This window comes from Phycisphaerae bacterium, from assembly GCA_041652575.1.
Lineage (GTDB): Bacteria > Planctomycetota > Phycisphaerae > Sedimentisphaerales > UBA12454 > UBA12454.
This window is the reverse complement of record JBAZHC010000007.1, coordinates 1-57,671: the sequence shown is the minus strand read 5'-3', so window position 1 is coordinate 57,671 and position 57,671 is coordinate 1. Positions and strand designations below refer to the sequence as shown.

38 protein-coding genes and 1 tRNA gene (1 of these 39 running past the window's edge) are annotated in these 57,671 nt (G+C 44.3%); 23 read left to right on the top strand and 16 right to left on the bottom strand.

Annotation, left to right across the window (positions count from 1 at the left end; translation table 11 throughout):
• Window positions 1-329: the 5' end (the start) of a LacI family DNA-binding transcriptional regulator gene (locus WC496_06735; GenBank protein ID MFA5292715.1), read on the bottom strand. Its footprint begins 811 nt before the window's first position; only the first 329 of its 1,140 coding nucleotides appear in the window; it begins with the start codon at window positions 327-329; its stop codon lies off the left edge, out of view.
• A 588-nt stretch (window positions 330-917) separates the two neighbouring features.
• Here WC496_06735 and WC496_06730 point away from each other — a divergent pair.
• From WC496_06730 to WC496_06665, 14 genes are all read left to right on the top strand, one after another.
• Window positions 918-2,339 carry a glycoside hydrolase family 99-like domain-containing protein gene (locus WC496_06730; protein MFA5292714.1) on the top strand — a complete coding sequence of 474 codons (1,422 nt, stop codon included), beginning with the start codon at window positions 918-920 and terminating at the stop codon, window positions 2,337-2,339.
• 51 nt (window positions 2,340-2,390) lie between these two features.
• Window positions 2,391-3,803, top strand: coding sequence for a hypothetical protein (locus WC496_06725; protein MFA5292713.1), 1,413 nt, complete (start codon window positions 2,391-2,393; stop codon window positions 3,801-3,803).
• Window positions 3,804-3,903: 100 nt separating this feature from the next.
• On the top strand, window positions 3,904-6,018 hold the full coding sequence (locus WC496_06720) for a TIM-barrel domain-containing protein (GenBank protein ID MFA5292712.1): 2,115 nt from the start codon (window positions 3,904-3,906) through the stop codon (window positions 6,016-6,018).
• 240 nt (window positions 6,019-6,258) lie between these two features.
• The gene (locus tag WC496_06715) at window positions 6,259-7,176 is read left to right on the top strand and encodes a type II secretion system protein (GenBank protein MFA5292711.1); all 918 of its coding nucleotides are present in this window, start codon (window positions 6,259-6,261) and stop codon (window positions 7,174-7,176) included.
• A 129-nt stretch (window positions 7,177-7,305) separates the two neighbouring features.
• Window positions 7,306-8,013 carry a PEP-CTERM sorting domain-containing protein gene (locus WC496_06710; GenBank protein ID MFA5292710.1) on the top strand — a complete coding sequence of 236 codons (708 nt, stop codon included), beginning with the start codon at window positions 7,306-7,308 and terminating at the stop codon, window positions 8,011-8,013.
• Between the two features lie 320 nt (window positions 8,014-8,333).
• Window positions 8,334-11,492, top strand: coding sequence for a hypothetical protein (locus WC496_06705; protein MFA5292709.1), 3,159 nt, complete (start codon window positions 8,334-8,336; stop codon window positions 11,490-11,492).
• 251 nt (window positions 11,493-11,743) lie between these two features.
• On the top strand, window positions 11,744-12,844 hold the full coding sequence (ugpC, locus tag WC496_06700) for a sn-glycerol-3-phosphate ABC transporter ATP-binding protein UgpC (protein ID MFA5292708.1): 1,101 nt from the start codon (window positions 11,744-11,746) through the stop codon (window positions 12,842-12,844).
• A 43-nt stretch (window positions 12,845-12,887) separates the two neighbouring features.
• A complete protein-coding gene (locus WC496_06695) occupies window positions 12,888-14,354 on the top strand; it encodes an extracellular solute-binding protein (protein MFA5292707.1) in 1,467 nt (488 codons plus the stop codon).
• 15 nt (window positions 14,355-14,369) lie between these two features.
• Complete coding sequence (locus tag WC496_06690; GenBank protein ID MFA5292706.1) at window positions 14,370-15,290, top strand: sugar ABC transporter permease; 921 nt, start codon at window positions 14,370-14,372, stop codon at window positions 15,288-15,290.
• 25 nt (window positions 15,291-15,315) lie between these two features.
• The gene (locus WC496_06685; GenBank protein ID MFA5292705.1) at window positions 15,316-16,155 is read left to right on the top strand and encodes a carbohydrate ABC transporter permease; all 840 of its coding nucleotides are present in this window, start codon (window positions 15,316-15,318) and stop codon (window positions 16,153-16,155) included.
• Between the two features lie 5 nt (window positions 16,156-16,160).
• Complete coding sequence (pgmB, locus tag WC496_06680; GenBank protein MFA5292704.1) at window positions 16,161-16,811, top strand: beta-phosphoglucomutase; 651 nt, start codon at window positions 16,161-16,163, stop codon at window positions 16,809-16,811.
• A 2-nt stretch (window positions 16,812-16,813) separates the two neighbouring features.
• A complete protein-coding gene (locus tag WC496_06675; GenBank protein ID MFA5292703.1) occupies window positions 16,814-19,024 on the top strand; it encodes a glycosyl hydrolase family 28-related protein in 2,211 nt (736 codons plus the stop codon).
• A gap of 1 nt (window position 19,025) precedes the next feature.
• Complete coding sequence (locus tag WC496_06670) at window positions 19,026-21,323, top strand: glycosyl hydrolase family 65 protein (GenBank protein ID MFA5292702.1); 2,298 nt, start codon at window positions 19,026-19,028, stop codon at window positions 21,321-21,323.
• 39 nt (window positions 21,324-21,362) lie between these two features.
• Window positions 21,363-23,564 (top strand): glycosyl hydrolase family 65 protein, encoded by a 2,202-nt coding sequence (locus WC496_06665; protein ID MFA5292701.1) that lies wholly within the window; start codon window positions 21,363-21,365, stop codon window positions 23,562-23,564.
• A gap of 256 nt (window positions 23,565-23,820) precedes the next feature.
• Here the strand turns inward: WC496_06665 and WC496_06660 are convergent, their stop codons facing one another.
• Window positions 23,821-25,053, bottom strand: a complete 1,233-nt coding sequence (locus tag WC496_06660) for a multidrug effflux MFS transporter (GenBank protein ID MFA5292700.1) — start codon at window positions 25,051-25,053, stop codon at window positions 23,821-23,823.
• 184 nt (window positions 25,054-25,237) lie between these two features.
• Here WC496_06660 and rsmH point away from each other — a divergent pair, with 184 nt between their 5' ends.
• The 3 genes from rsmH to WC496_06645 all read left to right on the top strand — a co-directional run bounded on the left by rsmH (window position 25,238) and on the right by WC496_06645 (window position 28,374).
• Window positions 25,238-26,335, top strand: a complete 1,098-nt coding sequence (gene rsmH / locus WC496_06655) for a 16S rRNA (cytosine(1402)-N(4))-methyltransferase RsmH (protein ID MFA5292699.1) — start codon at window positions 25,238-25,240, stop codon at window positions 26,333-26,335.
• A gap of 41 nt (window positions 26,336-26,376) precedes the next feature.
• Window positions 26,377-28,212 carry a glycoside hydrolase family 3 N-terminal domain-containing protein gene (locus WC496_06650; protein MFA5292698.1) on the top strand — a complete coding sequence of 612 codons (1,836 nt, stop codon included), beginning with the start codon at window positions 26,377-26,379 and terminating at the stop codon, window positions 28,210-28,212.
• Between the two features lie 77 nt (window positions 28,213-28,289).
• Window positions 28,290-28,374, top strand: a tRNA-Ser gene (locus WC496_06645).
• A gap of 2 nt (window positions 28,375-28,376) precedes the next feature.
• Here the strand turns inward: WC496_06645 and miaA are convergent.
• Entirely contained in the window at window positions 28,377-29,297 is a 921-nt protein-coding gene (gene miaA, locus WC496_06640; protein ID MFA5292697.1) for a tRNA (adenosine(37)-N6)-dimethylallyltransferase MiaA, read from the bottom strand.
• Between the two features lie 89 nt (window positions 29,298-29,386).
• On the opposite strand from miaA, the gene WC496_06635 reads away from it, so the two are divergent.
• The 5 genes from WC496_06635 to WC496_06615 are packed head-to-tail and all read left to right on the top strand — an operon-like array spanning window position 29,387 to window position 36,485.
• Window positions 29,387-30,277: a polyprenyl synthetase family protein gene (locus tag WC496_06635; GenBank protein MFA5292696.1), complete on the top strand. Its 891-nt coding sequence runs from the start codon at window positions 29,387-29,389 to the stop codon at window positions 30,275-30,277.
• Between the two features lie 4 nt (window positions 30,278-30,281).
• Window positions 30,282-32,162 carry a 1-deoxy-D-xylulose-5-phosphate synthase gene (gene dxs, locus WC496_06630; protein MFA5292695.1) on the top strand — a complete coding sequence of 627 codons (1,881 nt, stop codon included), beginning with the start codon at window positions 30,282-30,284 and terminating at the stop codon, window positions 32,160-32,162.
• 16 nt (window positions 32,163-32,178) lie between these two features.
• Window positions 32,179-33,042 (top strand): NAD(+)/NADH kinase, encoded by an 864-nt coding sequence (locus WC496_06625; GenBank protein MFA5292694.1) that lies wholly within the window; start codon window positions 32,179-32,181, stop codon window positions 33,040-33,042.
• Window positions 33,043-33,060: 18 nt separating this feature from the next.
• Window positions 33,061-34,509 (top strand): hypothetical protein, encoded by a 1,449-nt coding sequence (locus WC496_06620; GenBank protein MFA5292693.1) that lies wholly within the window; start codon window positions 33,061-33,063, stop codon window positions 34,507-34,509.
• A 17-nt stretch (window positions 34,510-34,526) separates the two neighbouring features.
• The gene (locus tag WC496_06615; GenBank protein MFA5292692.1) at window positions 34,527-36,485 is read left to right on the top strand and encodes a helicase C-terminal domain-containing protein; all 1,959 of its coding nucleotides are present in this window, start codon (window positions 34,527-34,529) and stop codon (window positions 36,483-36,485) included.
• Window positions 36,486-36,493: 8 nt separating this feature from the next.
• On the opposite strand, the gene WC496_06610 is transcribed toward WC496_06615, so the two are convergent.
• The 6 genes from WC496_06610 to WC496_06585 are packed head-to-tail and all read right to left on the bottom strand — an operon-like array spanning window position 36,494 to window position 41,988.
• Window positions 36,494-36,868, bottom strand: a complete 375-nt coding sequence (locus tag WC496_06610; GenBank protein ID MFA5292691.1) for a response regulator — start codon at window positions 36,866-36,868, stop codon at window positions 36,494-36,496.
• Between the two features lie 11 nt (window positions 36,869-36,879).
• On the bottom strand, window positions 36,880-37,368 hold the full coding sequence (locus tag WC496_06605; GenBank protein MFA5292690.1) for a hydrogenase maturation protease: 489 nt from the start codon (window positions 37,366-37,368) through the stop codon (window positions 36,880-36,882).
• A gap of 2 nt (window positions 37,369-37,370) precedes the next feature.
• Window positions 37,371-38,813 carry a Ni/Fe hydrogenase subunit alpha gene (locus WC496_06600; GenBank protein MFA5292689.1) on the bottom strand — a complete coding sequence of 481 codons (1,443 nt, stop codon included), beginning with the start codon at window positions 38,811-38,813 and terminating at the stop codon, window positions 37,371-37,373.
• 53 nt (window positions 38,814-38,866) lie between these two features.
• Window positions 38,867-39,412, bottom strand: coding sequence for an NADP oxidoreductase (locus WC496_06595; protein MFA5292688.1), 546 nt, complete (start codon window positions 39,410-39,412; stop codon window positions 38,867-38,869).
• A 22-nt stretch (window positions 39,413-39,434) separates the two neighbouring features.
• Window positions 39,435-40,139 (bottom strand): 2Fe-2S iron-sulfur cluster-binding protein, encoded by a 705-nt coding sequence (locus WC496_06590; protein MFA5292687.1) that lies wholly within the window; start codon window positions 40,137-40,139, stop codon window positions 39,435-39,437.
• 31 nt (window positions 40,140-40,170) lie between these two features.
• The gene (locus WC496_06585) at window positions 40,171-41,988 is read right to left on the bottom strand and encodes an NAD(P)H-dependent oxidoreductase subunit E (GenBank protein MFA5292686.1); all 1,818 of its coding nucleotides are present in this window, start codon (window positions 41,986-41,988) and stop codon (window positions 40,171-40,173) included.
• A 265-nt stretch (window positions 41,989-42,253) separates the two neighbouring features.
• Here WC496_06585 and WC496_06580 point away from each other — a divergent pair, with 265 nt between their 5' ends.
• The gene (locus WC496_06580) at window positions 42,254-44,020 is read left to right on the top strand and encodes a homoserine O-acetyltransferase (GenBank protein ID MFA5292685.1); all 1,767 of its coding nucleotides are present in this window, start codon (window positions 42,254-42,256) and stop codon (window positions 44,018-44,020) included.
• A gap of 6 nt (window positions 44,021-44,026) precedes the next feature.
• On the opposite strand, the gene WC496_06575 is transcribed toward WC496_06580, so the two are convergent.
• The 7 genes from WC496_06575 to WC496_06545 form a co-directional block, all read right to left on the bottom strand.
• Window positions 44,027-45,043 (bottom strand): sugar isomerase, encoded by a 1,017-nt coding sequence (locus WC496_06575; GenBank protein MFA5292684.1) that lies wholly within the window; start codon window positions 45,041-45,043, stop codon window positions 44,027-44,029.
• 194 nt (window positions 45,044-45,237) lie between these two features.
• Window positions 45,238-45,573: a hypothetical protein gene (locus WC496_06570; protein ID MFA5292683.1), complete on the bottom strand. Its 336-nt coding sequence runs from the start codon at window positions 45,571-45,573 to the stop codon at window positions 45,238-45,240.
• A gap of 156 nt (window positions 45,574-45,729) precedes the next feature.
• Complete coding sequence (locus tag WC496_06565) at window positions 45,730-46,476, bottom strand: response regulator (protein ID MFA5292682.1); 747 nt, start codon at window positions 46,474-46,476, stop codon at window positions 45,730-45,732.
• A 115-nt stretch (window positions 46,477-46,591) separates the two neighbouring features.
• A complete protein-coding gene (locus WC496_06560; GenBank protein ID MFA5292681.1) occupies window positions 46,592-47,518 on the bottom strand; it encodes a tyrosine-type recombinase/integrase in 927 nt (308 codons plus the stop codon).
• Between the two features lie 133 nt (window positions 47,519-47,651).
• Window positions 47,652-48,413, bottom strand: a complete 762-nt coding sequence (locus WC496_06555; GenBank protein MFA5292680.1) for a response regulator — start codon at window positions 48,411-48,413, stop codon at window positions 47,652-47,654.
• Window positions 48,397-50,742 carry a PAS domain S-box protein gene (locus WC496_06550; GenBank protein MFA5292679.1) on the bottom strand — a complete coding sequence of 782 codons (2,346 nt, stop codon included), beginning with the start codon at window positions 50,740-50,742 and terminating at the stop codon, window positions 48,397-48,399. Before WC496_06550 ends, WC496_06555 begins: the two co-directional genes overlap by 17 nt.
• A gap of 438 nt (window positions 50,743-51,180) precedes the next feature.
• Complete coding sequence (locus WC496_06545) at window positions 51,181-57,627, bottom strand: right-handed parallel beta-helix repeat-containing protein (protein ID MFA5292678.1); 6,447 nt, start codon at window positions 57,625-57,627, stop codon at window positions 51,181-51,183.
• Window positions 57,628-57,671 lie beyond the last annotated feature (44 nt).

The following is a 57,671-nucleotide window of genomic DNA, read 5'->3' as shown; positions in this document are numbered from 1 at the left end:
ATATCGACGGTAATATTATAATCTTCAAAACCGGCATCAATCATCGATACGATTTTGTTGACCGCGGTTTGATAAATATCGCCGAAATCGTGCAATGCGTGACTGCCGCCTAAAATATGAATCATTTCCCTGTTCAGCTTGGACAAACTCTGCGCAATCAGATTCGGGCGATAACCGAGTTTCCGTGAAACATCCAAAATACGGTCTCTAACTTCATCGGTTACACTAAAACCATTGCCGATCTTATTATTCAGCACGAGGCTGGCCGTTGATTTGCTTACGCCGGCTGCTTTGGCGACATCATACAAATTTACTACATTACGACGCATTTTATTCTAATGGATATTCCCACTCTATATGGTACAGTATATTAAAAACCGAAAACTTCTGCCAGAATTTTACACCTTTTTCTGCTTTCGGATTAAATTTTGAGTATACCATCTATCTATATATATTGCAAGTTTAGTTCCATCAAATCGCATATACGCCCGGCGAACGAAAAGCCTGTAAAACATTAAGGTTTGCTCGTTGTAGCCATCGATAGAATAGCAGAACGAAATCAATAAAATTTGTTCCTAATAAGATTTTTTTAAAAAGATAGTCGATGTGGCAGGGACCCATAAATTCGCGATTTTTAATGCTTGTTGTCCTTTATTTGAAACTTCGATGACAGCTAACCGATTCGGAGAGGGAACATCCTGAGATTATTATTAATTTTTACTTTGAAAACCGAGAGTTCTTAGAAAAAACCGGTTTTTTACGTGAATTTCATTTACTTTGGTATGCATAGATGGTATACTGCAATGTATTGCCGAGTTGAAAACCTGGACATTGAAAAATTCTGTGCAATGAAGCCATGATTTGAAGTGGTCAATATCTATCAGCCGCTTATAAGTGATTTGAAAACTGGAGGATGTATGAAAAAGAGAACGACTCTGATGGTGTTGGTATTTGCGATGACCATCTGTTGTTGTAACTCTTTTGGAATCGCCAGTACCAAAAAACTAATGGCTCATTATATGCCATGGTATCAGTCCCTGCCTGTCAGCGGATTCTGGGGCTGGCATTGGACGATGAACCACTATAGTCCGCCGACTACATACGCATCGCATTACCATCCGCTCTTTGGGCCGTACGACTCCAGCGACCCGCACGTATTGGCATCACAGGCGCTTTTGATGAAGTTTGCGGGTATAGATGGTATGATTGCCGACTGGTATGGTATTGCGGATTTTTGGGATTACGGCCTTATAAGGGACGCTACGAATGCCTTTGTCCCGTACATAAAAGCGGCCGGCCTTGAATTTTCCATCTGCTATGAAGATGCGACTGTGGGGAATATGCTCAATAATGGTTACTTCGTTCCCGCCACCAGAGCTATGGCTGTTGCACACGGTCAGCAGGTAATGCAGTGGTTACAAACAAATTATTTTACCGACTCGTCATATTTGAAAATAGATGACAGGCCGGTATTGCTTTGCTTTGGGCCTCAATTTTTCACCGATGCGGAATGGACAACATTATTTAGCGTCTTGAATCCGAAGCCGCACTTCTTTCCTTTAAAATATCATTTTATATCCTACCCCACAAGAACCGGAGAATTTGACTGGCCCAGTCCACAATCAGGTACGACGCCTTCATCGCCGACATCTTCAACAAGTATAATCAATAATCTCAACTCTTTTTACAGCAGGGCCGGTACTTATCATTGGGAGCATTATCTGGCGGGAGCTTTTCCGAGATTTCACGATATTTATGCGGAAGCCGGAGTGGGTTCATCTTATGGTTATATCGATGACCAGTATGCAGCATTCGGCTCTACCTATTCTTATACGCTCGAAAGGGGATTGCAGAGCAGCGCGGATATCGTCCAGCTTGAAACATGGAACGACTACGGCGAAGGGACAATCATCGAGCCGACAGAAGAGGATGGCTATATATATCTGGAAATAACTCAGCAAATGCGTAAGCAGTATATCGATGCTGATTTCTCCTACACGGCTGCGGACTTAAGGCTGCCTGTACGGCTTTACACGTCAAGAAAGGCAAATCTGAGCAATCCCACTGTAATGGCTCAACTGGCAACAGCAGAAAATTATTTATTTGCCGATAATCTAAGTGGTGCGGAAAAAATTCTTGACCAAGTCGAGTGCACAACACCTTTTGCAGGCGACCTGGACGGCGATTGCACGGTGAACATCGACGATCTTCGCGTCTTGGCATTAGCCTGGCTGCAAAACGAACCATCAGCAGATATTGCCCCGACTGGCGGGGACGGCATCGTTAACTTTATGGACTTTGCTGTTTTAGCGGATAACTGGCTCACCAGTGCACCTTGAACTATTCCAGCTTAAAACACAGGCAATATTAAAGGAAAGCTTGAGGCTTGCATGAAAAAGAGAACGACTCTGATGGTTTTGATATTCGCGACGACCATCTGTTGTTATAACTCTTATGGAATCGCCGGCACAAAAAAAATAATGGCTCATTATATGCCTTGGCATCAATCTAAGCCTTTCCGTGGATTCTGGGGTTCGCATTGGAATAAAGGCAGCTACTTCGACCCGCCGACTACAGTTGCATCGCATTATTATCCTCTCCTGGGCCCATACGATTCCAGCGACCCGCACGTATTAGCGTCTCAGGCACTTTTAATGAAGTTCGCGGGGATAGATGGTATGATTGCCGATTGGTACGGCATTACAGATTTTTGGGATTACGGCCTTATAAGGGACTCTACGAATTGCTTTATCCCATACATAAAGGAGGCCGGACTTGAATTTTCAATTTGCTACGAGGATCAGACTGTTAAGCATATGTTAAATAATCATTACTTTGGTGCGGATGCCAACGACAGAATCCCTGCCGTTGCGCATGGCGTAGAAGTGATGCAGTGGCTGCAAACTAACTATTTTACTGACCCATCGCATCTGAAAATAGACAACAGGCCGGTATTGCTTTGCTTTGGGCCACAGTTCTTCACCGATGACGAATGGACCACATTGTTTGCAGCTTTGAATCCGAAACCGCATTTTTTCCCTTTGAAATATCACCCTGTATCCTACCCCACAAGAACCGGCGAATTTGACTGGCCGGACCCATCCTATGGTACAGAAGGTGTAATTTCGAGACTTGACTCTTTTTACAGCAGGGCCGCTTATATGCACTGGGAGCATTTCGTTGCCGGAGCTTTCCCGCGATTTCACGATATTTATGCACAGGCAGGAGGTACATCTTATGGTTATATCGATGATGAAGGGGTATATGGAACGTATGGAACATCTACCTATTCTTATACTTTGGAAAGAGCCCTGCAAAGCAACGCTGATATTGTTGAACTCGTAACCTGGAATGACTACGGTGAAGGAACAATCATCGAGCCAACCGTAGAGGATGGATATTTGTACCTTGAAATAACTCAGCAATTGCGTAAGCAGTATGTCGATGTTGATTTCTCCTACACGGCTGCGGACTTAAGGCTGCCTGTACGGCTTTACACGTTAAGAAAAGAAAATCTAAGCAATCCAGCGATAATGGCTCAACTGGCCGCAGCGGAAGATTATTTATTTGCCGATAATCTTAGCGGTGCAGGCAAAATTCTCGATCAAATCGAGTGCACAGTGTCTTTTGCGGGTGATCTGGACGGCGATTGCAGAGTGAATATCAATGATCTTCACGTTTTGGCATCAGCCTGGCTGCGAAATGAACCATCAGCAGATATTGCCCCGGCCGGCGGTGACGGCATCGTTAACTTTATGGACTTTGCAGTATTAGCGGATAATTGGCTTACAAACGCACCTTAGTAATTAAAATCCGGCAAAAATTTAGGTTCGTTGAACGGCCGGTAAAATCCTTTTTGGAAAATAAATCAGGATTGTTGTATAATTAGGAAGGGAAATCAGGATGATTCTCGGCGTAAAATTTAGGTTTTGGATGATGTCGTTATTATTATTTTTCTCTAAAGGTTATGCGAAACAAATTTGCCAGACACAACTGCTTGGCGAAGGGGTTGTTCGTTTTTACGACGCGAATACGACAATTAAGGATTTACCGCCTTCGATGTCATTTGAGCGCGAGCCGAATATAATCGGCCAGGCTCCGGCCTCGTGGACGCTTGTGCCGAAGTTCGGCATTGATAAAAACGGCAGGCATACTGCGACTATAAAAATTAAGAGCGGCACAAGCCTGTACGGTACCGGTGAAGTTTCCGGAAACCTTTTGCGCAATGGGTATGTTATCGAGTGCTGGAATACCGATGCTTATGGTTACAGCGGGTCAACTAAATCGCTGTATCAGTCGCATCCATGGGTTTTGGCGGTAAGAAAAGATGGAACTGCTTTTGGCGTCTTGGCCGATACCACCTGGCGATGTCAGATTGACCTGAGCAAAGATATAAAATTTTCCGCTGAAGGGCCGAGTTTCCCTGTGATTGTAATCGATGCCGATTCGCCGCAGAATGTGCTGAAGAAACTTGCGACTCTGATTGGCAAAATGCCCTTACCGCCGAAATGGGCAATCGGTTATCACCAGTGCCGATATTCTTATTATCCGGACAAACAGGTACTCAAGATAGCCAAAGAATTCCGCAGCCGTAACATCCCCTGCGATGTTATCTGGATGGACATTGATTATATGAATGGCTTTCGAATATTCACCTTTAACCGTAATCGTTTTCCCGACCCTGCCGGTCTCAATAACGACCTTCACAAAATGGGTTTTAAATCAGTTTGGATGATTGACCCGGGCGTCAAAGCAAAGAAAGGATATTTTGTCTATGACCAGGGCATTGCCGGCGATTTTTTTGTAAAAAAAGCCAATGGCCGTGAATACAACGGCAGGGTATGGCCCGGTATGTGCGCTTTCCCTGATTTTACTATGCCGCAAACGCAAAACTGGTGGGCCTCATTATACAAACCCTTTATGGCCAAGGGTATTGACGGCGTTTGGAACGATATGGATGAGCCTGCGGTTTTTAAAACACCCTCAAAAACAATGCCCGAGGACAACATTCATCGCGGCGGCAACGGCCTGCCTAAAGGCCCGCACGCTCAATATCATAACGTTTATGGTATGCTGATGGTTAAAGCTTCGCGTCAGGGCATTCAGCAGGCCAATCCTGATAAACGGCCATTTATACTGACAAGAGCAAATTTTATCGGGGGCCACAGATATGCCGCTACGTGGACAGGCGACAATACTTCAGATAGTAACCATCTTGAAGATTCAGTATCTATGATTCTGAATCTTGGCCTTTCCGGTCAGCCTTTCTGCGGGCCGGATATCGGAGGCTTCCGTAACGACTGCGATGGAAAAATGTTTGCAAGATGGATGGGTGTGGGAGCGTTACTTCCATTTGCCCGCGGGCACACTGAAAAGGGTAATATGAATAAAGAGCCCTGGATGTTTGGGGGTGCCATCGAAGCTTCCTGCAGAACATCTTTGGAACGGCGGTATCGCCTGCTGCCGTATTTGTATACATTGTTTTATGAAGCGTCAACAACCGGCCTTCCAGTAGCACGTCCCGTTTTCTTCGCGGATCCTGCTGACCCGAAACTACGGCAGGAGGATAACGCTTTTCTGCTCGGTTCTGATTTGCTGGTAGTGCCAAAATTGAGACCTGAGTTAAATCTGATTCCTAATCTGCCGGCGGGGATATGGCGAAGCGTTTCACTGGTTGATGAAGACATTACCAAAGATGCCAATCAACCCGAATTAAAAATCCGCGGCGGAGCTATCATTCCGCTCGGCCGAGTAGTGCAAAACACAGAACAGCAATCTCTCGACCCTCTGACGCTATTGATCTGTCTCGATGAAAATGGACAAGCCAAAGGTACGCTATATGAAGATGCCGGTGACGGCTATGGCTACCTTAGCGGGCAATATTTATTGACCAATTATATCGCCCGACTTGATGGCGATAATGTAATTGTTGAAGTGGCCGGGCAGCAGGGCAAAATGCAGCCCCCCAAACGCGACATAGCCGTAAAACTTATAACAGAAAAAAATGTAAAAAATTAAAAAAAAGATAAACATGAACATATTATCCTCAATATATGACGCTTCTAATGCCCTTGGCAGGCCAAAAAACCGGTTTTTAATGTTTTAAAAACCGGTTAGTAAGGTAAAAAAATTTAAAGAAATATCTTGCAATATGCTTTGATTATAGGTATAATTCATACTCGATATTGGTAGTATTTTGGTTTGTAAAAAGTTTTATTGTTTTGCGCATATTAGAAATTAGGGCAAGGAGATGTTGTTATGGGCAAACAAAAAGGTGAGTTTGGCTCGGCAAAAGTAAAGGTTGCTGATCAAGGAAGAGGCAGGTTCCAAAAGGCGTTTACATTAGTCGAACTTTTGGTGGTAATCAGCATCATTGCTATATTACTGGCAATGTTGATGCCGGCACTGCAAAAAGCCAGAAAACAAGCCAAGTCTGTTATTTGCATATCCAACCTCAAACAGTGGGGTCTTATGTATTCTATGTACTGCGAGGACAACAGCGGCTATTTCTTCAGCGGCCAAGTCAATGGTTCGTATAAGGGCGGGCCCACTGGAGCAGATCATGGCCGGTATTGGAGAGGAGCCATGAGACCATATTCCAACAACGAAAAGATGTGGCTTTGTCCCGAGACCGTAAGGCCGCAGGTCAGCGGACAGGAACCCGCGAAGGGGTCTTCGTCCGAGGTAGCATGGGAATTCGATGGTGATGTAGGCAGCTACGGTATCAATGGCTGGGTACTCAATCCATCGCCGACAGCGGATGATAGCGGTGGTACGGATGCAACCGGCGGCGTCTTCTCTCGCAAGCCCATTTCAGATTTCTGGAAAACCTGCCGGAACAAAACCGCGAATAATATGCCCGTATTTGCAGATATGTGGTTCACTGATGCCTGGCCAAGGGATGCTGACCCGCCTTCACTGTCAGATAAATGTCCAGGCGACGCCGAGACCTATGCTCAGACTCCGCCGAATGAAATGCAGCGTGTTTGTGTCGACCGGCACGGCGGGTATGCAGGTACCGTCTTTATGGATTGGTCTGCCAGGAAAGTCGGGATTAAAGAGCTGTGGACATTGAAATGGAACAAATCGTATAACATCGGCGGAAAATATACTATAGCAGGCCGCATGAAACCTGGAAATTGGCCGGCATGGATGCGGAAATACAAGGATTACTAAAAAGTTCATAATAAAATTATTTCGACAGGCACATATGGTGATTTTGTCGAAAACACATGGATATTTGTTTTGGCTTGTGGCCAAAGCGAAAAGAGAAGAAGTTGTGTTTGAAGAAATGGAGGATGTATTATGTGTAAAAAGTTAATAATTGTTTGTGTTTTGGCAATGGCGTCCCTCAGCTATGCAGAAGTGATCGGCGATTGGGAAAACAACATGGACGGATGGGTCGTTGAATGGGGAATGACGGCAAGCTACGACACGACCGGGCACACTTTGAATGATTATGCCCTCAAGCTGGTAGTTGATGCTCCCGATTGGTATGTAGGGTCTATGGACAAAGTCCTTTCCGAAAGCAGTGTGAATGCGATTGCGACTCGTGCAGTTGATGAGTTCAAATTAGACGTGACGCGATTTGCAGCTGACTGGACACTTGGCAGTTGGTGGATTCCGGAGAGCCGGATATTTTTTGCTATCAGCGTTGGCGCTCAGAACGATGATGATGAGTGGGCTTACTGGGGAGGCGGAATGGAAGTCTTAGGTGCCGCGTGGTATCCTGCTTATCTTGCAGATCTTGACCCTCCGCATATCGCCCCATCTGTAGATGATGACAGCACAATGACAGCAACATGGTCACTCAATCCCATTCAAGATGCTCTGGATGCCATGATTGCCTCTGGTTTTTACCGTAACATAGGTATGGATATCAGGCTTATCGGCAATGAGCCTGGTTATACAGGTCCGGTGACTTATTACATCGATAATGCTCGGTTGGTTCCAGAGCCGGCAACGATGGCCCTTCTTAGTCTTGGCTTAGCGCTGATTCGCAGAAAACGCTAATAAGCTAATTACTTTCTAAAAGTATTAGTTAGTCAATGATTTTGTATTAGTTCGGGGCCTGTGCTGGATGAATCAACATAGGCCCCGGTTTGTTTTCGTGGGTAGGCCGGGTTTACAGCAAGTAATTTGAAATATCGTTCGAATAAGACAAAAGCGATTAGATGCGGATTTTTTGCAGAAATAGATAAGAAGAATTGATAAAAATTCATTTAAAATAAATAAGCTGGCAAGTTTGGTATAAATAAAATTGTAAAATGTATAATAAGTTATGTTCATAAGAGAAGAACCGGAAATTGTCAGAAAAAGAAAGGGAGATTATTATGCGTAAAAAAATTATTTATATAATAACTTTTATTATGGCGATGTCTCTGACGTTTATAACTTACGGTGATGTCGTAATAGGTAACTTTGAAGATCTCTCGGACCCGTGCCATGAAGGATGGGTCAAAGCCAATCCAAGCGACCCGAATATCACGCTAAGCTACAGCAAAACCGGCGTTACATTGGACAGCAACAGTCTTAAGATTGCCGATTCTACAGGTAACGGCTTTGAACGAGCCATCTCTAAGGGCCTGATGGGTGACGTTAACGCATTCAGGGACAGCGTTAAGATTTCGTTGGACCTTACGCGACTGGCAAGCGACTGGGATGGGCCGCATGGCGGATGGGATGCATACGGCAATTTTTTAGGCTGGAACGAATTTTATATGATAATCGAAGCAGGCAGCACAGACGCCAACGTTGGTAAAGGCGTATGGGCCAAGGGATGGCAACTGCCTCAAATAGCAAATTGGGGCTCGTGGAATGGGGACGATCCGATAACCTATATATACGATTATTCTTTGATTCTTAATCAAATTGATTTTAACAATCTGACATATTTAGGCGTTATATTCGCCAGCAATTGGGGCAACTATGACTCAGGCGGAGTTTACTATCTTGACAATATAAAACTGATTGGCGAAGGAATGGCTTATGAACCAAGTCCGACCAATCATGAAGTAGATGTGGCGGGAGGTTCTAATCTTATCTGGTCAGAAGGAGCAGGAGCTGTCACGCACGATGTATATTTCGGCACCAATTTTAACGATGTAAATGATGCCAACAGAACTAATCCGATGGGCGTACTAAAGAGCGAAGACCAGGACGCTAACGTTTATACCCCCACCCTGGCACTGTACAAAACCTACTATTGGCGAATCGATGAAGTCAATTCTCTCGGCGTTATCACAAAAGGTGAGGTCTGGGATTTTATGACTGAATATGCCGGCATGGGCCTTGTATTGGGTGACTGGGACAATGGACTGAACGGCTGGGAAAAAACGTGGCAGGGAAAGACTACTTTAAGTCACGCTTCATTAGGAACAACATTGGGCGATCATAGTCTCGCTGTACAGACAGTTAAAAATACCGTAGACGATCCGGGCTACTGGATAATCAAGCATGAAGGGGTGTTGGACCTGACCAATATGAAGCTTCAGGTTGATGTTACGCTGCTTGCTGCGGAATGGACCGGTCAAACGGTTACACTCGGACCGCTCGTTGTGCAAAGCGATCTGGCTCATACATGGAGTTCGTACACAGCTTCAGTAATAAACAGACTTACCGGCGGATTTGCAAGTAATACGTGGTCCGGGACAAGTAACGCATACAGAACCCTTATCTTTGATTTTACAGGGACTGATGCCGATGGTTATATCCACACTGACTGGACAGATGCAAATAAGATGACGATAATGCTCGCCCTGCAGAATGGTGCTGAAGGCCCGGGGAAATTTTACCTTGATAATGCGCGGTTAGTCAATATTCGACTGGCCAATGCTCCAAGGCCGGGTACCCTTGCGACAGATATAAATACGACGCCTACCATCGGCTGGACAAAAGGAAAAGACGCCACCTCGCACGATGTATATTTCGGTACCGATGAAGCGGCTGTAACCGATGCCACTACATCGAATCCGCTTGGCGTATTTAAAGGCAATCAAGCTGAAGCAGTTGGCGGGTTAAATAAATATGTTCCCGGCCTGCTTGCGAAAAATACGACTTACTACTGGCGAATAGATGAACGGGGCGCCGCGGGCAGTCCGTGGAAAGGCCTGATATGGCACTTTACGACAGCAGAATATGTCTTCGTGGAGGATTTTGAATTCTACAACAATACCTCCAGAAAAATATATAATACGTGGATACAGGGCGGCGGCGGTAAGGTAGGTTATGACACTAATGATCGTGCCGAGATAAGCATTATTCACGGAGGTCTGCAATCGATGCCGTTTGATTACAATAACCTTGTGTCGCCATACGATTCAAATGCCACCCGTACATTTACTTCGTCGCGGGACTGGACTGCCGAAAGCGTCAAGTCATTGGAACTGTGGGTTAGAGGTTGGCCGATATCAGTCGGCAGCTTTACGGGTTCTGACCCGTACACAATTACCGCTTCCGGTGAAGACGTCTGGAACGTGCCGGATTTGAGAGGGTCAAAGTACCACGATGAGTGTCACTACGCCTACAAGAAAGTAACAGCAGGTGATGAATACGATTACGTGACGATTATAGCGAAGGTTAATAGTATCAGTAACACCAGCCCGTGGGCCAAGGCCGGAGTGATGGTTCGCCAGTCGCTGGATCCAAATTCCAAGAACGGGTTTATGTGTATCACGCCTGAAATGGGCGCGGCCTGGCAGTATCGTGAAAATGATGCTAATCTCAGCACCAGCTACGACTACTACACAAGACCGGCTTATACCGGCCTGAAGGACATTAACGCTCCATACTGGGTAAAGCTTGAGATTGATACCTACTTCGGTTATGTAGATGCTTACTATTCGGCTGACGGCAGCATCTGGCATCATGTGGACGGCGCCGGTTATCCTACGATAACTTTGCCGTTATATGTAGGTTTAGCGGTGACTGCTCATAATTCTGCGGCAACGTGCACGGCAGAGTTCTCCGATGTCTCCATAATCGCAGGGACGGCATCATCATGGGGTCATCAGGACATTGGTATAAAAAGTAATATTGCTGCGCCGCTGTACGTAACTTTGCAGGATGACAGCACCGTTGGCGGCGATAAAGCAACAGTTACTCAAACTGATCCCAATATGGTCATACAAAATACCTGGCAGGCATGGGATATAGACTTGAATGACTTCAAGGTCAATAATCCCAACCTGAACCTGGAAAAGATTAAGAAGATAACCCTCGGTGTCGGACACAGGTCCGGCGATCCCTATGGTAAGGGAACGCTGTACTTCGACGACATCAGGCTGTACCTGCCCCGATGTATGCCCGGCAAAACACCGGATTTTAACGGCGATTGCTTCGTTGATTACGATGACCTTCGTGAGATGGCAGGTAAATGGTTGTCGTCGCCGGTCGATCCTGACGTTGATCTGAATGATGACAGCAAGATTAACTTCCAGGACTTTGCCATTTTGGCGAGCCAGTGGTATGAAGCGGCACTGTGGCCGTTTTAAGATTATTCTTAAATAGATTATGATTTTCATTCGGGGCCTATACTGGTCGGTTATAGTGTAGGCCCCGGTGTTTTATGACCGGATGGCTCAGCATGTCCGGCTATACATAGCACCAAGTGTGTGATGTAAGCCGGATGATTGCATTATATTACCTCCATTAACATTGTGTCATCCCGCAAATTAAAACTTTTTTGTATTGACAATAGATAAGATGCAAGCAAAGAATATGGCATTATTTAGAAGAAAATAAAATGGCAAATGTAATCATAAAAAATCTCACTAAGAAATTTAACGAATTCACTGCCGTAGACGATTTAAATATTGAGATAAAGGATAAGGAGTTTGCGGTTCTGGTCGGTCCATCCGGCTGCGGGAAGACCACCACGTTGAGAATAATCGCCGGTTTGGAGGAAGCAAGTTTAGGTCAGATATACATAGGAGACAAATTAGTCAACGATGTCCAGCCCAAAGACAGAGATATTGCCATGGTCTTCCAGAACTACGCTCTCTATCCGCATATGGATGTTTATAAAAATATGGCTATCGGATTAAAACTGCGCAAGTTTCCGAAAAAAGAAATTGACCAGAGAGTACAGGAAACAGCCAGGATTTTAGGAATAGAAAATTTATTAAAGAGAAAACCCAGAGAGCTTTCCGGCGGACAAAGACAAAGAGTGGCGGTAGGGAGAGCAATTGTAAAAAAGCCAAAAGTATTTTTATTCGATGAACCTCTTTCTAATTTAGACGCAAAGCTGAGAGTAACCATGAGGGCGGAAATCAGCAAACTGCATCGCAGATTAGAGGCTACGATAATTTATGTTACCCATGACCAGGTCGAAGCAATGACTATGGCAAACAGAATATTTATAATGAATGAGGGCCGTTTGCAGCAGTCAGGTCCGCCCTTGGAAGTGTATAAAAAACCGAATAATAAATTTGTGGCCGGTTTTATCGGTTCTCCGGCGACGAATTTTATAGATTCTGTAATTACAAAAGAAAGCGATGTGTATTTTATCAATGCCGAAGGCATAAAATTGAAGGTGCCTCAAAGTTTTATCCCAAAAATAACTAATTACGCAGGAAAAGAAGTTGTTTTCGGAGTCAGGCCTGAAGATATTCATGATAAGAAATTCTTTTCAAATGCCGCATCTTATAATTCCGTAAAAGCCAAAGTCGATGTAATAGAACCATTAGGGTCAGAGATTTTTATCCATCTTACTTGCGGGGAAAATTCGTTTGTCGGAAGAATGGATTCCCGGACGCAGGCAGAAGTCGAACAAAATATAGAAATTACAATAGATATGGAAAAGACGCATATCTTCGACCCCAAAACTTTGTCAGCTATAGTTTAGAAAAATTTTGATTTGAAAAACAAATTAAACACAAGGATGAGAAATGAAACGTTTTTTATTATTTTTAATATTACTGATTGTTGTAATATTCGGCTTTTCGTGTAAGAGGAACCCCGCAGCACAGCAGGGGAAAACGGCGGCTCCGTTCGTATTAACAGATGAAATGATTGCCGAGAGCAAAACATTGCCTAAGGTTCTCAATATGCCGGCCCAAATTGCTGACGGCCGTCCTGTTGAAATCACAGTAGTCGGTATTCCTCCGGATTCCCAGCCCGCGTTATTGACCGCATGGAACGAACAAACCGAACGTTTCGAGAAATTATATCCTAATGTTAAAATTCGCGGTTCAGACTATGCTTATGCTCCAGATTCGTTTGCTGCACTGGTTACAGGCAATCAGGTGCCGACGCTTTTCCAGGTCTACCTGACCGACCCAGCCAAGATGATAGACCAGGGTATATGTGCCGATTTGTCTTCAATATTTGAAGCTCAGCAGCTCGATAAAGTTTATAATGCCCGCCTTTTATCGATGATTTCGAAAGACGGGAAAGTGTATGGTATCCCGATGAAGATTTATACTGTCGGTCTTGCGTACAATATAAAACTTCTTAAAGAGGCCGGTTTCAATGTTCCGCCGACGACATGGGACGAACTCGTAACGATGGCTAAAAAAGCCACGAACCGGGATACAGGAATTGCCGGTTTTTCGTTCATTACCGATGGCGCAAACGCAGGAGGCTGGCACATGACGGTCATCGCTTATGATTTTGGTTTCAAGGATACCGATATAATAGCACAGCAGCCCAATGGAAAATACAAGGCGTGCTTCAATAATCCTGCGATGCTTTCCGCATTGAATTTCATAAAAGATTTGCGTTGGAAGCATGATGTTCTGCCTCGCGAGAACCTGGGCTGGGAAACCAACGGTCAGGCATTTGCCACCGGCCGAGTTGCCATGGCGATAATGGCCGGCGACCAATTAATCACTATTCGCCAGAACTTTCCTGATATGGATATGGATAATATTGGTTTTGCGCCATTACCGGTCGGGCCTGACGGCATAAATCGCACTTTGGGCGGCGGCGATATTGCTATGGTTAACTCTAAAGCTACTGCAGACCAGATAGAAGCTGCCGCTTACTACAGGTTATGGACTTATTTCGACCCCAATGAAACCGTGATTCATTTTCAGATAGGCAAAGGGGACCCCACGACTGTAGTTGGTGCGCCATTATATCCGCTTTATACAGGGATATTTCAAGCGGCAGGTTCAGCACTTGAACGACGATACGCAAACCTGCCTGTCGATAATTACAAATTGTATATGGACGGCATCGTTTCCGGTAAAGTCATAATGATGGCAGAGCCGGTGATTGCAGGGCAGGAATATTATCTTGCGATGGGCCAGGTCGTGGGCAAAATAGTCGCAGATAAAGATACCGACTCGGCGGTAGTTCTTAAAAAAGCTGCCGAGACGTATCAATCGAACGTACTGGATTTAATGAAATAAAGAGACTCCAGGGATATGACAGAAACTGTAACTGATATAAATGTCGAAACAAAACCGCGGTCGCGAATTAACTGGAAATCGCAGCAGTTGGCTTATCTTTTTCTTTTGCCTGCGCTGATAATTTTCGGCCTGGTATGCTGGTACCCGATATTGAAAACTATTCTGTACAGTTTTCAGGAAGTTAATCTTATGGGATTCCAGGGCTGGGTCGGATTCGATAATTACAGGCGAATGTTCGGCAATCCGATTTTTTATACTGTTTGGCGAAATACTCTCAGTTTTGTTTTGCTCAGCATTGTAATGGGTTCGATGGTTCCGATTGTTTTGGCGCTTATGATAAATGAGATGCGGCGTCTTTCCGCTTTTTTTCAGACGCTGGTTTATCTGCCGGTTCTGATTCCGATCGTCGTCGGCCTTATAGTTTGGCGTCAAATCTACGCACCCGAAGGCGGCATCTTAAATGGGATGCTGAATCTTGTAGGTATTCCTCCTCAGCTTTGGCTGCAGAATCCCGCGCTGGCGAAACCGGCCATTGTTGTCATTATGACCTGGCTCGGTGCAGGAGGCACTGTCCTGATTTACCTGTCGGGCCTGCGGGAAATTCCCCCGGAGTTGTACGAAGCGGCGGAACTCGATGGCTTTTCCATCCTCAAACGTATTTGGTTTATTACTCTTCCGCATCTTAGCGCGAGAATAAAGATAATGTTGGTGCTGCAGATTATTTTTGTATCGCAGGTATTTACCGAGCCGTTCATTCTGACCGCCGGCGGGCCTGCCAACAGTACGAGGTCGCCTGTTTTGGAAATTTACGACACAGCATTTAATCAAAATAACTTTGGTTTAGCATCCGCCTGGAGCGTCTCGATGCTGGTTGTTCTGTCGGTATTCTCTATTATCTATGTATTGCTGCAAAAAAAGCGGCCGGGTGAGGTTTAAGATGGCTGTTCCTAATCGTGGTGTTATGTCAAATACGGAGTGGCGTTCTCCAAAGGGACGGTTAGTTGCTATTTTTTATTTCCTGATTTTGGTAATTGCCGGAATATTTGTTCTTTTCCCATTTATATTCGCGTTTACTGCCGGTTTTAAAACGAGCCTCGAAGTTTTCAAGCCGGGATTTCACCTGCTGCCTGAAAAATGGAACTGGCAAAATTATGCGGATGCATGGCAGAGGTTCAAAATGGTCAGGATGTTTGTCAATACCGCCATCGCAGCAGGCGGCGGCGTCCTGGCGCAAATAGTTGTTTCTACAATGGCCGCTTATAGTCTTGCCAGACTCAAGCCAATGGGCAAGAACATCATTCGTGCAATAATATTGATAACAATGGCCGTTCCCGGAATCGCATACCTTGTGCCGCGTTATATTATTATGACGAATCTTCCATTTGTTCACATCAGTTTGGTAAACAGTTTTTGGGGTCTTTGGATTCCTTATGCCTGCAGTTCTTTTATGATTTTGGTTTTAACCAACGCGTTTGAGCAAATTCCCAAAGCGTATTTCGAGATAGCACAGGTAGATGGTGCTTCCGATGTACGTATGTTCTTTATGGTTGCTCTGCCGCTTACCAGTTCGCTCATTCTTGTGCTCGGTCTGCTGGCTTTTATCGGATTGTGGGGAGATTTCCTTTGGCCTTATCTGATTCTGCGTAATTCCGAGCTTCAAACCGTCTCTGTACGTTTATATACTCTGACGAGAAGTTTCCCGATAAATCTTTATCTGGCCGGTTCGTTTATTGCCATACTTCCTCCAACGATTGCTGCAATCTTTTTATCACAGAAGGTTAAAGGAGGTTTGACGATTTGAAAATAATGAAATTTAAAAATATTAAAGCGATTATCTTTGATTTGGATGGTGTGCTCACAAATACTTCTGAATACCATTATAAAGCCTGGAAAATGCTCGCAGATAAGCTTAAGATTCATTTCGACAGGGATATAAATGAAAAATTAAGAGGAATCCCGCGGAAAGAGTCTCTTGAAATAATGCTCGGTGAAAGAATCGTTTCCGAAGAAGAGAAGAAAAAATTGATGGACATTAAAAACAATTACTACGTTGATTTATTAACGCAAATGACTCCGGATGATATTTTGCCCGGCGTTTTGGAGCTTCTGCAGGAAATCCGCAAAGCCGGGATTAAAATAGGAATAGGCTCGTCGAGCAAAAACGCACAAACAGTAATCGATAAACTTAAGCTTGGAAGCTTTATTGATTCAATCTCCGATGGTTACAGCGTAGATAATCATAAACCCGCACCAGATTTATTTCTTCACTGTGCAGCAAATCTGAATACGTCCCCGAAGAATGCTATCGTAGTTGAAGATGCTGAGTCTGGAGTTGAAGCGGCATTAAACGGCGGCTTTTGGGTTATCGGTTTAGGGCCTGCTGAACGGGTAGGAAAAGCGCATATTGTATTTCCGGACTTTAAAAATGTTCACCTTCAGGATTTTATAGGTAATTAGAAATGAAATTCATCGTAATAGTTTTATTGGTATTTGGGATATTTATGTGCCGAGCTTTTGCGACAGATGCAAATTCACTGATTAAAAACGGAAATTTTGCTCAAAATATGGATTACTGGTCTTTCGCTGCCAATGTTGCCAATGCCGGCGGGTCTGCTGCTGCAAATGTGCAGGATGACGTCTTAAAAATTGATATTAATAATCCTGGAAACGAAACATACGCGATACAATTAATACAATCTCCGATACAAATAACTAACAGCTTAAGATACAAAGTTAGTTTTGACGCCAAAGCTTCTGAAGTTTGCGCAATAGAAGTAAAAGTTGGAGGCGTTGAAAGCAGGGGCTGGAAAGATTATACGAACGGCGAAAGTGCGGGAGGCACTATTGTTTATCTTACGCCGCAAATGGAAAATCATAGTTTTGAATTCGGCATGGAAGAAACGACCGACCCGAACGCAAGGCTTGAGTTTCAGCTTGGTAAAATTTCGGCTTCATCAATTTGGATTGCTAATATAAAAGTAGAAGCGATTGGAAAAAATACAGTAAAATTTGTTGACCCGACTGTCTGGGTTCCTAATCCGAACAAAATGAAAATACCGGAAATCAAAAACAGGGGAGCAAAACTGCCTTTCATTCAGTATGAAGCTGAAGAAGCGTCTGTAAAAGGTGTGATTCTTGGCCCGAGTCGGAAGTTTGGAGAAATTCCAAATGAAGCATCCGGCAAAATGGCGGTCAATCTTAATTCAACAGGCGACTATGTTGAGTTTACACTGAAAGAAAAAACTAATTCGCTGGTGATAAGATATTGTATTCCCGATTCCAATGACGGGAAAGGTTTGACGTATCCGATAAGTCTGTATGTCAATGGGACATACAATCGAGAGATAGTTCTAACTTCTGAATATACATGGGTTTATGGCAAATATCCATGGTTGAATAATCCGCAGTTGAAAGAGCCGAGATACTTCTTTGACGAGGTAAATATATTGCTGTCGGAAATACCGGCCGGGGCAAAATTAAAATTGCAGCGGGATTCGAAAGAAAAAATAGATTTCTGCATAATCGATTTGATTGATACCGAAGTTATTCCCGCTCCTTTAAAAATGCCGGAAAATTTTCTTTCGATAACCGATTTCGGCGCAATACCGAATGATGACAAGGACGATAGTAATGCTCTCGATGCGTGTATGAAATCCGCGATTGAACAGAAAAAAGGAGTATGGATACCTGCGGGAGTTTTCAATTTTTCTGCCAGGGAAAGGCATATAGGAAATGTGGTACTTAGAGGCGCCGGGATGTGGCATACGGTGATGAAAGTAGATGGGAATATGTTCTGGGGAGAAGGCAATCATTTTGAAATGCACGACTTTGCGATTTATGGAAATACAAAATTCAGGGTTGATTCGATTGCTGAAGACGGCTTTCGTGGCGGAGCCGGCAAAGGTTCTGTGATTGAAAATATATGGTTCAATCATCTTAAAGTCGGCGTGTGGAGTGAAAAGAATACGGATGGATTGATTGTCAGAAATTGCAGATTCAGAAATTTAATGGCGGATGGAATTAATCTCTGTCTTGGCACAAAAAATTCAATAGTCGAAAACTGCCATTTTAGAGGCACAGGTGACGATGGAATCGCGATGTGGGCTGCTACATATAATGGTAACAATTTGCCGAGCGAAGATAACACGGCAAGATTCAATACTATACAGTGTCCATGGCTTGCCAACGGCATTGCTATATATGGGGGAAGAAATCAGACTATCGAAGATAATGTCATTTATGATACGGTTGTGAATGGTGCGGGAATTAATATAAACACCAATTATAATCCTGTTCCCTACAGCGGTTTTATAAAAGCCCAGAGAAATACATTGATACGATGCGGTTCCTATACAGATAAGTTTAAATATTCAATGAAAGGCGCTATATTTATTTGTACATCAGGTGCTGCCGGCATTGAAGCGGATCTGACAATGAAAGATATAGAGATATATGATGCTGCTTATGACGGAATAGCGTTTGAGGGAAGAAATCGTGTTTCTAATGCGAAGTTCGAAAACATTCTGATAAACGGCGCCGGCAAGTGGGGCATTAGAGCGACTGGAAAATCTGTTGGTTCAGCATCTTTTGAAAATGTGAAAATAAAGAATGCCATGTCTGGTACAGTTGCTGCCGACTCGAAGACTTTCACTATTATAAAGGAAAATTGAAATGGCGAAAATAGCCGATAAATATTTAAAAATTGACCCGTGGCAAATTATTGAGCAGGGATTTGTTCCTGAGCATGGAAGAGTTTCCGAATCGATTTTTTCTCTCGGCAATGAATATATGGGAGTTCGCGGTTATTTTGACGAGGGGTATAGCGGCGACAAACTTATCGGCAGTTATTTCAACGGAGTATTTGAAGAAGCAAAAGTTCCTCCGGCAACTCATTATAAGGGAATGGTATCACATAGCTGCTTTATGGTAAACACAGTTGATTGGCTGTACAGCAGAATCAGCATTGATGGCGAGACTCTGGATATTGCGAAATCAAATATAAAAGATTTTACTCGCTGCCTCGATATGAAGAAAGGGATTCTGACTCGCCGGTTTACCTGGAACACCTCTTCCGGAAAATCGGTAAAAGTATCTTTCGAGCGTTTTCTTAGTATGGCAAATCACTTTCTTGGATGCCAGCGTGTCAGCCTTGAACCTGTTAATTTTTCCGGAAAAGCGAATATCAGAACCGCTCTGGATTTTTCAATAATTCACGAATCCTGCGGGAAAAATTTATGGACATGCCCGAAGAAAGGCAGGCAGGATGGTTTTATAGGCATTCTTGGAAAAACCTTAATCAGCGGGCATACGTTATTTTCGGCTTGTCAGATTAACAGTTCTTCACAAAAAGAAGTACAATTAGTTGAGGATGACAAATTAATCGGACTCGATTTTGTTATGGATTTAAAGCAGAGTGAGAATGCCGGCTTTGACAAGATGGTGACAAACTATGCCGTAAAAAAACCTAACATAAGCGTTGATGAGGTATGGTCAAAAGGTATGAAAATGGCAAAAGGTAACAGCGCCTTATCTTATGATGCCGCATACGATAAACAGGTCGAATATTGGGCGGAAACATGGGCCAATTCCGATATAGTAATAGAAGGTGACTCTGAAAATCAGCAGGGCATAAGGTATTGCATTTTTCAGATGCACCAGACCTACCACGGAGAAGATCCGGGCTTAAACATCGGCGCCAAAGGGCTTACAGGAGAAGCATACAACGGCAACGCTTTTTGGGACACTGAGACATATTGTCTGCCGTTTTATATTTTTAACAATCCCAAAGCTGCACGCAATTTACTTGAATACAGATATAAAACCCTTCCCAAAGCAATGGAGCGAGCAAAAGAATTAGATTGCCAAGGCGCGTTTTATCCGATAGCTACTCTTGACGGCAGTGAAACATGTGGTTTATGGCAGCATGCAAGCCTTCAGCTTCAGGCAAGTACAGCGGTTGCTTATGGGATATGGCATTATGGAAAACTTTTGAGTGATAAAGAATTTCTATATAGCAAAGGGATAGAAATATTGATTCAGGTTAGCCGTATGCTTGCAACCCGCGGGCAATGGGGACAAAAAACCGGTAAGTTCGGATTTTTTGCCGTGATGGGACCGGATGAATTTCAAATGATGGTCAATAATAATTGTTATACGAATTTTATGGGAAAGAAAACTTTCGAATATACACTGGAAGTTGTCAATGAGATGAAAATAAATGCCCCGGCAAAGTTAGAAGCTATAAGCGAAAAACTGGGGCTGAAAAAAGATGAACTGAAAAACTGGAAAGAAATGGCGGAAAAGATGTACATTCCGTTTGGCAGTGTTGCCGGAATATATGAGCAGCATGACGGTTTCTTTAATTTGCCTCATATCGATATTCATTCTATTCCTGTCAAAGAATTTCCTCTCTATCACAGTTGGTCGTATGATAGGATTTACAGAAATGATATGATTAAACAGCCTGATGTTCTTATGTTTATGTTTTTATATAATCAGGGATTTTCTCTGGAAGCTAAAAAAGTCAACTATGATTATTATGAACCCAGATGTATACATGAGTCTTCTCTTTCGCCATCGATACATTCCATATTGGCTGTAGAACTCGGCAAAAAAAGCGAGGCTTATGATTTCTTTAAGTTTTCGACCCGGCTGGACCTTGATAATTATAACCGGAATACCGCTGAAGGGCTTCATCTTACTTCAATAGCCGCAGCGTGGATGAATATAGTATATGGTTTTGGCGGTATGAGGTCCGATGGTGAAATTCTCGCCTTTAATCCTTCGCTGCCGGAACAATGGGGTGGATTTAGTTTTAAATTGATTTATAATGGTTCAGTTTTAAAGATAACAATAGACAGCAAATCTGCCGAATTTAAAATATTGAAGGGTAGCAATCAGACCGTCAGGATTTATGGTAAGGAATATAAAATAGATCAAAAGGGGATTACGGTAAAAATTTCTAAATAATGAAAAATTCGGAATACCGAATATCAGAAAGTAATTATTATGCAGTGGATTTTAAAAAATCATAAATACAACAGGGAGCAGATAGAACTTTGCGGGAATAATTATTTGCTCGCAAATGGTTATATGGGTTATCGCGGTACTCTTGAAGAGTACACAAAACATCAGCATGCCGCCTGTACGTTAACCGGAATTTATGATCAGTTCAAAGATAAATGGCGAGAACCTGTAAATGCACCGAATTGCCTTTACGTTAAGGTATATTGCAATGGAAAGCCTCTTACCGTTCGCGACAGTATTGTAAAAGATCATACGCAGACTCTTGACTTTAAAAATGCTGTTCACAAAAGAGAAACTGTTTTTAGAGTTGACCATAATCAAATAATCATAACATCCCAGCGTTTCGTATCGCTGCATGATTTGCATCTGATGTGTATGAAATATTCCATCAGTTCGTTGAAGGAATGTGAAATTACGATTGAAACCGGAATTGACGGCGATGTCTGGGATATTAATGGCCCGCATTTGAAAAATCTCTCCCCTCGCTTTAAAGATAATTATTTGATTTTGGAATCTGTCACAAATGAGCTGAAGCATACAATTACCGCTGTTGAAGGAATTGACATAAGTTTCGGAAAACAGAAAATAAATAAAAATAAACATGCAATAACACGATTAATCGAATTCAAAGCTGAAGCAGGGGAGAAATATACATTTACAAAATATGTTTCAATCTTTACTACAAACGATAGTGTCCCTGACCCCGCGGCGGCCTGCTATAAAACGCTGGGGAATTCTTTTGAACAGGGTTATGACAAATTATTAGGAAACCATTGTACTCTCTGGCACAAAAGATGGGAAGATGCCGATGTTATAATAGATGGTGATCAAAAGGCGCAGTTTGCCTTAAGATTCAGTATATACCACCTGTTGGCCGTGGCACCTGTTCATTCAGATAAGATATCAATACCGGCAAGAGGGCTTTCCTCGCAGGTCTATAAAGGCGCTATCTTCTGGGACACTGAATTATATATGCTGCCGTTTTTTATATATAATTTCCCTGAAATTGCCCGAAATCTTGTAAAATATAGAATCAATTCTTTGCAGGGGGCCAGGCAAAAGGCCAGGGAGTATGGATACAAAGGCGCTTTTTATGCATGGGAAAGCCAGGATGATGGGAAAGAAGCCTGCACGCATTTTAATGTAACAGATGTTTTTACCGGCAGGCCTATCAGAACTTATTTTAGAGATAAACAGGTACATATCAGTGCCGATGTGGTTTATGGTATCTGGGAGTACTATAAGGCAACAGGAGACGAAAAAATATTAGTTGACGGAGGAGCCGAAGTTATACTCGAATGTGCCCGTTTTTATTATTCGTATGCTTATTTTAAAAAAGATAAAAACCGTTACGAAATCCTCGATGTAACCACTCCGGACGAGCACCACGAGAGAGTAAATAATAATCCATATACCAACCGAATGGTCAAATATACAATTGATGTGGCACTTGAAACCATTGATTTATTAAAAAATAAATATAACAAAGCTTATAAAAATTTAATAAATCGGATTAATTTCCAGGATGATATCGAGAAAATAGAAGATTTACAGCAGAACTTATATATTCCTCGTCCATTGCAGAAAAATAGTATCATAGAACAGTTCGATAGCTATCTTAAACTGGAAGATATAAGTTTAAAGCACTTAAAATCAAGGATTATCAAGCCTAATGAGTATCTTGGCGGACCTAATGGGCTGGCAACAACTACACAGATAATTAAACAGGCTGATGTTGTCCTGCTGTTAAATCAATTTAAAGAAGAGTATTCGAATAAGATAAAAAAAGCTAATTGGGAGTATTATGAGCAAAGAACGGAACACGGTTCGAGTTTGAGTACTTGTATGTATTCGATGCTCGCCGCCCATTTGGGGAAGATTGAATGGGCGTATAAATATTTTATGAAAACAGCTACAATTGACCTTGATGGCAAATATAAACAATATGTCGGAACATTATATATCGGCGGAACGCACCCGGCTGCAAATGGAGGAACATGGCTGGCGGCTATATTCGGTTTTGCCGGGCTTGAAATCAGTAATGATACCCCGTTAGTTAAACCCAAATTACCGAAAAAATGGAAGAGAATGAAGTTTAACATCCGGGTTAAGGGTAAAAAGTTCACTATAGAAATAACCCAAAATAAGGCAAAGGTAAAAATTGTCAATAACATCCATATTTAATGTGAAACACTCGTTTTCGTGCGATTTCAACCGCCATTTCCAAGGCATCGGTGGTCTGCTCCCCGAAAGCTAGTCCGTAATTATATATTAAGCTAGAATGTACTAATCATTTCAACAATTCGTTTGAGTGGTAACACCTTAATTTTAGCGTGTCACTATTTAGATGGGCGACATACCTTAAGTTTTTATTTAATAAATACTTAAAGAAATACAACTCTTCTGGATACCGACAACACCGACAATCATTAAGATGATTTTAACCTAAGAGCTGCGGTTTATTATTGCCAGTAATCTTTAGCAAAAACGGCCAGATTATCAATACAACAAGCGGAAAAATGAAGGCAAGTATGCTAAATGCAAAAATCGGGTTTTTCCATCCGGCAGTAGCTATCCACATACAAGTCGCGCCGACTATAAACTGATAGAATACGATGAAAGAAGATGCAGTTCCTATATCATGGTTTACCTGCCACAGTATAAGATGATTACTCAGCGGTCGGCTCAGACTGCAGCAAAAGGTGAAAAGGCTTATGAATCCTGCAAAGGCAAAATAATTTACGCCGCCAAATGCGATAAGCCCCAATGCGGCCAGAATACAACCGATTATGCTGGTCGTTAATAATTGAATATCTGAATATTTTTTCATTAGCCGTGTGCAGGAAAAGGCTCCGAGCATTGACATTAAACCATTCAAGCCGAACAGTAAGCCGAAAGACATAGACGACAAATGATAGATTTGAATATAGACTATTGAGGAAAAAGCGATAAATCCAAAAAATGGCCCCGCAAGGAGTCCCATAGTTGTATTAGCCAGCATGTAACTTGTGTTTTGAAAAAGAGTTATATATCTGCTGAACATATTAAAGATGCCGCCTTTTATCTTCTCACCGGCGGTCTCCTGATAGCCGAATGACAGCAGCCATGTTATCAGTACCAGTACGCCCTGAGTCAGGAATATAAATCGCCAACTGCTGAATTTTAAAAGTATTCCTCCTATCGTGGGAGCAATCATCGGCGCAACGGCAAGAATAATTCCGATGTATGCAAGTGCGCGTTTTCTTTTTTCACCTTCGTATCGGTCTCTGCAAATAGCCATGCACATTGATGAAGGAGCCGCCGCCGAAGCGCCCTGGAAAATTCTGTAAATTATCAACTGCCATACGTCTGCCGCTGTTGCGCAGAGGAAACTTGCGGCAATGAAAACTCCTAAGCCAACAAGCAGTACAGGCTTTCTGCCGAACCTGTCCGATATCGGTCCGCAGATTAGAAGGAATATGCTGAAACTTGCGAACCACAGGACAAGAGAAAGGCTAACTATATTTTCGCCTGCATTCCATATTTTTGCCAGAAAGGGTATTGCAGCAAGATACATATCTGTTGATAAGGCAGGTATTGCCGCAAGAAGAGCCAGGAAAATAATATATATCACTTCATGTTTTTCAAGAAGTTTGCTCCACCGGTCAATTTGTATCGCAATAAATTTATTCATAAACAGGTTCTTGATGTAATATCATAAAAGAAAAGGTAAAATGACTTTCAATAAATAGATTACACTGATCGCAGATTTTAATCTTTGACAGCAGACTCGGGATTTTATATAAGTCATTTAAAATAAGCAAGTAATAGTTTTGTCTGGAAGGGGCGTGTAAGCCCCTGATTTGTCTGGAGTTTGTATGAGTGCATTTGAACAATCCGGAAATGAGGAGCAATCGTTACCTGAACGCCGCCGACGCCCCAGATACAGCGGCACCCACCCGAAGAATTATCGGCAAAAATATAAGGAACATAACATCTCGGCCCATCCGGATTTAAAAGCTCACTTGCGTGCAAAAGGGAAAACGCCTGCCGGTACTCATGTTCCCGTCCTGATAGAGGAAGTTTTAGGCTGCCTGAAACCCAGCCCCGGCCAGGTTGTCGCGGACTGCACCGTTGGCTACGGCGGCCATTCATTGGAATTTATCAAACGTATAGGCCCGACTGGAAAGCTGATTGCCTTCGATGTTGATGGCGCCGAACTCGAACGCACACGCCAAAGACTGGCCAAAGAGAAAGTACCTGTTAGTTTTCATCACAGCAACTTTGCCGGTATTGCCAAGGCCCTGAAAGAAGAAAAACTGGACGGCTATGACGTTATTTTTGCCGACCTCGGCGTTTCGAGTATGCAGATAGATAATCCAGACCGCGGCATAAGCTATAAAAATGAAGGCCCGCTCGATATGCGGATGGACGACAGGCTAAAGCGCAGCGGCGCGGATTTGCTTAAAAGTCTTTCCGAAGATGAACTGGCCAAAGCCCTTTGGGAACTGTCCGATGAGCCGGATTACCAGGAAATTGCCCGAATGATTGTTGCCCAGCGCGGTGTGCAGCCGATTACACAGGTCTCGCAGCTTGTCCGGCTGGTTTTCGCGGTCAAGGGCTTAACGGTGAACAGCTGGAAAAAAAAGCAGCGAAGCTCTAAATTCGGCTCACTGCATCCTGCTGCCCGCACATTTCAGGCTCTGCGTATATTAGTCAACGATGAACTCGGTTCTCTTAAAGAACTTTTGAGACTTGCTCCATACTGCCTGCGGCCGGGCGGCAGAATCGGTATAATAAGTTTTCATAGCGGTGAAGACCGCCTTGTTAAACAGTCGTTTCGTGACGGCGTTGAAAATGGCATATATCAGTCCATATCGCAAAATGCGATTGTGCCGCGAATCAGGGAAATAGCCTCGAATCCTCGCTGCTCATCGGCCAAATTCCGCTGGGCGGTAAAAGATAATGGTAAGTAATTTACAATCAGGAGAAAATAATTTAAGAATGGAGAGGTTAAATGAAAAAATATTTTTCTGTTTTCTGTTGTATCGTAATTCTGTTATGTATTATATCAAATAAATCTATGGCAGAGCCCGGTACAAATATGCGTTTGTCTTCTTATGACCCGCAGGTCAAAGACTTGCTTTCAAAGATGACTTTGGAAGAAAAAATCGGCCAAATGACTCAGGCCGAACACGGAGGGCTTAGAGATATAACAGATATAGAGACGTATTATCTCGGCTCTGTTCTCAGCGGCGGCAATTCCGACCCTGAAAACGGCAACGGCCTTGCAGAATGGACAGACCTCTATGACAATTATCAGAAACACGCCCTGAAAACCCGGCTCGGCATTCCGCTTCTTTACGGCGTCGATGCGCTTCACGGACATAATAATGTATTGAGTGCCGTGATTTTTCCTCACAATATAGGTCTGGGCTGTACGAGAGATGCGAATCTTGTTGAAAAAATCGCCGGGATTACTGCTGTTGAAGTTCGCGCTACCGGCATAAACTGGACATTTTCTCCGTGCATAACCGTGCCGCAGGATATCCGATGGGGCAGGACGTACGAGGGATTTTCTGAAAACTCCGAACTTGCGGCTTTACTTGGTCAGGCGGCTGTTCGCGGTTATCAGGGTTCTGATTTGCATAATCCCCTTTCTGTTTTGGCCTGCGCAAAACATTATATAGGTGACGGCGGAACGACATTCGGCTCGTCAAAAAGAACTAAAATGCTCGATCAGGGGGATACACGTATCGATGAAGCAACGCTGCGAAAACTTTTTCTTTCGCCTTATGTCGCGGCTGTTAAAGCAGGCGTCGGTTCCATTATGCCTTCATACAGCAGCTTCAATGGCGTAAAATGCTCCGCAAGCAAACGACTGCTTACGGAAATATTGAAGCAGGAACTGGGGTTTGAAGGATTTTTAATTTCCGACTATAAGGCAATTGAGCAGATAGACCCTGATTATAAAACAGCGATTAAAATATCAATCAACGCCGGTATGGATATGGCTATGGAGCCTAAAAGTTACCGCGAGTTTTTTACAGCACTTAAGGAATTAGTCGAAGAAGGTAAAGTTCCGATGTCTCGTATCGACGATGCGGTAACTCGAATCCTGCGAGTGAAATTTGCGATGGGACTTATGGACAAAAACAAATCAGTTTTTGCCGATAGAAATTTACATAAGCAATTTGGTTCGTCCGAACATAGAGAGGTTGCAAGACAGGCTGTTAGGGAATCACTTGTTCTGCTTAAGAACGACAAAGGCGTTCTGCCGATTTCAAAGAAAATTGCTCGCATCCACATCGGTGGAAAGATTGCGGATGATATCGGCAACCAATGCGGCGGCTGGACGGTTGAATGGCAGGGCGAAAGCGGAAAGGTAACCACCGGCGGTACTACGATTTTACAGGCGATTAAAAATACTGTTTCAGCGGACACTAAAATTACTTTTTCAAAAAATGGCATCGGAGCAGAAGACGCCAATATTGGAATTATTATAATCGGCGAAAAGCCTTATGCCGAGGGCAAAGGAGATGTCCCTGAACCGGTACTTGCCGAAGAAGACATCGAAGCGGTAAATAATATGAAAAAGGCGGGTATGCCGGTAGTTGTTATTCTTATTTCCGGCAGACCTTTGATAATCAACGATGTGCTTAAACAGGCCGATGCGTTTATCGCCGCCTGGCTGCCGGGCACAGAAGGCCAGGGTGTCGCGGATGTTTTGTTTGGCGATTATAACCCGACCGGCAAACTCTCATTCACCTGGCCTCGCTCGATTTCACAAATTCCGCTTGCCGCCGCAAAAGAGAACCCTATTTTTGAATATGGTTTTGGCCTTTCGTATTAATGGGAGCCGACAGGCGAAAAACAGCATTTTAAATCTCCTTGCAAAAAGGACATTTTTAGGGTAAATTATAGCATTCTGGAAGGGTGACCGAGCGGCTTAAGGTGGCGGTCTTGAAAACCGTTGTGCGGAAACGTACCAGGGGTTCGAATCCTCTCCCTTCCGTTTTATTTTAAATATGGCAGGGCATGTTCCAGCACCTGCTCGACCATATCGTTTTCCTGTACGTCGAGCCAGTTGACAAACCTGAATGTCTTAAACCATGTACGCTGTGCTTTTGCGAAACGGCGGGTATTTATCTTTATCTGTTCTATCGACTTATCAAGCGTTTCTTTGCCTTCGAGATAATTTATAATTTCAGCGTACCCTATCGCGCATCGAGCCTGCATACTTAATGGTTTTTCTTCGGCGAGCAATGCTTTTACCTCGTCGACAAGGCCAAGCTCAATCATTTTTTTTACCCTTGCGTTAATTCTTCCTGACGCGTCGGCCTTATCTCTTTGCAAGCCTAAAACGAGCCAGTCGTCTTTCGGCTCGGCGGAAAACTGCTGCTGAAAGCTCGAAATAGGTTTTCCCGTAAGCTCATAAACCTCTAACGCCCTTATGATTCTTTTTTCATCGTTTGGATGGATTCTTTTGGCGGCTTCATGGTCAATAATCGCAAGTTTTTTATGAAGCTCTGCAAGGCCGAGCTGTGCGATTTGTTCTTTCAATTTCAGGCGGATATTTTCGTCTGTCCCCGGACCGTCAAAAATGCCGTGCAGAAGCGCCTTGACATACATCGCTGTGCCGCCGACCGCGACAACTGATTTGCCTTTTGATTCGATATCTTTTATGGCCTGCTCCGTCAGGGACAGAAAAGAGTCCACACTGAAGGATTCGCACGGTTCGACGATGTCTATTAAGTGATATTTTATCTGTTTTTGGGCTTCTTTTGATGGTTTTGCGGTGCCTATGTCCATTCTGCGATAGACCTTCATCGAGTCGATACTGATAATTTCAGCATCAATCTTTTTAGCCAGCTCAAAGGCCAGTTTTCCTTTGCCGCCTGCCGTTACGCCCAGAATTAATATCCTGTTTTTACCCATATATTTTGGCTGTATCCAAACCTTAAAGGATTGTATAATAACAAATTCGCAGAAAAACGCTATAATAAGACGGTTTATATTGATTTAAGATGCAAAAGGTCGACATAAAAAAGGCCTTGGCCCAAAAAGCTGAGGTTGTAAACGGTAGAATTAAAACCCTGCTTGGGCAATGGTCGGGCATTCCGGAAAGGCTTGCCGATGCGATAGGCTATGTGCTCGCCGCGCCGGGCAAAAGGGTAAGGGCTGCCGTTGTGCTTTGGTGCTGCGAACTTATCTGGGGCAGTGAAAATGACGATGCCTTAAATGCCGCGGCAGCGATAGAAATGGTGCATACTTATTCGCTGGTTCACGATGATTTGCCGGCGATGGATGACGATGATTTTCGCAGGGGCAGCCCCAGTTGTCATAAAGCCTTTGACGAAGCGACGGCTATCCTTACAGGCGATTCGCTTTTAACGATGGCCTTTGAAGTTATTGCCGCAAATATCAGTAATGCCGATAGAGCTAATGAAATGATAAAAATATTGGCCCGCGCCGCAGGGCCCTGCGGGATGATTGCCGGACAAATGGCTGATATTATTGCTGAAAAATTAAAACCTGATGAAAAAACTCTTGAGTATATTCATATAAATAAAACCGCAAAAATGTTTCAGGCCTCGGCTTGTTTGGGGGCGATTGCCGGCGGAGCAGATGAAAAAAAGAAACAGCTTCTGTCGCAATTCGGGCTGAACCTTGGTCTTGCGTTTCAGATTTCAGATGATATTCTCGATGTAGTTTCCGATAGTAAAACCCTTGGCAAAACGGCCGGGAAGGACGCTAAACAGGGCAAGCTGACGTATCCCGCTGTTTTAGGTCTGGATGAATCGAAAAAAAATGCACGGGAAATCGCCCATAAGGCCGCAAAGATACTTGAACCATTCGGCGAAAAAGCCATAATATTAAAAGAACTTGCTTTAACGCTTGTTGACAGGAAGAAATAAGAATATGCAATACGAATTGCTTGATAAGGTAAATTATCCCAAAGACATCAGAACTCTTTCGATGCCGCAGTTGAACAAACTCGCGGCGGAGATTCGGGATTTTATTACTCATTCCGTAAGCTGCACAGGCGGCCATCTCGCCAGCAATCTTGGCGCTATTGAACTCACTATCGCGATGCATTATGTATTTGATTTCAGCAAAGACAAGCTCGTTTGGGATGTCGGCCATCAGTGTTATGCTCATAAAATTCTGACAGGCAGGAGAGAGCTTTTCAAAAAGTTAAGGCAAAAAGACGGCATAAGCGGTTTTCCATCGCCTGCCGAGAGTGAATACGACCAATTCTCTGTCGGCCATGCGGGCACATCGATACCGACAGCGCTGGGGCTTGCCCTTGCTGCTGAGACACTCAAAACTAAAGAGAAGATAGTCGCTTTTGTCGGCGATGCGAGCATTGTCAACGGCCTGAATTTCGAGGCGATGAATAATCTCGGCCTTGTCAAAAGACAGCTCCTCGTTGTTCTTAACGATAACTCGATGGCGATTGATGTTTCACAAGGCGCTATCGCCAGATTTTTGGCGAAAGTTCGGCTCAGTCATACTTATGAGGATTTGCGGAATACAACCAACAGGATACTTGAGCATCTGCCCGGCGGCAAGAAAATGGAAGATGCTTTGGAAAAATTCAAACGAACTCTTCGTATGGCGATTACGCCGAGCAGGCTTTTTGAAAGTCTCAATATTCCATATTTCGGTCCGGTTGACGGGCACGATATAACATCGCTTATAGAGCTTTTCAAGGCGATGTCGCATCTTGACAGGCCCGCTATTCTGCATGTTTATACGAAGAAAGGCAAAGGCTTCAGTCCTGCCGATGACGACCCAACCAAATTTCATTCCACAGGGCCTTTCAAAATCAATGGCGAACTTGAGCTTGAAAAATCTGCCGGTAAAAGTTTTACATCTGTTTTTGGAGACGCGATTGTAAAACTTGCCAAACAAAACGACAGGATAATGGCAATCACCGCGGCAATGTCTGACGGTACAGGACTGGCGAAGTTCAGGCAGGAATTTAAAACTCGTTATTACGATGTCGGTATAGCCGAATCGGTGGCGGTGGATATGGCGGCGGGCCAGGCGAAAATGGGCCTAAAACCTTTCGTGTGTATTTATTCGACATTTCTTCAGAGAAGTTTCGACCAGATATTTCAGGAAGTTGCACTGCAGAATTTACCGGTTATTTTCTGTATAGACAGGGCCGGGCTGGTTGGTGCCGATGGTCCAACTCATCACGGACTTATGGATATTGGTTTTTTAAGGATGATGCCGAATATGGTGCTTATTGCACCGGCCAATGGCGCGGAGCTTGAGCTTGCGATGCGTTTTGCCGTTGAAGCGGAACGTCCGGTGGCGATAAGATATCCGAAAGAAGAAGTTAATGACGCACTTTATCCTGAAGTTTTTTCACAGCCATTTGAATTAGGCAAAAGTGTGACGGTAAAACACGGGAAAGACGATATAACTGTTGTGGCCTATGGCAGTATGATATTTGAAGCCATAAAGGCGGCGGAAATACTTAAGACCGATAATATCGACGTAACGGTTATAAATGCCCGGTTTGCCAAACCGCTGGATGAAAAAATTATTGCGTTGCTCAGGGCCGGCAGCCGTATAATAACTGTGGAAGACCATTTTGCCTCCTGCGGTTTTGGTTCAGCGGTTCTTGAGGCGGCATCTGCGGCAGGAGCGGATACGGCGAAAATAAAAGTGCTTGGCATAAGCGATGAATTCGTACAAATTAACAAAAGAGAATTACAAATTGCCGATTCCGGTATTGGCGCGGAAGGTATAGTTGAGGCGGTAAAAAAGTTAGTTAAAACACATTAAATTCCGGGAAAAGATTATGGTCAAAACAGGCCGAAAACCAAAGTTGATAATTTTTGGCGATACCCGGCGTGAATTTGTCGCCGAGGCGATCGATAATTTTACAAAGTTTGCCGCCCGAAAAGCTCGGGTACTTGCAAATTGTTTCCGGGGAGATTGTATCAGCGATATCGCAGGCAAGGCTGATTACGCAATTGTTTTTGGCGGAGACGGCACAATTCTTTCAGCGGCAAGAGACCTCAGCGAAACTAATATACCCGTTATCGGAGTCAATGTCGGCAGACTTGGATTCCTGGCCGAGTTCAGTCTTGAGCAGGTCAAGCAGCTTTTCAGCAGAGTCACGACAGAGAAGAAGCTGATAGAAAAACGGATGATGCTTAAATGTACTATTGCCGGTAAGGGCAAAAAGAAACTTGTTTCGACCGCCATAAACGATGTCGTTATAACTGCCGGTGCCGACTACAATATGATTGGCTTGAAGATGACGGTTCGCGGCCAAAGCCTTGCCGACTGTGTAAGCGACGGGATTATCATATCGACCCCGACAGGTTCAACGGCGTATAATCTTTCTGCGGGCGGGCCGATATTGTCGGCGAATCTTTCAGCGGTAGTGATTACGCCGATATGTCCGCATACCCTGAGTTTCAGGCCGATTGTAATAGATGCCGGCAATAAGATTGAGATACGTCCGCAAAGAGTTAATAAAAACACATCCATAATACTGGATGGGCAGATACTAAGTTCACTTGAATGTGACGATGTTATTACCGTTGAAAAACACAAAGGGTCTTTCCTTGTGGTAAATAATCCTCTGCGAACGCAATGGGATACGCTTGCCGGCAAACTAAGCTGGGCGCAAAAACCGAAATACAAAAGGAAATGATTCCCGGAGGTGCAAAAAATGAAAAAGAATATCGCGATAAGAACGTTTTTTGTTATTCAGGTTTTTTGTGCGGCCTGTTTGGCGATTAACAGCCCGATAGGCGATCCGACTGTACCGCCGAGCAGTGTTCAAAGCGGGCTCAGAAGGTCTCCTAACCCGATAAATACCAGCGGCAATCTTACGGTTACGGGCAATGTCAGCGGCGGGGCGCAGTTTCGTGGTTTTGTACCATATCGCTCTACTACTGATTTTGGTGCCTATGCCGGCAGCAGCGATCTGAATTCATTTTTAAGACGGTCGGCGCCGATAAATATCAGTAACAGTCAGACTTCGCCTCAGCCATATTATTTGCCGTCCCAGACGGTAAGTTCCATGACTCGCGGCGGGGCGTCTGGTCTTATTACTTATCCGTCCATAAAACAAGACCATGGAACGGGCTATTACGCTATTCCAAAATATGTCAATGCGCAGGCGGCTACCGGTTTGCCGGCCACTCCACTGCCTTACGAATATACTCAGACAAGACCTCTGTCTTATAATAACCCTCTCGACCTTGAAAGACTTGTCGGCTATGGTTTGATGAGCCGTAGAGAACAGAAAAATCTTACCACTGCTTTGCAGCGAACAATAAAAAGCGATAATGATAATTTAAAAACAAATCAACAGGTTCTGCCGGAAGATGAAAGTATTCCTTCGGTACTCGAACCTGTTAAACCGCTGGAGCGTTCTAAGCCTGTTGAACCATTAAAGAGAGGCGAGATACGCGAAGATTCTTTACAAACCGCACCGGTTAAAAGTATTTACGAGCAAATGCTCGAAGGGGCCGGTCAGGATAAAACACAGGAACAAAACCTGGGAGATGAACAAACGCAAATTACAAAAAAATCCCAACCCGACATAACAAAGATTCAGGACGCAAACGCCGGAGGAATGCGAAGCGGTCTTTCCAATATAGAAAAGGAAACTGCCGAAGCGGTTACGGGAGTGTATAAGACATTTGCCGCACAGACGGATGATAAATTTAATTATTATATGAAATCGGCAGAGGAATTTTTAAAACAGGGTCAGTACTATCGTGCCGCCGATGCTTATACGCTTGCGAGCATATATAAGCCCGAAGACCCGCTTGCTTATGCCGGCAAGTCGCATGCACTCTTTGCCAGCGGTGAATATATGAGCAGTGCATATTATCTTGTAACGGTGATAAATATTTTCCCGCAGTATGTAAAATTTAAAGTAGACCTCCATGCCATGATACCCGACAAAGACCGGCTCGAAAGCAGGATAGCGGATATAGTTAAATATATTGATAAAAATCATTCTCCTGAACTTAGCTTTTTGCTTGCCTATGTTTATTATCAGCTTGACAAACATGAGCTGGCGACAATGGCTATTAATGTTGCGGCCGAAAAAATGCCTGACAATCAGGCCGTAAAAGTCCTTAGACAGGCGATTGAGAATAAATAACGATGATGTGTGCTTAATTGGGTGAAGATTTCAGCATAGAAAAAATTTTTGGCACCGGCGGCAGCATCGCAAGCTGTTTTGCCGGTTACGAAGACAGACCTCAGCAGCGGCAGATGGCCGATGCGGTTCACGATGCCTTTAAAAACCATTACCACCTTGCCGTTGAGGCCGGCACCGGCATTGGTAAAAGTTTTGCATATCTTGTCTCTGCCATTGAAGCGGCCAAACAACAGAAGTGTAAAGTGCTTATCAGTACTTACACAATCACACTTCAGGAACAATTGATTAATAAGGATATTCCATTTCTTGCCGTGGCGCTTGGCGGATGTTTCGATGCCGCTCTTGCACGCGGACGCAATAATTTCGTATGTTTAAGAAGACTCGAATTCGCCAGAAGAAAACAGCAGGGACTTTTCGATGCTGCCGCCGATGAGCTTGTACGTTTGGGCGCATGGGCATCTCAAAGCAAAGAAGGATTATTCAGCGAACTGGATTTTATTCCTTCGATACAGATACTGAATGCCGTCAAAAGCGAGCACGGCAACTGCCGAAACAGAAAGTGTGAGCATTTCAAAAAGTGCTTCTACTGGAAAAGCCGCCGAAGGCTTGAAACCGCCGATATTATTATAGCCAATCACGCTCTTTTATTCAGCGACCTTGTACTGCGACGTGAGAACGTATCGATTTTGCCCGATTATAAATTCGTGGTAATAGACGAGGCGCATAATATTGAAAATGTCGCGCAGGAGCATTTCGGAATTGATATAAGCCAGTGGCGGGTATTCTCCCCGCTGCAGGGTCTTTTTTATTCCAGAACCAAAAAGGGGCTTCTTGCCAATACCGGCTATGCACTGGCGATTGAACTTGTAAAATCCTGCGATGAGGCGGCAAAAAAGTTTTTTGACCTTGTGCAGGACTGGTTCGAAAAAAACAGGGGCAACGGCAGGGTCAGGGAAAGATTCGTAGCTGATGTTATAACAGAACCGTTAAAGAAATTAAGGCTCGTTCTTACATCGCTTGCAAAGGATAATAAAGATACGGATGAGGAGTTTGAGCTTTTGCGTTTTGCCGGTTTACTCGGGGCTTTGCAGACTGATTTTCAGAATTTTCTCGCCTGTTCGGACAAGGCAAATGTGCATTGGGTCGAGGTGTCGGATAAATCGAGAAGAAAAGCGGTTTCACTGCGAAGCGCTCCGATAAATCCTGCCGTGGATATAAAGCAATGCCTGTTTGACAAGTTCGAGTCGGTAATACTTACAAGTGCTACGTTATGCTGTGACAACGAAGGAGACAGAAACGGCTTTGAGTTCTTTGCCCAGCGAATCGGGCTGGAAAAGTTTAAGCCGTTAAAGCTCGGCTCTCCTTTCGATTACGAAAGACAGGTTACGATGTATATTGAGCCTGATATGCCTGAGCCGGATGACGCTGCATTTATGCAGGAGGCATCTGAGAAAATAAAAAAATATGTCAAGCAGACCGGCGGCAGGGCGTTTGTTCTTTTTACCAGTTACCAGATGCTCCAAAAAATTGCCGATATACTTTCGGATTGGTTCATCGAAAACAATATCGAGCTGCTTGTGCATGGCGGTTCGGTTAACAGGTCTGAGCTTTTGAGACAGTTTAAAATGGACAGAGGCAGCGTGCTTTTCGGTGCCGATAGTTTCTGGCAGGGCGTGGATGTTCCGGGTCAGGCACTGAGCAATGTCATAATAGTACGCCTGCCTTTTGCGGTGCCGAGTCATCCGTTAATCGAAGGAAGAATTGAGCATATAAAGTCCCAGGGACATAATCCCTTTTTCAAATATCAGCTTCCGCAGGCGATTATAAAATTCAAGCAGGGCTTCGGCAGACTAATACGCAGTAAAACCGATACAGGTATAATAGTGGTACTCGACAGCAGGATTGTCCGGAAAAACTATGGCAGAGAATTCCTGGCCGCCGTAGAAAAATGCAGGGTAGAACTTGCAGGGGACTGAAAATAAGTTTATTTCAGCTTGGCTTTTATTACGTTCAGCAGCCGTTCGTTTTTAATCGGTTTTTGAAATACGCCGGCAAGACCGAGTTGAGAGTAATCGATGCTATTGGTCATTCCGTCGCCTGCCGCGCTTAAAAGATATACCGGGGACTTGTTGCCTATGATTTTCATTTCTTTGGCGAAATTAGTGCCGGAATCGACCTCTTCCATCATTAAGTCAACGAGGATAAGGTCCGGGTTTATTTTTTTATAAAGCTTAAGACCTTCTTCAGCGGTTTTCGCTTCAACCATAATATAACCATTGGCTTCGAGAACCATACGGGTCGCAGCCAGAAAATCTTCGTCATCATCGATTGCCATTATTACATATTTTCCATCCTGCATATCGGGCTCCTTTAAGAACAGGAAATAATTTTTTGTAAATTATTAAAATTTTTCGTTTTCAGCAAATTTCCGAGAAAGAGCAGTGCTTTCTCAAGATTCTGCTTTGCTTTTTCACTCAGCGGCGCATCGAACTTATCGAATTCATAACCGCGGACGGCAAGCATAAAGCCTTTAACCTTCGACTTAAAAAGGTTCTCGGCCAGTGCCATTACCTCAGCCGGTTCAACGCTGTGGCTCGAAAAACTTCCGCCTTCCTTTGCCGTCAAAGGCTCAAAGCTGAAAGGCTCAGAACAGTTCACCGAAGCATCGGCGAAAATAACCACATCGTGCTCGGCAACCTGAGCGGAATCTTCAATTGTCAATTGGTAATCGGCCTCAACCGTAATACCGGGCAGATTTTTAAGCCCTATACTTTCGGCAACAGCAGGTCCCAAACCGTCGTCGGCCCTTGCCGGATTGCCGTATCCAATCAGCAGAATTTTATTAACTTCCGCCGCCATTATTATTCTTTTGTTTTACTTGCTATCTCGTTGCCCTGATAATCGAAAAGCGTAACCTTCAGGGGCATTTTTCCCATTGCATGCGTCGCACAGGAAAGACACGGGTCGTAAGCTCTTATGGCAACTTCGATACGATTCAAAAGGCCTTCGGTAATATTCGGCACGCCATCAATAAAGTCCGCGGCGACTTTCTGAACCGCAAGGTTCATCGGCTCATTGTTATGCGTTGTCGATACTATAAGGTTGGCCATTACGACCTGGTCATCGTCATTGACTTTATAATGATGGAACAATGTTCCACGCGGAGCTTCGATAAGGCCTACACCTTCGTTTCTTCTCTGACCTTTTACGACAAGGTTGGTTCCCTGCAGGTCTTTATCGTGCAGAAGCTCGTCTATTTTCTCTATCGAGTGCAGAAGCTCAATCATTCTTGCCCAGTGATAAGCCATTGTGATATTGTTCGGCCTGCCGCCGGTAACGGCCATAAATTCTTTTCTTGCAGCTTCGGCCAGCGGTGTGTCGATGAAGTCGCAGGTGTTTACTCTTGCCAGCGGTCCTACACGATACCAGCCTTTTTTGGGGCCAAGTGATTTGATGAACGGGAACTTCATATACGACCACGATTTTACTTCTTCGGCGATATAGTCGAGATAATTTGAATAATCGACCTGGTCGAATATTTTTTTGCCATCGGCTGTAATTGCCCGCAAATTGCCGTGGTATAAATCCATTGCGCCGTCTTTACGGATAAGGCTTAAATGGTTCGAATCGAACGAGCCGAACGGTTTGAGCGTATCTAAATTCGCAACGGTGTAGTCCTTCGCGATTTTAAGGGCGCCTTTCGACCATTCGAGCATCTGCTTGAGGTCTTTGAGGAAAACATCTCTTTCGGCGATGGAAAGATTTTTGTTTATACCGCCGGGGATGGCTCCTGTGCCGTGAATTTTCTTGCCTGCCGTGGCCTTGATGATTTCCTGTCCGTATTTTCTCATCATAACGCCCTGCACGGCCAGCTCCGGGTATTTAATCGCAACGCCGATAACGTTTCTGATTTTCGGGTCTGCGTCAAAGCCGAACAGCAGGTCAGGCGAGCAAAGATGGAAAAAATGCAGAGCATGCGACTGGAACATCTGTCCATAGTGCATAAGTCTGCGCATTTTTTCTGCGGTCGGAGTCAGTTTGTCAACGCCGACGATTTTATCCATTGCTTTTGCCGCCGCCAGATGATGGCTTACCGGGCAGATGCCGCACAGTCTCTGTACGAGCACTGGCATTTCCCAGTATGGCCTGCCCTGAACGAATCGTTCAAAGCCGCGGAACTCAACGATATGAAATCTTGCCTGGGTAACTTTGTTATTTTCGTCAAGCAGGATAGAGACCTTGCCGTGACCTTCAACTCTGGTTACCGGTTCGATTATGACTCTTTTGCTTTTGCTATTGCTCACTTTTTAATACTCCAAAATGGTCACCATAAAAAGAATCCGCCTTTGCTGACAAGTTAATCGTATTTTATCAGTTCATAAGGCAGTTCAAGAGGTTTATTGGTCAAAAGCGCTACAAGCGCCTGCCAGATAGTATCCGCACTTGGCGGACAGCCGGGCAGATGATAATCAATCTTGACGACCTCATGGCACGGATAAACCCTGTCAAGGCACAGCGGGATCTCCTTATCGTTCGGGGTAATATTTTCCGGATTGTGCACCGTCGGGCCGTTCAGATATGCCTCATCGAGACATTCCTTTAAAGGGATATTGTTTCTCATTGCCGGTATTCCGCCCATGATGGCGCAATCGCCGACGGAAATAAGGATATCGCAGTGTTTGCGGAAGTCCTGCAGAACGCGGACGTTTTCCTCGTTCGCGCATCCGCCTTCAATCAGGCCCACAGCGCATCTTCCGGTAAATTCCTTTATGTCGTCAATTGGCGATTTGTCGAAATCGACAAGCTCGATAAGCTTTAAAATCCGCTCATCGATGTCGAGTATCGACATATGACAGCCGAAGCAGCCGGCCAGCGATGCTGTTGCTATTTTTGGTTTTGACATCTTCTATATCCTTACAAACTTTTTATTTTTTGTTTTCTATTTCAGAGCCGATTGGCTTGCTGTCGTATTTTCTCTGTCCTACAGGAACGGCAAAACCGACTCGTTTTTTAATTATCGAACCGACAGGACAAACATCGGCGGCTTTATCGGCGACTTTAAAATTGCTGTCTTTGAGGTTTGCTTCGGCGTTGACGGCCACTTTCTTGTTAATGCCTCTGCCTACAAATTCAAAAACGCCTTTATGGTCGATATCTCTTGAAGCCTCGACACATCTGCCGCACAGAATGCACCTGTTGCGGTCGATGAATATGTCCGGATGCGTGGCATCGATGTCTTTTTCCGGGAAAAGATAAGGATATTTCGGGGCCGGGATGCCGAGTCTGTAAGCCATAGCCTGCAGTTCGCAGTTGCCGCTCTTTTCGCAGAACATACAATAGTGATTGCCTTCGACAAAGAGCATATCGATAATATTGCGCCTGTGCTCTTTAAGCTCCGGCGTGTCATTTTCTACGGTCATTCCCTCTGTTATCGGCTGAGTACAGGCGGCCTGCGGTTTGCCGTTGACAATAACGGTACATACCCGGCAGCTTCCGTGGGGTATAAGCTCGGAGAGATAGCAGAGTCTTGGTATATAGATACCTGCCTGGTCAGCAGCCTGCAGAATAGTCTGTCCAGCCTTGCCTTTTATCTCAACGCCATCAATTGTAAAGGTTATATGCTCACTCATTTTTTATCCTCCATTAGGAGTCCTTAGGACTTTATTTTGTGTAGATTACAGATTGACGATTTGCAGCGGTTTCACCGTCTGCCAGAGCTTTTCTAATATCGAAATTCGGCTGCATACCGTCAGAAGATTTTTTGACTTTCGCTTCGTAGATTTTGCGGAAATTTTTCAGTGTGGTCAGTACCGGGTTCGGCGAAGTCTGCCCCATGCCGCATCTGCTGGTTGTCTTGATGCTTTCACCGAGTTTTTGCAGTATATCGAGGTCTTCCGGTTCGCCCTTGCCTGCGAGAATTTTATCAAGATATTTTTTCAGCAATACGTTGCCTACTCTGCACGGGGTGCAATAACCGCAGCTTTCCTCGACAAAGAATTCCATATACTCGGCGGCGATTTCCACCATATCTCTTTCCGGACCGAATATGACTACTGCTCCGCCTGTCGCCAAATCGTCATAGCAGATGGTTCGATTATAATCATTTGGACCTATTATCTGGCCGCTTGGACCGCCGATGAGTACAGCCTGTGCATCGTCGGCGCCGACTTCCTTCAGCAGGTCTGTTACTTTTATTCCGAATGGAAATTCATAAACGCCCGGCAGTCTGCAATCGCCGGAAATGCTCAGCAGTTTTGTACTTGGACTGCCTTTCGAGCCTACCTCCGCAAACCATGCGGCGCCCATTTCAAGTATGCGAGCCACACAGCATAATGTTTCAACGTTATTTACCGAGGTCGGAAGACCGAGGTAGCCTTTTTGTGCCGGGAACGGCGGCCTTGTTTTCGGGTCGCCTCGCAGACCTTCGCAGGAACTTATCAATGCCGTTTCTTCACCGCAGATGTATGCGCCTGCTCCCATCTGGATTGTAATATCGAAATTGAAGCCCTGTTTGCCAAGAATATTGTTACCGAGGAGTTTTTTATCTCTTCTGTCTTTTAAAACTTTTTCGAGCAGTTTTCTCAGGTAAGCGTATTCGCCCCGCAGGTACAGAATGCCTGCCTCTGCCCCGATTGCGTAGCCGCCGATTGTCATACCTTCGACAAGCATATCGGCACGTTCCGTCAGAAGGACTCTGTCCTTAAAAGTGCCTGGTTCGCCCTCATCGGCATTACAGAGGATGAATTTTTTATTGCCTGTCGCGGCCCGTGTGAACTGCCATTTCATTCCTGTCGGAAATCCCGCGCCGCCTCTGCCGCGAAGACGAGCTGTTTTTACTTCGTTGATTACTTCTACAGGACTCATAGCCAGAGCGTTTTTCAGGCCGGCTTCCTGTTTGTATTCGGAAAAAATAACCCTGCCTTTTTTTCTTACGCCGTTATGTACGCAGGAGTGAACAAGCTCATCGGCATTATTGCCGTCGCCGAGACGATGTTTTAGTTTCGCCGGGTCGTAATGCTTTTTAATATCATCGATAAGCTCTTTTACCTTGTCGGTGGAAAGATATGTTATGACTTCATCATTTACAAGTGCCGCCGGTGCCTGGTCGCACATTCCTATGCAGGGCGTATATTCGAGGGTTATTTTGCCGTCCGGTGTTGTCTGGCCGAAATCAATGCCGAGCTCTTTTTTAAATGCTTCGGCGATTCTATCGACGCCGGCCATCTTATCGACCACATCGTTACACAGACGGATGACAATTTTGCCTTTGGATTTTTTCGACAGAAACGCGTAAAACGAAACGACGCTTTCTACCTCGACCCTGTGGCAATTGACGGATTTGGCGATAAGATTCATCGCTTCGCTGCTGACCTGTCCGAATTGCTGTTGTACCGCTCGGACAATATCCATCATTCTTGTTCGGTCATTGCCGCAGGCCTGGCAAATCTTTTTAACTTCTGTCTGAAGATTTTCACTCATATTTTACCTCACAATAGCTTTCAGGAGCCCCCGTGACGACTTTACTTTCGTTAAAATTAAAACGATTAGTATATTCTTTTTGTTTATCGCTGTCTATGAAAAAAGCTGAAAAGAGCCTGATAAGAACAATTTTCAGCAGTTTAATTTATTGTGGAATAACAAAAACCCCCTGTATATAATCTGTGAGCGATAAAAAATAGTGTAATTTTCACAACAAGCCGTATTGTCGTGAAAGTGAGACAGATAGGGATTGTCCTGATTTAATATGACTGAAAAGCAAACAAGTTCGGTTGGTATTGTTGAGACCAAAACTATAAGGGTTGTCGATATTGATAAGCCTTTAAAGCTGGTCAGCGGGAAAACTCTGGCTCCTATAGATGCGGCCTATGAGACTTATGGACAGTTGAATTCCGCCGGCGATAATGCTGTGCTTATTTGTCACGCCCTTAGCGGAAGCGCTCACGCGGCCGGTTTTAACAGTGCCGACGATAAAAAGCCCGGCTGGTGGGACATAATGATAGGTCCCGGCAAGGCGATTGATACGAACAAATATTATGTAATATGTTCCAATTTTCTCGGAAGCTGCAGCGGCACAACCGGACCGTCGAGTATCAATATGCAGACGGGAAAACCTTACAATCTTGACTTCCCGATGATAACCATTGCGGATATGGTTAAGGTTCAGAAGTTACTGCTGGATAAGCTCGGCATAAAGCGGCTTTTAAGCGTTGTCGGCGGCTCAATGGGCGGAATGCAGGTGCTCCAGTGGGCGATAGAATATCCTGAGCTTGTCAAATCGGCGGTAGTAATTGCCGCTACGTCAAGGCTCGGTGCGCAGGCGATTGCCTTTGACGCGGTCGGCAGAAACGCAATCCTTTCGGATATTGAGGCCGGCAGGGCACCGAAGAAAGGTCTTGCCACCGCCAGAATGATTGGCCATATTACTTATCTTTCAGAAGAGAGCATGAGGGAAAAATTCGGCAGGGAACTGAGAAGCGCCGATGAATACAGTTACGATTTGAATTCTGAATTTTTAGTTGAGACATATCTCGACTATCAGGGCCAGAGCTTTGTCGACCGTTTTGACGCCAATTGCTATTTGTATATAACAAAGGCGATGGATTATTTCGACCTTGCCAGAGAGCACGGTTCGCTTGAGCAGGCTTTCGCGAAGACGAAAACAAGATTTTTAATAATCAGCTTTACAAGCGACTGGCTTTTTACGCCGGCTCAATCTGAAGAAATGGTAAACGCTCTTGTCGCGCAAAGAAAACTCGTCAGCTATTGTAATATTTTTTCGCCTTATGGTCACGATGCTTTTCTGCTGGAACCTGAAACGCTGGGCAGATTAATCAGCGGATTTATTTCGACGACTATTGAAAAGCCAAAGTTCGAAAGACTTTCCGTTATTTCCAGCGCAAAAGGCATTGAGCGCGTAAAAAGGCTCCGCGTTGATTACGAACTGATAGAATCGCTTATAGAACCCGACAGCAGGGTTCTTGATGTCGGCTGCGGAGACGGACAGCTTCTCCTGCATCTTCAGCACGATAAAAATATCGACGCTGAGGGCATCGAAGTTGACCAGGAACTGATTTTGCAGTGTGTAAGCGGCGGCCTTAATATAATCCACAGGGATATCGAACGCGGCCTCAGGCATTATCCGGACAACAGCTTCGATTATGCCATACTTTCCCAGACATTGCAGACGCTTAAAAATCCGCATCATGTTTTTGCTGAGCTTTTAAGAGTTGCGTCAAAAGTTATTGTAAGTTTTCCGAATTTCGCATATTGGCGGTGCAGAGCGGGCCTGTTCTTCAGCGGCAGGGCTCCCCGTACCAAACAGTTGCCTTTCGAATGGTACGATACGCCGAATATACACGTTATATCGATTAAGGATTTCGAAAAATTCTGTGATAAAATCGGCGCAAAAGTCGAGACAAAAATCCCGCTCATCGGCAATCGCCGAAGTCCTGTAAAGTTTGCTCCTAATCTCTTTGCCGAGCAGGCAATTTACCTGACAAGCCGAAAATAAAAAGATTTAACCGCCGAAGTATTCGTTGCCGACCTTTCTTGCCCGCTGAGGCTTATCAAGATTGATACCAAGACTTACGCCCGTTTCAACCAGGATATTCCATCCGGCGGCAAGATATACATAATTGGTCAGTTCTCCGATATCAGGTATTTTGATTGTTGGGAATATTGTTTCTTCATCGCAGACAGCGAAAACTTTTAAGCCCACGCCGTCGACGAGGGTCTGTTTTATCTTTTCCAGTTCGCTCTTGAACGGGTCAATCAGAATAACAACATCGTTTTTATTCATTACCTCTTCTACGCCGTGAACGGCATAAGTGCCTTCAAGGAAGTCGCTTTTCTTGCGGGTAATTTCGTTTGTTTTTAATGTTAATTCTTCTGCGACGCCGTCATTCTTGCCGGCGAAATAAATCGTACCTGCTGATGCTATCGCGTTTGTAATTTTTTCGTCTATCGGCATTGTCAGAGCCTTGTGAAATGCATCGGCCAGTTGAGACAATTTCCTGCCGAGCGATATCCCCTGAAATGCGGACAGTAATTCCTGATAGAACAGGGCCTGTTCGGCGACGCTTTTTGTGGCGGCCACAGCCAGCTCTTTTTCGCAGCTTAAGATAAAGGTCTGCTGTGCTATGGATTCGAGTTTTGTATTTTTATTTGCGATAAGCGCAAAGAGATTTTTATGATTAATCTTGTTAAGTTTTTCAAACAGGCGAATGACCTCTTTTGTTTGTCCGCTGTTGGATGCGCCGAAAACAACGAAGTCCGCAAGGTCGTAACTGCATGACTGCAGGCCGCCTTCTGTCGCGAGGTCGAGATTAATGCCCGCTCTTTTTGCGCAGTACATTGCGTTTTTGGCCGGGAAAATCCTGCTTGAGCCTTCGCCGGTAAAAAAGAGTTTCCCTTGTTGTTTGAGGGCGTTGAGGACTTTTTCGCTGTTTGAAAGCTTGAAATTTCGCAGAATATCCGGGGTCTGCATCATTTCACGGGTAAGGGCAAATTGTGCGTATTTAGCGTCGGTGTTCATTTTTTTCCTCCTTATTTAAAGTGTTAATAAGTTTTGCTAATCTCTTCGCTTTAAAACATAAGAAGGAATTATATCAGCTTTTTAAATAATATCTACAGTTTTGTATATTTTTAATAGGGACAACTTGGCTATAAATAACCTTGATTTGTTGCAATTAATGGATTGTCAGGTGGTTTTGTTTGGTTTCTTATTGCCTATGCAGTGGCACGAACCGTCCTGGTCATTTGCTCAAAACACTGTTTTAAGGAATCAGCTTGTTTTTCTACCATGGGGATATTACGTTCTCTGGCAGCTATAATGAGGGTTTTTACCCTTTCGGTAAAGCCGGTCAGTTGGGCATTATTGCTGTGTCTAATCAGTTTTGCCGCAAGGTCTTCCAGCTCTGTCAGACTTTCTGTCTCTATAGTATCTATAATAGTATCAATTAGTTTTGGGGCATTAGCTGTAAATATTGACAATGCGGTATAAAGATCCAGGTTGTATTCTTTGACTGCGTTTTTATGGTTGTTTCGATTCAACAAATTGTCCATAGCTTTTATTCAATTAATATAATCATAAAAAAAATATAAACAAAAAGGCACAACCTTTTTTTAGGTTGTGCCTTCTACTTACGAGCCTTAATACCGTCCGCAAAGGCAAAATACCTTAACTTATCTTTTTGTTATCGGCAGATTCCAGCGGAAGTTTTAAATTTTTTTGGCTTTTTTTGTCAGTTGTTCCAGTTTTATTCTTAGTTGTCCGAGTTCTTTTGACTTAAAGGAGCTTTTTGTCATTTCAAGTATTTTTATTGTTTCGGCCAAACCTTCAGTAAGTTCAGTAAGTTTCGGACAATTCAGAAGATTGCAGACCGCCGATTCTTTTTGGTCGTCTGCCAGTATTTGAGTAAGATTTTTTACATCCATAAATGCAGCGCTTATATTGCTCAGGGTCAGGTCGAGAAAATTTCTGATGGAAGTGGAAAATGTTTTATTGTTCCTTTTTTTAAGAACTTCCTCTATGTTCTGCATCTGTGTTTGCCACTGTTGGAGCCGTTCTTTTGTCTGGGAAACTGTTTGGAAAAGGTTTTTTTGTTTAATAGCCTGGTCAACGTTTTTCTTCAGTTCATCAAAATCGAGGGGTTTTACCATATATGCCGCGACAGGCAATTGGACCGCTTCAATGGCCGACTTCTGCGATGGATATGCGGTTACGAGTATAGCGAAAGTGCCTTTTGCCAGTTCCGGCAGATCCTTAATCAGTTCAAGATTCGGATTGCCGGGCATTTTTATGTCTGCGATAAGCAGGTCATAGGAATTTTGTTTTAGTTTTTCTATTGCTGCCGGAGCATCCGGAACACAATCGCAATGATAACCTTCCCGCCTGAGTAGCTCACCCGTGGAATCACAGAAGGTTTGTTCGTCGTCAGCCAGCAGAATGCGGCCCTGTCCAACCATAACAACCTCTTCTTTATTCGAATCTGATATTAAGTTTTTCTGCGATTCGCCCATTATTTTGAGACTGTATTTTAAATCCTCGTCGAGGCAATTTCAAGAAAACTTTCTTGTTTTTTTAACCAAGAGATTCAACGTACAACTGTGTTGCGGAGGTTGACTCAAACCCAAAAAGCCGATGTAATTCATCGATATCGGCGCCCTGCCGTAAAAGTTTTTGGGCAAAACTGTGCCTGAAATCGTAAGGAGTAATCGATTTATCCAGCCCTGCAAGTGCAATATATTTTTCAATTCTTCTGTCGGCACTTCTTACATCGAGTCTTGTGCCGAATTTATTCACAAAAATGGGATTTTGTGGATTTTTGTCATCAAAAGCCGTTTTTCTTTGCATTAGTTTCAGGTAGTAATTGAGTGTTCCGGCAACAGCGCCCGTCAGACTTATAAATCTTTTTTTATCGTTGGACGAGGTAATCGCCAGTTGGAGGTTACCTAAATTTACATCGCCTATGTTAAGATTGACAAGCTCGCTGACACGGATTCCGGTATTGCACAGCAATTCAAGCATGGCCCGGTCCCGTGCCCCAAGCCAGTTGTCGAGATTCGGCGTATGAAGCAACTGCCAGATTTGTTCGTCAGTGAGTATTTTAGGCGTATGTTTTTTGACTTTTGGCGGTTTGATTTCAGTCATAGGATTATAGTCGAGCCAGTGTTGGGAATTTAGAAAGTTGTAAAAGCAGAGAAGGGTTGCGAATTTCCGTCTTATGGAAGCCTGAGAATAGTTTCTTCTTTGCAGGTGGCTCATAAAAGCCCTTACCTTTTTCGTATCCGCTTTTATTAAAAACGATGCCGATTGTTCTTCCGGCCGGTTCGTTTTTTGCCCCGAAATGGGTACAATCTCCAACTTCTCAGTTTCAGCATTTTCATAACTTAGGAACGTCACAAATTGGTCAAGGTCGCTTCTGTAGCTGTTGATAGTTCTGTTTGCCCGATGTTTGCCATAACTGATAAATTTGAGAAACTCATTTTTTAGGTCACAATCTCGCACGACTTACCCCCGCATACTCCTATCATATACCCAAAATGATATACGCTATTAGCAGCGAGCATTGTCCTAATAAACTCAATTTATCTTATCATTTATATTATCGGCAATTCCAATAAAAAACATTTAGGAAACATTAAAACTTCTGGATATTTTCAAGTAACTTTTCCAGTTTTGTTCTTATTTCGGCCAATTGTTTTGATTTATACATTTCTCTGCTTTTTTTGATGGAATTTACAGCCTGTTCTATTCCATCTGTAAGGTCCGATAATTTAGAACAGTTCATAATTTTGCAGACTTGAGCATTAGGTTTAATATCGTCGAGCAGAAATGTAACAAGACGAATATTCTCGAAAACTTCGTCTATTTTTGCGGTCGTAATACTGAGAAAGCTTTTTAAGGCGGCGTCGAACGCATCATATCTGTTTTGCTGCAGGGTAAGCTCGATATTTTCCAGTTCTTCAACCCATTTCATAATATTGTTTTTAGTGTTGTTTACTGTCTTGTAGAGCATACTGACTTTAACAGCCGATTTGGTTTTTTGCAGCAACTCTGGAAGATCGAGAGGTTTAAGTATATAGGCGGTTACAGGCAGTGTGACTGCTGCGATGGCGGTTTGCTGAGAAGGGTAACCTGTTATGAGAATGATACTCATCGCAGGATGGCTGGAAGAGGCTTTTTGGACAAGTTCAAGGTTTAAATTGCCGGGCATTTTTATATCTGCGATAAGCAGGTCGTAATTTTTCTGCGAAAGTTTTTTCAGAGTCTGTTCAGTATTTTCGGCGATATCGCAATCGAATCCTTCGTTGCGAAGCAGTTGTGCCGTTGCCTCCAGAAAGGTTTGTTCGTCATCTGCGAGCAGGATATTTCCGAGAATATTGTCAGTTTGCTGATTCATTGTTTATTGGTATAGAAATATTAAATGTGGTTCCTATAGGTTTACGGTTTTCAAAAGATATTTTTCCTTCCATCGCGTTGATAATATCTTTTGTTATAGACAGTCCCAGCCCCAGCCCGCTTGCGGAACCGCCGGAGCCGGTTGTGAAGAAAGGCTCGAAGATTTTTTCCCTGATTTTTTCATCGATTCCAGGTCCTTCGTCGCTTACCTGGATATTAAGTCTCGAATCGCTTATTGCAGCGGCTATTTTGATTATCCCCTGTGGCGGCGATGCCTGAATAGCGTTTTGGACTATATTATAAACTACCTGCCTGAAAAGCGCTTCTGACAGGATAACAGATATATCATCTGAGCATTTGATTTCGATAAGTATCTGCTTTTCCTGGCTGGCGATTCTCAGAAGCTCAGTAATATCTTCAATAACTTCACGAACCATAAAATTATCTGCCGAGTCTGTATCAGGCCTGTAAAGGTCGAACATCTGTTTGACTATCTGCGAGACCCTGTTGATTTCCTTTTCGATTCTTGCAACGTATCCGAAATACTGATGATTCGATGGGATAGCGTCTTTTATCAGCAGAAACGAATTCTTAATTCCTGCCATAGGATTGTTGATTTCGTGAGCGATTTGTGCCGCAAGTTTGCCAAGAGCGGCATTTTTTTCGGTTTCCTGCAGGATTTTCTGAATGTGGTCTTTTTCCTCAATTGTTTTTGTCAACTGAGTATTTATTGTCTGCAGTGCCGCGGTGCGTTGTATGACTCTTTGTTCAAGTTCAAGATGAGCCTTTTTGAGCTGCTCTTCGGCCTTTAGTCTTTCGGTAATATCCTGACCGGTTGCAAGCAGGGCGGTTATTTTGCCATTTTCATCTTTCAGTGTTTTGTCAAACCACTCGACATATATAATCCTGCCGCTCTTTGCTATGATGGGATTGATATAGCCCTGTGTCGGGGTATTACGGATGGCTATTTCGAAAATCTTGTGGACTCTTTGTCTGTTCTGTGCCGGCAGGAAGGTTTCAATCCAGTTTTTTCCCTTTACTTCATCGAGTCGGTAACCGGATAGTTTTTCAAAATACGGGTTGAAGGTTATAATATTCGCATTGGCGTCCAGTACGAGGACGATAGTTTGTGCGGTCTCAATTAATTTTTGGGCAAAATCTCTCTGTTCCTTTAATTCTTTTTTTATTTCCAGCCGTTTTATTGCGCTCGCCAGGTCTTTTGCCGCCGTATCAATAAATTCAATTTCGAATTCTGTCCATTGACGCGGTTCTGTGCAGTTATCGAAACTTATGAAACCGCCCAATTGGTCATCAAGCATTATAGGGACAATAAGCAGTGCTTTTATATGTATCGATTCCCAGAAGTCAAGCTGTTCGGGCGGGAAGTTTTTCGTACAAAGGCGTATACATTTACCGGCGGTCAATATCTTTTGCCACACCGGAAAGATTTTTTCTAAAAAATATTTTTCTGTAAATTCTTTCGACACAGGCTGGATTTCGTTACGGCACCATTGTGTTTTTTGTCTGACGAGGGGCGTACCGGACTTTTCATCAGTGGTTTTTAAAAAGATGTGCACCCTGTCTACATCGGAAGCAGCTCCTAAAGTGGCAAGAAATTCATCGTATTTTATTTCTAATATTGAATGTAGAAGTATTCCGGCGGCCTTATCAAGAGCTTCGAGATAACATTTGTGTTTTTGCAGTTCCTGTTCGCGTGTTTTTCTTTCGGTCATATCTCTTGATAGCCCGCACAGTCCTGTCGGGTTGCCGTCTTTATCTTTCATCAGCCATGTATGGCACTCAACGACGATTTTGCTGCCGTCCGATGCCGTGTTGCAAACATCGCCGGACCATCTGCCATTTGCAAGAGTGGCCTGAACTATCTCGTTCTGAGTTGCGCCTAAAGAGGGGTCCTGACCATAAATTTCAACGTGTTGTCCGATTAGTTCATCTCTATTTCTTTTTATCCGGTTACACTGGGCCTGGTTTACATAGGTAATTTTTCCCTCAAAATCGGTAGCTGTGATACCATCGCCGATTTCGTCCAGCAGCGCTGCCTGAAAGCGAAGCTTTTCTTCGGATTCGGCCAGTTTCTTGTGTGCTCTTCGAACTTCAAGCCATCTTCTGAATGAACAAAAAGCCAATGCCGATGCAAGGAGGATTACGGCAAACATAATCTTATCGTGTTGAGCATAAGACCGGCAAAATGCACCCAAAATCCCCAGAGAATTTACGGTTAAAAACAGAACTGTTGCGGCAAGAATTAGAATTACAAATTCAATTGTAGCTTTAACTGCCGGCAGGTTTTTTTTGGAACCTTTTTCTTCCATGATGTTTAAATACTTTTTTGAATCCTCTCTTATTTTATAAGATATTTAAAACAAGCGGCAAAATCCCTGTTATTCATCTGATACGGCTTAGTCATTTTCAAGAGATGTTGAACGTTGCTGTTCTCATATATCGAGATTATCTTTAGATGCAGACTTAATAGGCTGTAATAGAGTATTTTTAGTCTTTGCGGTTGTCAATAACCAAGCGTAAAATTCTATAAATTTTCTTTCATAGTGAGGTTTAATCAGACTTTATTTAACCGGTTTCTTTTTTGGGAATATTGTCGAATGGCAATGAATTTTGTAGTTATTATTGATTACACGGCGAAGGTGGGGAAATAGGGGGGCTGAGGAATGTTTCTGTATCAGAGGGTGAATGGTTAAAAAAAAGCCCCTGATTGCAGGGGCTTTTTATTTAATGTGACTAACTGCCGGACATTACTGACAAGGGAAGGTATAACCGCAATATGTGTGGTAGATACGCGAAGATGCGCTTAAATTCCCAAAAATATCCATAGTCCAGACTCTGTAACCGGCATGGCTGACAGCCGTCATTTTTGTTGTGGTGTATGTTGGACTTTCCTGCCAGTCGCTGCTTAAATCAGAATTGGTAACACATTCGAAGTAGTAAAAGACCTGGCTGGCATCGGTAGCCGTTACAGCGGTCATCGTATGGTAATAGTAGCTGCCGCTCTGGTACCAGGAAGGCGGATTAAGCCACTCGCTCGGGTCTGGCAGCGGTGCATTAACATCCTCTGTCTCATTTGGTTCCTGACCTGCGGCAAGTGTGGTAGCAGACATTGGTATTGAATACTGAGTTTCGTTTTGAGCTGATGATTTATCACGAGCCTTGACTCTGTAAGTATATGTAGTATTGGGGTCAAGGCCGCTATCTTCATAAACTATGCTGCTTTGCCAGTTATTGTTATTGCAGTCATGGCAGCCGGGGCTGACGCAGTCAAAATAGTATTCAACGCCGCTGGTGTCGCAGGCGTCGGCTGCAACCATCCGGATGGAATTCGGCGATGTTGCCGAAGGCACTGTTGCCCATATCATCGGGTCAGGATTAGGCGGAGTTGTATCTTCGCCTGTTATTGCATAACCGATAACGCTCCAGCCGGTTTCATTGAGTCGGGCATCACGTGCCTTGACGCGATAACCATATTGTACGTTGTTGGTAAGGCTGTCATTAGTGTACACTGAACATGGATCCCAGTCCCTGTCATTATTATTGTTGGTTGGCGAGCAATTGCCGCCGGATACACAATCGAAATAGTATTGAACGGTCGAACCTGAATTATCTCTGGCGGTAGTTGCCGTCATTGTAATTGAAGTTGCTCCCGCAGAACTCGGTCTTGCTGCCCATGTCATCGGGTCTGGTTTTGGCGGAATTTTTTCTACATCACCGTAGTTTTCCGTAAAGAGGGCGTAATCTATGAAGTCAACTTCGCCGTCTTCAGTTATATCGCGATCATGGCAGAAATACGGGAAGCTGCAATTGCTGTGCATCCAGTATTCCATAAACGCGGCTAAGTCATCGAAATCCACATCGCCGTCAAAGTCAAAATCACCGACTATGTCAGCGGTCAGAGTGTAATGATAACCCATATCTACATTCGAATCTGCGATATCAATAACATGGTCTGTTCTGGTAGTGTGTCTGTACATATCATTGGCTATAGCAGTGTCGAGACCGGCATCGACGCAGTTGCTGTCCTTCGGGTTTGAGTAGTTGGCATCATTGGCGTCAAGCTGGCTGAGGTAGTAATTGCCGCCAAACGGGCCGCTAATAAACCACGGATTTGTCAGGTTTGTGCCGCTGAAATTGGATATGTCATTCCAGTCGAGTATACAGCCGTTTGCGTAGTCAGCAAATACATCTGCTGCGCCACCCTGTACGTCACTGTAGTAAACGCTGACCTTCGCTTTTCTCTTATCTGCGGCATCAAAGTTGCTTCCAATGGATATTTCTGAACCATATTCAGCTCTGTTGTACCAGAGGATACTGTTAATAACCCTGGCGTAAGCATCATAAGCACAGCTCAAACCTCCGCCAAAGCCTACGATAGTGGAATTATTATCCACGACAAGGTTGTTTGCGATTGTGCAGTTTGAAAGAGTAAGCTCGGTATCCCAGTTGGCTGATATACCGGCACCGTCACGGCCGGCAGTATTGGAAGTAATCAGACAGTTGTGCATATTCGGCTCGAATTCGCCGCTGAAGTAGGCACCGCCGCCGGATTCGGAGGCCGTATTATTCATAATCTGGCAGTCATAGAATTTTGACGCACTTGATGCACTGTAAATTGCGCCGCCCTGACCTGCGGGGTCAACGGCATGATTGTTAACGAAATTACAATTAAAGATAATCGAATCGCTGTCTAAAAGCAGTATGCCGCCGCCAAACATTGCGGTTGAGCCTTCAAAGTTGCATTTGCTTATGTGGGCGACAGAGTTTTCCCAATACATAGCACCGCCGGCACAGGCAATGTTGTCGGTAAATGTGCAATACTTAAATACCGGTATTGAACTGCCTTCAGCACAAACGGCTCCGCCGTAGCTGACTATTGGATTAAACAGGACGAAATCATCATCATAGGTTCTGTTGGCATCGCCAATCTGATTACGTGTGTCGGCCTCGTTGCTGATGAAGATACAGCCGGTAAATTTCGGCTCGCTTTCGCTGGCTATATAAACAGCTCCGCCAAAGGAGTCGATGGCGTAATGATAATTAGGCCAGCCGTCAATATTGCTTGAGCCGCTTGTGCCGCTGAGAGCAGTATTGCCCTGGAAGAAACAGTTTTCGAATTCTGGTTTACTGCCGCTGCCGCAGTAAATTGCGCCGCCTTTACCGCTATAATACGAAGGTGACTGGTACGGGCCGAAGTCCCATCTGACGGAGTTGGAGTCGCCCCAGTTTCCGCCATGACCTCTGGTAGCGCCATCGCCTCCGCTGCCGCTCTGGACATAGCAATCAATAAAATCGCAGTTTTTGACAAGCGGATTACTTGTAGGATCAATTCCTATTGCGCCGCCATGTGCGTAACCTGCCCATCCGCCGTCGCCCCATTCAGTTGAGCCTTCACAGCCATTGCTGCCTGTGGCCGAGCATCTGACGAATCGGCAATTGCGGATTGTTGGTGACGCGTTATACAATCTCATCGCACCGCCAAGGATATTGTATCCATTGTATCCGTCACCATTTTCACTATGAGCCCATTCCGCAGAACAATCAACAGTGCCTGCGTAATAATGAGCATCCTGAATGGTAATTCCGTCAAACACCATTGTCCGGTCAGTATTAGTAATGGTAAAACCGTTGCCTGACAATATAGTTTGAGCCACGGTACACGGGTCGTCCGGCTTGCTGCCGGCAATTATGACATTTTTGCCGTTTATATAAATTACCGACATGTCTAAATTATTGTCGTTCCCTTGATAAGTACCCTTAGCGAGGATAATCTTATCGCCGCCCTTAGCGGCGTCAATTGCATGCTGCAGAGATGGATACTGGGTTGGTACGTAGAGTTTTGCCGGCTGTTCAAACGACACAGTTACAGATCTATCGACAACCATAACCACATAGTTTGTGGCATTAGTCGAACTGTCGTTGTCCGTACCGGTCCAAATTCTTCTTTCCCAGCCTAAATCGGCAGTTGTTGTAAGCTGAACGATAGTGCCTTCATAATACTCGTTGGTGCCAACCGGGCTGATTACGCCGCGAGTTCCAATAACCTGAGTCGTTAATGTGAGGACTTCGGCGTTTTTGGTATTGATGTAATGGAAGCCGATATCTACCAAATCCGCATCGTTGGCGTCAGGCGCCGAATTGCTGTCTGTTCTTGTTGTATAATCAGCCATAGTTGTATTCGGCAGAACCGGGATATTGGCCGCAAAGTCGTTTCCTTTGTTTATTGCAGGAGAGTTGTGATCCTGTCCGGCAACTTTTTGACTCAGATAATAATCGCCAAGGTCGCCTGTGACGAACAGCGGGTCGCCTGCGACGTTACCTCCGCCTGTATTTGAATTTAGCTCTGTCAGGGCATTAGCATCAGGTACCAGCGGGTTTTCACTGTCATAAGTCATATAAATTGTTCTGTCAGGATCGTAACGGTAATAATCGCCGTTTCTGTTATCGTAGAACAGACAGTTTGACAGATTTACGCTGCCGCCGATATTTTCGTATATCGCGATGTTTCGGCACTTATTAAATATACAGTTAGTAATCGTCGGGAACGAATTGTACTCACAGAATACGGCACTTCCCTTGCCGTCAGCCGGAAGTCTGTGCTGGTCAAAGGTGCAGTTGTTAATTATCGGTGAAGCGTCAAGTCGGGATACGATAGCCCCGCCATTAACGACCGCCGAGTTATTTTTAAACAGGCAGTTATTAACCTTTGACGGATATGGAACAACAGAAGATACGCCCTGGAACAGAATTCCACCAGCGGAGAAATTCGATGTGTTGTCGCTTATCGTGCAATTTGCAATCAGCACAGAGGTGTTCGATACGACCAAACCTCCGCCTCTGCCATATTTTCCGGTTGCGGTATTTCCTGAAATAATTCCGCCGTTTATCGTAGAGGAATAACCTGTAATCAAATAGAGTCCGCCGCCGCTGTCAGCCGAATTGTTGTTTATATAGCAGGTATCGAAATCCGCAATGAAGAATTTTGCGTATATGCCGCCGCCCCATCTTGCGGAGTTGCCTGTGATAACGCATTTGGTCATTTTGACGGTTATCGGGCTGTCAGGACTGCCAATGAGATACAAGGCGCCGCCGTCACGAATAGCATTTGAGTCATCGGCCGCGTCGTAAGCGGTGGCATTTCCTCCGAACGAACAGTCGGTAAGTGTTATAGTGTTTTTGGCAGCATAAACAGCTCCGCCGTTACGGAAAGAGGTGTTCTGGCTGAATTTAGATTTTGCAATTGTGATTACGCTGTCTTGCTCGGAGTAAATTGCACCGGCAGCACCATCAGTGGCATTGCTGTTAGGATCTAAAACTGAATTCTCTTTAAATATGCAATCGTTAAAGTCAACGACGGAATTTTCAGCACAGTAAACGGCACCGGCGAAAGATGAACTTACTGAAGAGCCGGCCATACCATTCAACCCGGAAGTAGTGCCTACACCTCCTGAACCGGCAACTCCGCCGCCGGTACTTGTGGAAACGGCTGTGTTTCCAGTGAATATACAACCGCTGATTGAAGGATTGGAGAGTGTCTCGCAATATATTGCACCGCCGCGGCATACACCGTTGGCATTTCCGCCGTTACCGCCGTCACCGCCATTGCTCTTATAGCTATTATCCGTATCGCTATAATAACCATCGCCGCCATCGCCTCCACTTCCGGCTATAGCGTCTTGAGCCGTATTGTTATTGAACTGGCAGAATTTAATGGCTGGGCTGCTGCTGACATCGCAATAAATTGCACCGCCATAACCGGCACCGATTGCATCGCCGCCGTCTCCGCCATCTGTGCCGTTGGCGTAGCCGATGACGAGAGGGTAGCCATCACGTCCGCGTTGACCGTTACCGCCAATAGGACCAAATACTTTGCAGTTTGTGAATACACAATTTGAAATTGTTGGAGCGGCATTTGGACCGATGAGCATTGCGCCGCCTTTTCCATTACCAACAGCATCTTGGCCCGCAGCGCCGACTGGTCCGGAGGCACGGCCGTTTATTATGGTAAGGCCCTTGATAACAGTGTCGGAACCTTCGCTGTTCTGGAAGATGAATGCACGGGCACTGTTCCGGCAATCAATGACAGTGTTGGCAACAACGTTCGGGTCATTCGGGTCGGCAGAACGTATAGTTATTGCCTTGCCCTGCAGATCGATACCATTCTCGTTGGGGACAGTGTAGAATGGATAAATATCGGTGTTTGTCATGACGTAAATAACATCACCGTTTTCGGAATTATCAACGGCTTCCTGTATAGTCTCATATTCGTCCGGCACAATGATATTGCGCCGTGTGTAATATTCAAATTCAACGGCTACTTTCTTGTCGGAGTTCATCAAAATGCTGAATTGGCGACTATGTGTATCAAAGACAGTATTTGGTTCAGCCGCAGTACTGCCATAAACAATCCATCGCGAAACTCTATAGTTGGTGTTGGTAACGGCGCGAAGCTCAGCGACGATACCATGATAAACCTCATGAACTCCGGGCTCCCATGGCGAGTCGATGGTTCCGCCTATTATGCCGTTTACCAGCGGTGGTACCGCAACAGTAAGCGTATGCTTATGGACATCTGTGTCATAGTGATAGCCAAGGTCCAGCGCGTTGGCATCATCAACAAGATCCGTTCGCGTTGTACGTTTTGTACCGAGAACGGAAGCAGGGGTGCTGCCTCTGTCAACGCAATTACTATCATATGTCTGGCCGGCAAGAGTCTGGCTCAGATAATAGCTGCCCTGGAGAGGACCTGCTGCGAATAATGGATTTGCTGTGATATTGTTATAGTCTGTTATTATACAGCCGGCCTCAGCAGATGCACCGCCGATTAAGTCGATATCACTGTGAGTTATCTTTAAACTGGCAGTCAATGAATGAGCCGGATCGCCGCTTCCGAGAGCAATTTGCGAACCTTCATTTGCGATATTGCCCCATATAATAGAGTCGTTTACCTCTGTTATGCTTCCGTACGAGCAATAAAGACCTCCGCCGTTTACTATGGCAAAGTCGGACGAAACAACGTTATTGTCTGCTATGGTACAGCTTTTGATTTTTGCCGTGGCATACCAGTTGGTTGATATACCGCCGCCGTCACGTCTGGATTCATTCTTTACGATAAGACAGTTTACGATTTGCGGATAGTTTGCATCTGCCAGTTCGCCTCCGATGTAAATACCGCCGCCGGAGGTATTGGCCATATTGCTCATAATCTGGCAGTCTGCGACTCTTTCAAGACTTGCGA

What these genes read in the sequence shown, in the direction of transcription:
- WC496_06610 (MFA5292691.1), bottom strand. Translation starts at nt 36,868, where the DNA reads ATGCAGGATGGAAAATATGTAATAATGGCAATCGATGATGACGAAGAT.
- miaA (MFA5292697.1), bottom strand. Translation starts at nt 29,297, where the DNA reads ATGGGTAAAAACAGGATATTAATTCTGGGCGTAACGGCAGGCGGCAAA.
- WC496_06705 (MFA5292709.1), top strand. Translation starts at nt 8,334, where the DNA reads ATGCGTAAAAAAATTATTTATATAATAACTTTTATTATGGCGATGTCT.
- WC496_06710 (MFA5292710.1), top strand. Translation starts at nt 7,306, where the DNA reads ATGTGTAAAAAGTTAATAATTGTTTGTGTTTTGGCAATGGCGTCCCTC.
- WC496_06565 (MFA5292682.1), bottom strand. Translation starts at nt 46,476, where the DNA reads ATGGTTGGACAGGGCCGCATTCTGCTGGCTGACGACGAACAAACCTTC.
- rsmH (MFA5292699.1), top strand. Translation starts at nt 25,238, where the DNA reads ATGAGTGCATTTGAACAATCCGGAAATGAGGAGCAATCGTTACCTGAA.
- WC496_06605 (MFA5292690.1), bottom strand. Translation starts at nt 37,368, where the DNA reads ATGGCGGCGGAAGTTAATAAAATTCTGCTGATTGGATACGGCAATCCG.
- WC496_06715 (MFA5292711.1), top strand. Translation starts at nt 6,259, where the DNA reads ATGGGCAAACAAAAAGGTGAGTTTGGCTCGGCAAAAGTAAAGGTTGCT.
- WC496_06585 (MFA5292686.1), bottom strand. Translation starts at nt 41,988, where the DNA reads ATGAGTGAAAATCTTCAGACAGAAGTTAAAAAGATTTGCCAGGCCTGC.
- ugpC (MFA5292708.1), top strand. Translation starts at nt 11,744, where the DNA reads ATGGCAAATGTAATCATAAAAAATCTCACTAAGAAATTTAACGAATTC.
- WC496_06590 (MFA5292687.1), bottom strand. Translation starts at nt 40,139, where the DNA reads ATGAGTGAGCATATAACCTTTACAATTGATGGCGTTGAGATAAAAGGC.
- WC496_06685 (MFA5292705.1), top strand. Translation starts at nt 15,316, where the DNA reads ATGTCAAATACGGAGTGGCGTTCTCCAAAGGGACGGTTAGTTGCTATT.
- dxs (MFA5292695.1), top strand. Translation starts at nt 30,282, where the DNA reads ATGCAATACGAATTGCTTGATAAGGTAAATTATCCCAAAGACATCAGA.
- WC496_06595 (MFA5292688.1), bottom strand. Translation starts at nt 39,412, where the DNA reads ATGTCAAAACCAAAAATAGCAACAGCATCGCTGGCCGGCTGCTTCGGC.
- WC496_06675 (MFA5292703.1), top strand. Translation starts at nt 16,814, where the DNA reads ATGAAATTCATCGTAATAGTTTTATTGGTATTTGGGATATTTATGTGC.
- WC496_06650 (MFA5292698.1), top strand. Translation starts at nt 26,377, where the DNA reads ATGAAAAAATATTTTTCTGTTTTCTGTTGTATCGTAATTCTGTTATGT.
- WC496_06555 (MFA5292680.1), bottom strand. Translation starts at nt 48,413, where the DNA reads ATGAATCAGCAAACTGACAATATTCTCGGAAATATCCTGCTCGCAGAT.
- WC496_06670 (MFA5292702.1), top strand. Translation starts at nt 19,026, where the DNA reads ATGGCGAAAATAGCCGATAAATATTTAAAAATTGACCCGTGGCAAATT.
- WC496_06580 (MFA5292685.1), top strand. Translation starts at nt 42,254, where the DNA reads ATGACTGAAAAGCAAACAAGTTCGGTTGGTATTGTTGAGACCAAAACT.
- WC496_06730 (MFA5292714.1), top strand. Translation starts at nt 918, where the DNA reads ATGAAAAAGAGAACGACTCTGATGGTGTTGGTATTTGCGATGACCATC.
- WC496_06620 (MFA5292693.1), top strand. Translation starts at nt 33,061, where the DNA reads ATGAAAAAGAATATCGCGATAAGAACGTTTTTTGTTATTCAGGTTTTT.
- WC496_06550 (MFA5292679.1), bottom strand. Translation starts at nt 50,742, where the DNA reads ATGGAAGAAAAAGGTTCCAAAAAAAACCTGCCGGCAGTTAAAGCTACA.
- WC496_06725 (MFA5292713.1), top strand. Translation starts at nt 2,391, where the DNA reads ATGAAAAAGAGAACGACTCTGATGGTTTTGATATTCGCGACGACCATC.
- WC496_06695 (MFA5292707.1), top strand. Translation starts at nt 12,888, where the DNA reads ATGAAACGTTTTTTATTATTTTTAATATTACTGATTGTTGTAATATTC.
- WC496_06570 (MFA5292683.1), bottom strand. Translation starts at nt 45,573, where the DNA reads ATGGACAATTTGTTGAATCGAAACAACCATAAAAACGCAGTCAAAGAA.
- WC496_06545 (MFA5292678.1), bottom strand. Translation starts at nt 57,627, where the DNA reads ATGGCCAATACCTCCGGCGGCGGTATTTACATCGGAGGCGAACTGGCA.
- WC496_06690 (MFA5292706.1), top strand. Translation starts at nt 14,370, where the DNA reads ATGACAGAAACTGTAACTGATATAAATGTCGAAACAAAACCGCGGTCG.
- WC496_06635 (MFA5292696.1), top strand. Translation starts at nt 29,387, where the DNA reads ATGCAAAAGGTCGACATAAAAAAGGCCTTGGCCCAAAAAGCTGAGGTT.
- WC496_06625 (MFA5292694.1), top strand. Translation starts at nt 32,179, where the DNA reads ATGGTCAAAACAGGCCGAAAACCAAAGTTGATAATTTTTGGCGATACC.
- pgmB (MFA5292704.1), top strand. Translation starts at nt 16,161, where the DNA reads ATGAAATTTAAAAATATTAAAGCGATTATCTTTGATTTGGATGGTGTG.
- WC496_06660 (MFA5292700.1), bottom strand. Translation starts at nt 25,053, where the DNA reads ATGAATAAATTTATTGCGATACAAATTGACCGGTGGAGCAAACTTCTT.
- WC496_06665 (MFA5292701.1), top strand. Translation starts at nt 21,363, where the DNA reads ATGCAGTGGATTTTAAAAAATCATAAATACAACAGGGAGCAGATAGAA.
- WC496_06575 (MFA5292684.1), bottom strand. Translation starts at nt 45,043, where the DNA reads ATGAACACCGACGCTAAATACGCACAATTTGCCCTTACCCGTGAAATG.
- WC496_06720 (MFA5292712.1), top strand. Translation starts at nt 3,904, where the DNA reads ATGATTCTCGGCGTAAAATTTAGGTTTTGGATGATGTCGTTATTATTA.